Here is a 56,436-nt window from a genome sequence, read left to right as displayed (position 1 = left end):
CGTCGGCCATCACCACACCCGTACCGGGCGCGAAGCTGTTGCCCACACGGCACGACGCCCCCGCAGGGCCACGCGTGGAGGACGACGCCGTGTTCCGGATGGTGTTCGACGCCGCCGTGGCGGGCGGGGTCCGCGGTGTGGACGAAGCCCCACCACGGCTACCGTTACCCATCCACGACGTGATGCGGCTCACGACGGCACCGCCGCCCCGCTGGCCGACCCATTGGGCACCGGCCCGAATCGCACCGCCCAGACCGGCCCCGATAGCACCGCCCGCGAGCCCCGTGACAGCACCGAAGGCAGCCGAACCAGCAGCACCTGACACAGACCAGTCATCACGCGGGGTGTCCAGCCCGTACTGGACCAGGCTTCCCACAGCGCCACCCAGCGCGGCGCAGCCGAGAGCCCCGAATCCGGCGGTGAGTGCCGAGCACCCAACACCCACAGCCGTGCCCACGCCCACCGCGATGATGGTGTTCTTGTTCTCGCTGACCCAGCTCTTGGCGGACTGGTAGCCGGACTTCACCCCGTCCCAGGCCGAACTCGCCGCGCTGCTCACTTTGTCCGCAGCCGAGTCCAGCCAGTTCGGCCACAGACCCGAGGGGTCCGAGCGGGTCAGCGGGGTGTTGTTGGCGTAGGCGTACCCGTTGAGCTGCAACGGGTCGGACATGTCGGCGATCGGGTCCGCCGACAGGAACCGGCCCAGGGCCGCGTCGTACTCGCGTGCCCCGACCAGCACCAGGCCGGTGGAGGCGTCCATGGTCGCGCCGAGGAAACCCTTGTCGTCCGGCCAGCCCTGCCCCGAGCCGCCGCGCTCGACGCCAAAGGGCGTGAAGTAGCGGCGCACCGACGTGTCGGCGGCGGCGTCCATGGCCACCTGGCCGGTGCCCTGGTGGTCGGCGGCCATCAGGTGCACGTCGTCGGGGGTGCGCGCGGCCACCGTCTGCCCGGCGTGCTCGTAGTAGCGGGTGGCCTTCACCTCGCCGGTGATGGCGTCCGCCCGCAGTTCCATACCCGGCAGGTACAGGGTGTCGGCCTGCGGGGTGGAGTGGACGAGCCGTTTGCCGTCGGCGCTGTAGACGAACGAGGTGTCCCCGCCGGGGGTGGAGACCGAGTCCAGCTTGCCCTCGGCGTTCCAGGTGAGTTCCTGGAGCTCACCGACCAGATCGCGTTCGGTGGTGTTGCCGGCCGCGTCGTAGGCGAAGGTCGAGAGCGTGTCGCCCTGGGCGGTGCTCTGCACCACGCTCTGGACGGTGTTGGGCTGGTCCTCCCCCTCGGCGGGGTAGGTGTAGTCGCGCACCACGTCGCTACCGGTACCGGTGGTGTCGTGGTGGGTCTCGGTGAGGCGGTTGCCCGCCGCGTCGTAGGTGTAGGAGTGCCAGTAGGGCTCCGGGCCGCCCACGTCCTGGCTGGTGGGCGCCGTCTCGCAGTCGGCCGGGTCGCTGCCCGGGAGCGTCCACGCCTGGGTGAGCTGGAGCAGCCCGTCGTAGGTGAAGCACTGGGTCTGGTCGGTGCCGTCCCCGGGCGAGTCAGTGATGGACACCACGCTGCCGGAGTCGTCGTAGTGGTATCCGGCGTCCATCAGGGGCGCGGTGCCGCCCTGGCGGTCGACGCGGGTGCCGATCAGGCGCTGGGTGCCTTGCTCGTACTCGTTGGTGATCCACGCCGCCGGACCCGCTCCGGTGTCCAGTTCGATCTGCAGGGGCAGACCCGTCTGGGTGTAGTCCGTGTCGGTGACGTAGGTGGAGTCACCGGTCAGGCTGACCGGCCGTCCCAGGTCGTCGTAGTCGATGACGGTGGACTCGGCGGAGAGCCCGCCCGCCGCGGGCAGGCCCATGCCCTGCACGGTGCCGTCGGGGTTGTAGCTGACGGAGAACTCGTAGTTGCCCGACAGCGCGCCCTGCGAGGAGGGGATCCCGTAGAGGATGTTGGTGGGCCGGTACAGCTCGTCCTGGCCGATGATCCCGACCCGGAAGTCGCCCTGGTCGGTGTGCCGGGTCTGGATGAACAGCTCGCCCTTGAGGCGGGTGTCGTACTGGTAGGAGGTGAGGGGCGTCCCGGTGTCGGGTGCGCCCTCCCAGGTCTCCACCACGCGGCCCAGGTCGTCGTAGACGTAGGAGACCGTGGTGCCGTTGGCGTCGGTGGTGGAGACGAGCTGGTCCAGGTCGTCGTAGACGCTGGTGGTGGTACCGCTGTTGGGGTCGTCGGTGGAGACCCGGCGGCCCTTGTGGTCGTACTCGTAGCTCCACACCTCACCGGCCGGGGTGGTGGCCGTCTCCAGTTGGCCGCCGGGCGTGTAGGTGTAGGTGGTGGAGACGTAGTCGCCCTCGGGGAGGTCCCCGGTGTACTGGCGCTGCTCCACCTTCTGGCCGCGGGCGTTGCTGATGACCGTGGTGGGCACGCCGCCCTCGGGCGGGGTGACGTGGACGCGGTCGCCCTCGTGGACGGCGGTGGAACGCCACAGCTCGTCACCGGCCACCCGCTGGATGATGTCGGTGGCCCGGCCCGCACCGTCGTAGGTGTAGACGGTCTGGCCCTGCACGTCGCCGTTGCCGACGACGAGCAGGCTTGCCTCCGGTGCACCGACGGCGTAGTAGGCGTCGTTGGTCTTGGCGACCTTGCCGGTGCCGTTGTAGAAGGTGTCGGCGACCAGGCGTCCGCCGTCGGGGCCGGGTACCTGGACCTGCCGTGTGCGCAGGAACCCGTCGTAGATCTGGTAGGAGGTCTCGTAGGTGCCGTCGTTGCGGATGCTCTGGGTGGAGACCGCCGCGGGCGCACCGTCGGTGATGGTGTACCCGTACTTGACGTTGGGGGTCATGCCCTGGCTCTTGGGCCGGTCCGGCATCCAGACGTCGGTGGTCCTGCCCAGGGGGTCGCGGCCGACGTCGGTGCGTCGGCCGTTGGCGTCGACCTCGGCGTAGACCGCTCCGCGCGCCGGTTCGATGTGCGTGACCTGGGTGTGGCCGAGGGCGTTGGTGGCGGTGATCTCGGTGAGCAGGCCGTTGCTGTAGACGTGGTCGGTGCTCTGGGTGACCATGCCCTCGGCGTCGGTGATCTCGGTGACCATGCCGTAGTCGTCGTAGGCGAAGCCCTTGACGGTGCTGTAGACGGGGTCGCCGTCGCCGTCGCGGCCGTCGAACTCCTCCATGACGGTGATGTCGCCCTCGGTGGGGTCGTCGCCGTAGGCCCCGCCGTCGTAGTGGCGGCGCACGTCCGAGAGCAGGTCGTCGTCGGTGGCCTGCTCGGAGCAGGACACCGAGACGCTCTCCACCCGCGCGACGAGGGTGAGGATGTGCGCACCGGTGTTCTGCGCGTAGGTGGTGCGGCTGCACACGTCGTCGTCGGCGGTGGAGACGTCGCCGAGGTCGTCGACCTCTTCGGCGAGGCCGGTGCCGGTGTCGAAGGCGGTGTGGCGGGCGGTCTCCTGCCAGGAGCCGTCGGGCAGGGTGGTGTAGGAGCGCTCCGAGTCGGTGTTGGTGTACACCGCGTGGTCGGTGTTCCAGTCCTCGGTGCGGGTGGCGGTGACGTGCCGCCAGGGTTCGGAGATCGTCTTGCTGACGATCTCCTCGCCGTCGTAGGTGATCGTCTCCAGTTCGTGGCCGGCGAGTTCGTCGTGGTCGGTGTAGTCCTGGCCGGTGGAGTCGGTCACCGTCGCCGAGACTGTGCCGCCGTCGGGGTCCTCGTCGCCGTCCAGGCCGCGCATGTAGGTGTGGTCGACCCGGGTGGACATGGTCTGGCCGTCACCGTTGTACACCCGCACGGTCTCGTAGCCGCGCCACTGGTCCCAGGTGTGGTATTCCTCGTCGGTGATGCCGTTGGGCTCGGTGTGGCGCCATCCGGCGTCACCGACGTACTCGTGCCGTGTGACCTGGTCGGGTGCGCCGCCGGTCCGGTCGGTCTGGATGACCTCCTCGACCACGTACTTGTGGAACCAGTCGGTGACGGGGTCTTCCTCGCCGGGCGGGTTCCACTTGACGGGGTAGCAGCGCCCGGTCTGCTCGCCCTCGGTGGGCAGGTCGTCGTGGGCGCAGGTGCCGCCGAGGTAGTTGACGTCGACCTGTCCGCCGAACTCGGTGTAGACCGTGGACAGGCGGAAGCGGTTGAACGGCTGGATGTTGTCGCCGGGGTCGTCGACGCGGTTGGGCAGTTGGATGCCGTCGAGCTGGACCGAGGGCAGGGACTCCTGCTCCTCGCCGTCGTGGCCGGTGCGGGTGATCTCCGACAGCCACAGGGTGCGGGAACCGTCGCCGTTGTCGGTGAACAGGTGGGTCAGTTCCCAGGCGTCGACGGTCTGGTAGCCGTCACCGGTGTCGTACTGGGTGCGGATCTGTTCCAGGCGCTTGCGGGTCCAGAACGAGGGGGAGGTCTGGGTCCAGCCGCACTCGGTGTCGGCCTCGCACGCCATGTCGTAGGGCACGTCCGGCCAGTGCTGGGCTGTGTCGTCGTCCAGGCTGTCGGCGGCGCAGTCGAACTCGTCGTCGGGCAGGCAGCGCTCGGTGGTGTCGAAGACCACGCGCGCGGGGGCGTCGCCGTCGTAGACCTCACCGGCGCGCTGTCCGTAGTCGATGCGGGTGAGGTAGCCGCCGCGGGTGTAGGCGGTGCCGTCCTCGTCGACCTCGGCGTTGAGGGCGTAGTGGTTGGTCTCCTTCTCGTAGAAGTAGGTCATCACGTTGCCGTGGGGGTCCTCGACGTAGTCGAGGTTCCAGCGCCAGCCCTGCTGGCACCAGGAGTCGTCGAGGGTCGACTCGTGGCAGGGCTCGCCGTCGTCGTCACCGAAGACGGGCACGGTCCAGGCCGAGTCGGTGGTCTCGTCGCCGCTGCTCCAGCCGGGCAGCCGGTTGCGGCCGAAGTAGTACTGGGTGCCGTCGGTGGTGGTGACCTTCCAGTACTCGCCGTCGTCGTCGCCGTTCTCGGCGCCGGTGAGGCGTTCGATCTTGGAGTTGTCGTCGGCCTCCAGGCGCCACTCGCCGGTGTCGTCGTCCTTGATCAGGCTGCCCGAGGTGCCGTTGAGCATCAGGGTGGCGTTGTCGGTGGCCCAGCACTGGTCGCTCTTGGTCTCGTGGCCGTCGTCGGAGCAGGAGCCGTAGGAGCGCTCGATGTAGCCGGGTTCGTAGGAGAAGCCCTCACCGATCCAGGAGCCCTGGTTGTTGGTGGTGCTGGTGCGCCCGTCCACGGACTGGGAGGAGTAGTCCAGCGACAGCTTCGGCTGGAGGCTGGAGGGGACGGGCACCGTCTCCAGCGGGTAGGACCAGGTGAAGGCGCCCGAGGAGGTGGACACGGTCCAGGACGAGGACGGCTGCAGGGCGGTCGCGCCGTAGTCTCCACTACCGGAGGAGGTGGAGGCGGCCAGGGCGAACACGGCTGTGGCGGCGGTCCCGGGCTCGGCGGGCAGGGACGCCGCGGAGGCGGCCGGATTCCGGGCGGGGGCGCGGGCCTCGTCCGCGGCGGGGCTCTCCCCCTGGTCGGGGGAGAACAGCGCGGCGACGGTCTGAGCACTGCCGGTGTCCACCGGCTCGCCCTCCAGGGGCGTGCTGCAACCGGGTTCCCCGGGGGTGGTCAGGAAGCAGGGCGGCATGGGCCACAGGGCCAGCCGGTCCCCGTAGGAGCCGCCGTAGGCGTCGGAGAACGCCGAGTGGTCGACGTGCAGTTCCACGTCTTCGGCACCGGTCACCTGCAGGAGGAGGCCGTCGAAGCCCGCCTCCTGCGCGGCGGAGGTGTCGAGGACCTCCACCTGGACCGTGCCCTCGGCCTGCGAGGAGACGGCCTGGACCGGCAGGTCGCCGACCAGGTCCATGTCGTCGGGGTCGGCGCTGTCGCGGACCGGGACCACCGCGTCGGCGGTGGTGGGCCAGGACGCCTGGACGTCGTGTTCGGCGGCCTCGGCCAGCTCCTCGCCCATCCGCCGGGGTTCGACCTCGCCGGTGGTTCCGGTGACGGGGTCGGCCAGCTCCTGGGTGTCGGGGGCCTCGCCGCCCATCCAGTCGGGCAGGCCCTGGACCACTTGGACGAGCGTGACGATGAGGACCACGGCCATGACCGCGGCGCCCGCGGAGAGGAGAGCGGTGCGCACGCGGCGGGCCCTCCCCTCGCGGGGACGTCCGTCGTTCGGTTCGTGGGTGTCGGGGGTGGGGGTGGTCATACCGGTCACAGCTCCGGGTTCTCGGTGGTCCGGTTGAGCGCGGAGAGGAGTGTCTCGTCGGCGGCTCCGGAGTAGACGCGGACGTCGTCGACCGCTCCGGAGAAGTACTGCTGCCAGTCGTTGTCGGCCCTGGAGCGGCCCGCGTTCAGCCGAGGCGTGGGGAGCACGAGGGCTCTCATCTGGTTCTGGTCGAACCCGGTCTGCCATCCCGGTGAGAAGGGGGCGGTCTGGGCGTGGGTGCCGTTGACGTAGAAGCGGGCCTCCTGGGCGAAGGCGTCGAAGACCAGCGCCAGGTGGTCGCCGCGGTTCTCCGAACTGGGGGCGGTGTTGTCCGCGGTGAGCACGGTGGTCTGGGCCGTGTCGGTGTCCTCGTGGGCGAGGAGGGCCTCCCAGCGTCCGCTGTCGGCGCTGTAGCGGATGTCGAACAGGGTTCCGAACAGGCTCTGGGAGAGCACCGACATCGTCTCCGCCGGTTCGGCCGCGGCCAGGCGGGCTCGGACGCTGACGGTGAAGCTGCCCTGCATGACGGTCTCGTCGTAGGCGTCGGCCGCGTCGCCGTCACCGTCGAGTTGCAGGTGGCCCTGGCCCAGGAGGGCGCTGTCACCGAACCAGGGGTCGGATTCGTAGATGGCCGCGTCGCCGTCCAGGTGCATGTCCTCGCCGCCGGCGTGTTCGGGGCTGGTGCCGCCGCTGGCCTCGTTGAAGCGCCAGTAGCCGGTGCGCTCCACCGGCAGGCTGCGCAGGCGCTCGACCTCCCCGGCCGTGACGAGCCGGTCGAAGACGCGCACGTCGGCGAGCGCGCCGTGCAGGTGGCGGTCGTAGCCGCTGCGCGTGGCGGCGCGGCCGATCTGCACCTCGCCCGGCGCGTACCAGACGGTGGTGCGCTCGACGGTCCCCTCCAGGGAGCCGTTGACGTAGAAGCGGGTCAGGTTGGCGCGGCCGTCGTGGGAGAAGGCCAGGTGGGCCCACTCCCCCTCGGTGACCGTGGCCTGTGCGGAGACGGACCACCCGCCCAGGGCGTACATGTCGGATTCGGGGAAGGACAGGCGCCATGCCTGGTCGGAGGCGTCGTAGCCGAGTGTGAACCCGGGTTCGCCGGTGCCGTCCTGGGACAGGACCACCTGGTCCCGGGTGAGGTCGTCCAAGCGGACCCAGGCGGCGGCCGAGAACAGGCCGGTGGTGTCCACCAGGTGCGCGCCGGGGGCGAGGTAGGCGCCGTCGGTGCCGTCCAGGGCGGCGGCGCGGCTGGCGGTGCCGCCGGGGCCCTGGTCTCCGAAGGCGGTTCCGTCTCCAGCGGTCGCGATGTGGCCTCCGGAGGAGGCATCGGCCGCGCCTGCGGAGCCGGTGTCGTCGGCCATGCCCCACTGGCCGACGGCGGGGCGTCCGGCGTCGACGAGGAAGAGGTGGCTGGCGCGGGTGCTGACCTTGCCGGCCTGGTCGACGGCCTCGACGTAGAGGCTGTGCGGGCCCTCGCGGGTGGGGGTCCAGGCCAGGGTGGCGTCGCCGTCGCCGTCGGGGGTGAGGGTGTGGGCGGCGGAGGGGTCCTCGTTGACGCCGTAGCGGTACTCGGCCACGTCGGTGGAGGGCGAGGAGAGGGTGAACTCGCCGTAGACGCCGACGCCGTCGTGCCAGGCGTCGTCGGCGGGGAAGTCGGCGGAGGAGATCTCCGGTTCGTCGGGGGCGGTGGAGTCGTAGACGAACTCGCAGCGGGTCTGCGCGCCCGTCCAGCTCCAGGGGCTCCAGGCGTCGCCGTCGGAGGCGCGCACGATCCAGCCGATGGTGGTGTTCTCGGGGATGGTGTCGGGCACCTGGTAGGAGAAGTAGGAGCCGGCGGCCTTCTCCGAGGTGGTGTGGGTGAGTTCCTGTTCCTGGCCCTGGCCGTCGGTCCAGAACACGCGGAACTGGGCCTTGAGCTGTTCGACGGCCGAGCTGGAGTGGTCGTCGTCGTCCAGGTAGGCCGACAGGCGCGGGGCCTCGTCGACGTAGGGGCGGTCGGATCCGTAGACGCAGGCACCGCCCGGGGACAGGCTCAGGGTGTCCTGGTCGGGAGTGTCGGGGACGGTGTTGTACTGCACTTCCAGGTGGGCGTTGTCGCAGAAGCGCTTCCACTGGAGGTAGGTGGACTCGTCACCGGCGCGCAGGCCGAAGGACGTGGTGGACCAGCCGCCGGACGCGGCGCTGGAGACGGCGTCGGAGACGTCGAAGCGCACGTTCTGGTTGGTGGGGGTGCACGAACCCGCGGGGTTGGAGGGGCTCTTGGTGTCCTCGTGGGAGGCCCACGAGGGCTGGTTGCTCCAGGTGGTGGAGCTGTTGAAGCCGCCGGTGCGGTAGGCGCGCACGGGGTAGGCGGTGGAGTTGTAGGTGTGGTAAAGGGTGACGGCGAGTTCGGCGGAGAGGATCTGCTTGTCGGCGTAGGCGCTGGTGGGGATGCGGTAGAGGAGGCGTTTGGTACCGACGCCGTTGCAGTAGTAGGGGTCGCCGTACAGTTGCGGGCACTGTCCGGTGCCCTCGTGGTCCTCGCCGGAGAACTTCCAGTAGGAGGTGGAGGAGTATCCGGAGGAGACCATGGCCCAGGCGGAGAGGGTGGAGGTCTTCCACACCGGATCGATGTAGAGGGGGTAGGTGGTCTCTGGGTCGGCGACCATCTCCTGGTCGGGGCGCAGGACCAGGTCGGTGCCGTCGAGTTCGACGTCCACGGAGGAGACGCGGGAGGACTCCAGCGGCCCCTGCTCGGGGTGGTCGCCCTCGGCGTCGGCCGTTCCGGGGGGCAGGGCGCGGGGTTCGGTCGCGGTGTCCCCCTCCTGTTCCCCCTGTTCTGCGGTGTCGGGTCCGGTGGTGCCCGAGTCCCACATGAGGGGTTGGGCGGCTTCGAACACGGCGCCGCCCGCGCCGGTGTCGACCGCTTCGAGGCCGGTCCCGTTCTCGGCGAGTTCGACGCCGTCCACCTGTGTGCCCAGGCGCAGTTCGGCCAGTTCCTCGCTGGCGGCGGCCTCGGGGGTGTGGACCACCAGGACGTGGGAGAAGCCGTCGACGTCGGCGCGGACGATGAGGTCGACGTCGGGGGCCACGGCAGGGTAGCGGGCCTCGTCGCCGTCCAGTTCGGGTTCGGGCAGGGGGGTGGGCCACTGCAGGGCCATCTCCTTGCCGACCCGGTTGAGGACGGCCAGCGGCCCGTCGCCGCCCGGGGACAGGCTCAGGCCGACGGTGGCGGCGGTGGGGGTGATGGTGCCGTCGTCGTTGCGGACCAGGGTGGCGTCGGGTTCGGTCCACTGGCCGTCACGCATGACACGGACGGGGTTGATGTGCTCCAGTGCGGTGAAACTGCCGTCGGGTTCGGCGTAGACGGTGCGGCGCTCCTGGCGCAGTCCGGTGACCTCGACCCGTTCACCGAGTTCGGCGGCCTGCGCGCTGGCCTGGGCCTCGGTGGCGGCGGTGGGCTCGTCGGCGTAGGCGGTGTCGGTGCCGGTCAGGGGTGCGGTGGCCGACAGCACGGTGCTCATCGCGGTGATCACGGCGAGGGTGGTCAGGGCCGCGAGGGGCGACGTGTGAGGGTGAACGCTCTGCGTCTGGGCTGCGGTGCAGGGGCGCCGGGGGTGGGCACGGGGGATCCTTCCGGACAGGGGAGGTACGGGTCGGGTCGAGGGGCGGGGCGGGGTCAGCCCAGTGCGGCTCCGAACGCGGTTCCGCCCGCGGGTATCCCGTTCTGTCCCGGGATCCATGAGTTCCAGGTGGGTGTGCCGGACTCCAGGTCGGTCCAGGAGACGGCGTGTACGGCGCCCGGGTCGTCCGGGTCGAAGGGGGTGGCCAGGTACAGGTCGTCGGCGGTGGCGCGGAAGGACATGCCGAAGTGGCCTCCGGCGACGGGGGCGCCCAGCGCGGCGTGGCCGGATCGGTCCAGGTCGACGCGGTCGGTCACCGCTCCGGTCAGGGGGTGGAAGACCTGGACCATTCCCGCGGCCCGGTCCTGGCCCACGGTGTGGCCGGGGGTACCGACGATGAGCTTGATCGATGTGGTGGTCGCGTTCTGCCCGGGTGTGGTGTCCACGAGGCGCACGTGCTGGCCGAGGAAGTCCGAACTCTGGGCCAGGTCCATACCGCCGGTGTCGCGGTCGGCGAAGAAGAGTTCACTCCGGGTGCCGTTCGCCTGGGAGCTGAAGACGTGCACCGCGCCGGTATCGGTCTCTCCCGTACCCAGGTCCTCTCCAGGGGAGCCGATGGCGATCATGGTCTCGGTGGAGCCGTCCGCAGTGAGGTAGTCGATGGCGTGCACCGATGTTCCGGTGCGATCTCCCACTTCGGCGACATCGGTGACGCCGCCAGACACGGAGGAATCCAAGTCCTGGTTGAGGCTGCCAACGAAATCAGGCATGGTATCGGCCTGCTCGTGGTTGAACAGATGCACGTGACCGGCGAACGTCTGTGGTCCGGAAGCCTCTCCCGGAGAGCCGATCACCATGAGTGTGTCTGTCACCACCACATCGAAGCCGTAGCGGTCATTGGTCTCAGTCGCGCCGGGAACACCGTCCGTGTCCTGGTGGAAGTTGGCGGTGTAGTCACCACGGACGTACTGGATGTAACCGGCGTCCTTGACATCGCCGATGGACTCGCCGGGAATGCCGATCACCGCGTAGGGCTCACCGTCGGGCATGTTGCCCGCTGCCACAGCGTGCCCGAACCAGTCATCGGCCTCAGGGCTACCTCCGAACCCTGCGGTGTCCTGGTCCCAGACCTGAGCAGCGGCTCCTTCGCCGAGTCCTGTGGGGGATCCGTAGACGATCAGGGCCGCACCGGCCTCCTCCAGCCCGTTGACGTCCTCGTAGGGCAGACCCACGATCAGGTCGGTGCAGCCGTCGCCGTCGTGGTCGAAGGTGTCCATGGCCTCGCCGAAGCGGTCGCCCTGCCCCGGGCTGCCGGGAACGCTCCCACTCCCGCGTTCGAGGAGATGGGCGCCGCCTCCACCCCCATAGGCCACGGTGATACGGCCGGCTCGCTCGACTCCGCCGACATCGGCGTCGGGATCGCCGATCGCAAGGTCGGCGGTTCCGTCACCGTTGAAGTCCGACTCGGCACCGGCCTGGCACGTGTCCGCTTGCGCGGAGGAGGCGCCCAAGCCGACGAGAGCCATGACCATAGCGGCCGTGAGCGCGCCCGTGCGTAGCGGGCGCGGGATGGGGGGTGTCATCAAGGCTTCCTAGCGAACTTGGGTCAGGGCCCCAAACAGCACTCGGAAGCTATGGGCAGGAGAAAACGGAACGATAAAGGCCTTAGGTCACAATCTCCCAACGAAGCTGAACTCCGAATTAACGAGACAGTGTGACCCCAAGTAATCAATGCTGACGGACACTACAGCGCAAACAAGGACAAACAAGTCGAACCGGACTCAATAGTTGTATATAGGAAAGTTATGTGAGACTTCGTCTCAGAAAGAGAGGGAGGGGAGCACGTCACCCTGAACTCTCCGCCAGCCCACAGGCGAGGTCGGTTCCGCCCGCGATGACCACCCCACGGCGCTACACGCCCGTTGCGAGCATCCCCTGCACCACGCGCACCCTTCGCCAAGCGGGCACCCAGGATGTAGCGTTACCGCCCATGGCGTCCTTTGACGATGATCTGCGGCTGGCCCACGTGCTCGCCGACGCTGCCGACGACATCGCGCTCAAGCGCTTCCGCGCGCTCGACCTCGAAGTCGACACCAAACCGGACCTCACACCGGTCACCGAGGCCGACCGCATGGTCGAGGAGACCCTGCGCGGCGTGCTCTCCCGCGCCCGCCCCCGGGACGCCGTGGTCGGGGAGGAGTACGGCAAGACCGGCAACAGCCACCGGGTGTGGGTCATCGACCCCATCGACGGGACGAAGAACTACGTCCGCGGCGTCCCCGTGTGGGCCACCCTGATCGCCCTGATGGAGAACGAGCGCCCCGTGGTCGGCGTCGTCTCCGCCCCTGCGCTGCACCGCCGCTGGTGGGCCTCCCTGGGCCGCGGCGCGTGGACGGGGCGCAGCCTGTCGCAGGCCTCGCGCTGCCAGGTGTCGCAGGTGGCGAAACTGGAGGACGCCTCGTTCAGCTACTCGTCGCTGACCGGCTGGGAGGACCGGGGGCTGCTCGACCCCTTCCTGGGCCTGACCCGCTCGGTGTGGCGCACCCGCGCCTACGGCGACTTCTGGTCGCACGTGATGGTCGCCGAGGGGGTGGTGGACATCTCCGCCGAACCCGAACTCTCGCTCTGGGACGCCGCGCCGCTGCCGATCATCCTGGAGGAGGCCGGCGGCCGGGCCACCGACCTGCGCGGCGCCGGGTTCGAGGACGGCGGTCCACTCGTGTGCAGCAACGGCCTGCTGCACGACTCGGCGCTGACCTGGCTCAACGGGGGTCCCACCCCGGTCCGCTGACCCGCCTCCCCCGCCCCGTCGCAGAAAAACCCTTCCGGGTGTGAACCCCGCCGAGGTCTCCGGCATCACCCATCGGAGGCCCCCTTGTGCCCCGGGGCCGGGCGCCGCGGCGGCGCCGCCGTCCACCCGGAAGGGACCGCATGCTCCGTTCCCTCACGGCCGGAGTCGTTCTGGCCTTCGCCGGTTCGCGTGCCAACATCGCCCGGACCATCCTGTCCTGCACCGGCATCGTCGTCGGTGTGGGCGCGCTGGTCATGGTGGTCACCGCGAGCAACTTCGGGCAGCGCTACGCCGTCACCACGAGCGAGGTCCAGGGCGGTCTGCCCGCCACCATCCAGGTCGAGATCCCCGGGGAGGTCACCGACCGCGCGGCGCTGGAGGCGGACCTGCTGCGCGTGGGCGGCCGGGAGGTCTCGCTATACCAGACGCCGACCTCGCGTCCGCTCCTGCGCACGGGCCAGAACGTGGTGACAGACATGAGCGTGAACGGCGTGGATCCGGACCTGAGCGAGATCCGTCGGCTCGACCTCGCGCGGGGGCGCTGGTTCACCGACGCCGACACCGCTTCGCTGGCCCCCGTCCTGGTGGTCAACGAGTCGCTCGCCGAGCAACTCGGCGACCTCACCCGGGTACAGATCGGCGCCGGGCAGTGGACGGACGCGCGGATCGTCGGGGTCCTCTCCGACAGCAACCAGGACTACTCCGCCAACAGCGCCTACCTGCTGCGCTCCCCCGCCAGCGAGGAGCTGATCTTCGGCGGTGCGGAGGCCGCAGGCCCCCCGGTGGGCCCCATGCCGCCCGGGGCGGACTTCGGCGACCCGATGACGCGCTCCAGCTACCTCGTCCTCTTCGACTCCGAGCACCCGGCCGCGGTGGACCCCTTCGGGCAGGAGTTCCGTACCGCGCTGGGGTCGGCGGCCTGGCGGTGGGGGGCCGACATCTCCGCCGAGGGGATCTCGGCCTTCCGCGTCGACCACGCCGAGGCGATGCAGGAGCCCCTGAGGTACATGTCCTGGGGGCTCATGGGGATCGCCGCCGTCACGCTCGGCACCGGGCTGCTCGGTGTCCTCAACGTCGGTCTGGTGACGGTGCGCGAACGCCGCCGCGAACTGGCCACCTACCGGGCGCTGGGCGCCTCCCGCACGACGCTGTTCGTGGCCGTGGTCATGGAGGCGGTGGTGGTGTCCGTGGTGGCGGGGCTCATCGCCGTCGGCGGGTCGCTGGCCCTGACCGAACTGGGCGCCCTGCTCGTCGAACGCTTCCTCCCGATCCCGGACAGCGTCGGCCTCTACGTGCCGGGCGACGCGGTGCTCGTGGGGCTGGGCAGCGCGGCCCTCGTCGGGCTTCTGGCCGGGATCATCCCCGCGGCGCGGGCACTGCGCGCCTCCGTCGTCGCGGGACTGCGTGATTAGGAGACTCCAATGGTCGAGAAGAGATGGATCGTCGCCGGGGCCGCCCTCCTGTTCCTGGCGGTGGCGGTCGGGGGCGGCTACGTCCTGTTCCAGCGCCTGCCCGGCGGGACGCCCCCGGCCGAGTTCCCGCTGAACCAGGCCGCCGCCGACATGGGCGGGACGCCCCACGAGGTGGGGACGGCCTCCATCAGCTCGGTGATGGTGCTGGACGCCACCGTCCGCCGCGCGCCCGGCGAGGACGTCACCGCCCGCGAGGGCGGGACGGTCACCCGGGTCTGGGTGTCCGACGGCGACCCCGTGGACAACGGGGCGCCGATCCTCACCCTGGCGGTGCCCGGCGGACCGGCCCCCGAGGGGGACGGCGCCGCCCCGGGCACGCGCGAGGTCATCCTGTATTCCCCCGACGCGGGCGTGGTGTCCGGCATGGGCGACCTGTGGACCGGGGACACCGTCGAACCGGGGACCGCCGTCGCCGAGGTCGCCCAGGAGGAGTTCCGGGCGGTGGCGAGCGTCCCGCCCAACGACCTGTACCGCTTCGTCGAGGACCCCGAGGACATCACCCTGCGGATCGAGCAGGGGCCGGCAGACGTCACCTGTACCTTCCTGTCCCTGGGCAGCGCCCCGGTCGGCGCCTCGGAGGCCACCGGGGACGGCGGCGGCGAGGCCGGTGCCGAACTGGTGTGCCGCGTCCCCGCCGACGTCGAGGTCTTCGAGGGCGTGCGCGGCGAGCTGTCCGTGGCCGCCGCCGAGGTGAGCGGCGTGGTCGCCGTGCCCGTGACGGCGGTGCGCGGCGGCGGGGGCGAGGGGGAGGTGATGGTGGTGGCCGGGGACGGCGGCCACGAGCCGCGCGAGGTCTCGCTCGGTGTCACCGACGGCTCAATGATCGAGGTCACCGAAGGGCTGAGCGTCGGCGAATCGGTACTGGACCCGGTACCGCTCGACCCCAGGTTCGACGTCCCCGGGGCGTACGACCCCGCGGAGGGGTTCCGGGACCTGGACCCCGAAACGGTGTTCGAGGAGGAGGGCTAGGTGTCGGCCGGTGCTGCCTCGCCGGAGTCCCCGCGCACCGCCGCGGCGCCGCTGCTGGACGTGCGGGGGCTGACCCGGCACTTCACGGTGTCCGGGGCGAGGATCGACGTGCTGAGCGACTGCACCTTCCAGGTGGCGCGCGGCGAGGTGGTGGCGATCGTCGGCCAGTCGGGGTCGGGCAAGTCCACCCTGTTGAACCTGCTGGGCCTGCTCGACCGGCCCAGCGGCGGCTCCTACGGGTTCGACGGCGAGGACACCACCCGCCTGGGCGAGGGGCGCCGGTCGCGGCTGCGCGGCGAGGGCATCGGGTTCGTGTTCCAGCAGTTCCACCTGCTGGAGCGGCGCACCGCCCTGGCCAACGTGGGGGTGCCCATGGTGCTGGGCGGGGTCCCGCTGCTGCGGCGGCGCGCCCGGGCGCGGGAACTGCTGGAGGCGGTGGGCCTGGGGCACCGCCTGCACTCGCGGCCGCACCAGCTCTCCGGCGGTGAGCAGCAGCGTGTGGCGCTGGCGCGTGCGCTGAGCCGCTCCCCCGCGCTCATCCTCGCCGACGAGCCCACGGGCGCCCTGGACACCGCCAGCAGCGCGATGATCATGGACCAGTTGCTGGAGCAGGCGCGGATCGGCGGGGCGGCCGTGGTGGTGGTGACGCACGATCCCAAGGTGGCAGCGCGGGCCGACCGTGTGGTGGAGCTCGTCGAGGGCCGGACCCTCTGAACGCGGCAGGAAAGGCACACAAAATTCGGGCCCGGGATTTCTCCCGGGCCCGAATTTCTTGGTAGCGGGGACAGGATTTGAACCTGCGACCTCTGGGTTATGAGCCCAGCGAGCTACCGAACTGCTCCACCCCGCGTCGTGATCCCTACTTTAGGACCTTCGGTCCCCGGTGGCAAATCGGTTTTCCCCGAGGGGTGACCGTGGGATCCCACCGACCGGCCGGTACTGGCGCCGGTTTGTTCTACGATGACTCTACCAGCACCGGGAGGGCCGCCGAACCACCGACACGGAATCGAACCGGCTCCGTGCCCGCCCCACCGAAATCACCGATAGGGCGAAAAAGCACCGGACCCGGAAGAAATCCGGGCCCGGTTCTCAGTAGCGGGGACAGGATTTGAACCTGCGACCTCTGGGTTATGAGCCCAGCGAGCTACCGAACTGCTCCACCCCGCGTCGTCGTGTTCTCCACACTAGCGCTTCACGCGCGCGAACCCAAATCGTTTCCGGGAGACCCGTCCCACGCGGCCCCGCACGCGGGCGGGGCGGGGCCGCACAGGCCCCGCCCCGCCGGACGTCCGTACCCGGGAGTACCGGGAGGCGGACGCCTACTCGTTCAACTGCTCCTCGATGGCCTCCAGGGCCTCGCGCAGGTCCTCGTTGGCCGCGTCCTGGTTCTCCTGAGCCTCTTCCCAGGCCTCGACGGCGTCGTTGAGGGCGTCGACCAGGTCCTGGTCGGAGGACTCGCCGCCCTCGCCGTCCTCCGAGCCCTCGGCGGGCTCGTCCTCGGCCGGTTCCTCCTCCGCGGGCTCCTCGCCCTCGGGCAGGGGCGCCTCGCCGTCTCCGAAGAGGTTGTTCAGCGCGTCCTGGAGGTTGTTGCCGATGGCCACGTCCTCACCGAAGCCCACCATCACCTGCTGGAGCAGCGGGAAGGAGGCCGCGCCGCCACCGCCGGCCTGGACGTACAGCGGCTCGACGTAGAGCAGGCCCTCCGCGAACGGCAGGGTCAGCAGGTTGCCCCGCGTCACCTCCGCGTTGGACTGCTCCAGCGGCAGCAGGACCTCGCGCACGGCGGCGTCGGAGTCGAAGGCGTTCTGCATCTGCCCCGGGCCGAAGGTGACCCCGCTCCGCGGGAGTTCGAGCAGTTGCAACTGCCCGTAGCCGTCCGAGGAGGGGTCGCTGTTGACCGCCATGAACGCCGCGAGGTTCTCACGGCCCCGCGGGACGAACGTGGTGGTCAGCGAGAAGCTGGGCTCGTCCGACCCCGGGTACTTGATGGTCTGCCGGTAGGCGGGCATCGGCGCGTCGTTGCCGGTGGTCGGGTCCGCCGGAACCGTCCAGAAGTCCTGGCCGCCGTAGAAGGCCTCGGCGCCGGTCACGTGGTACTCGCGCATGATCTCGCGCTGCACCTTGAACAGGTCGTCCGGGTAGCGGACGTGCTGGAGGAGCTCCTCGCTCATCTCGTCCCGGTCGGCGACCGCGTCCGGGAAGGCGTTCATCCAGGTCTGGAGGACCGGGTCCTCCTCGTCCCACGCGTACAGGGTCACGGTGCCGTCGTAGGCGTCGACGGTGGCCTTGACCGAGTTGCGGATGTAGTTGACCTCGTTGCCGGGCAGCGCCCCCACCTGCTGCACCGAGCTGTCGGTGAAGGTGTCGCTCACCGCCTGGGTGAAGTCGATCGGCTTGGCGTAGGGGTAGCCGTTGGACGTGGTGTAGGCGTCCACGATCCACTGCACGCGGCCGTCGACGATCGCCGGGTAGGGGTTGCTGTCCGTGGTCAGGAACGGGGCGACCCGCTCCACGCGCTCCAGCGGGTCCCGCTCATAGATGATCCGCGAGTCGTCCTCGATGGCGCTGTTGAGCAGGATGTTGGGTTCCTGGTACTTGATCGCGTACAGGATCCGGTCGAAGAAGTTGCTCAGCTGGACGCCGCCGTCGCCCTCGTAGCGGTTGTAGGCCTGCGAGGCGCCGTCCTCGGCGCCCTCCTCGGCCGCGCCCTCGGTGGCCTCGGGGGTCGGCTCCGCGGTCTCCTCCCCGCCGTCCTCGGAGTCCTGGGCGGGGGCCCGGGCCTCGTCCGCCTCCGGGCTGGGGCTCATCGTCGGCTCGACGGCGTCCTCCAGCGTCGGGACGTCCTCGGTCTCCTCCTCGGCGTCGAGCGGGTAGTCGTACTCGCGCTCGGCCTGGACGATGACGTAGTCGGCGCCCTCCTGGCCGTAGTAGATCCGCGGCTCGTAGTCGCCGACGACCTCGCTCAACTCACCGCGGGGCGGGATGTTGTACTCGGTGAAGACCGGCCGCCCCTCGTCGTCGATGAGGTTGCCCGCGGCGGCGACCATGCCGTAGCCGTGGGTGTAGATCAGGTGCCGGTTCAGCCAGTTGTCCTGGTCGGAGGGGGGGCCGCTGAGCTCGCGGGCGGCGACGATCGTGTCGATCAGGTTGCCCTCGGTGTCGGGGTAGCGGTCCACCTCTAGCACGTCCGGGAACTGGTAGAAGCCGCGGACCTGCTGCATCTGCTGGAAGGTCTGCGACACCACGGAGGGGTCGGCCAGGCGGACACTGGGGATGGTGTCGGCCTCGGCCGCCAGCTCCTGCGGCGTCAGCTCCGTGGTGGCCTCGTAGTCCTGCACCTCGGTGTCGGCGATGCCGTAGGCGGCGCGGGTGGAGGCGATGTTGCGGTCGATGTACTCCTCCTCCAGGCGCAGCTCGTTGGGGTCGACCTGGAAGCGCTGGACGATCTCGGGGTAGGCCACGCCGATGATCAGCGCGGACAGCAGGAGGAGCCCGAGGCTGGCCACGGGGACCATGGTGTTCTTGAAGTAGATGTTGGCGAAGAACAGCAGGGCGCAGATGACCGAGATGACGGTGAGGATGGTCAGGGCGACCTTGACCGCGTTCACGTCGGTGTAGGAGGCGCCGAAGGTGTACCCGCGCTCGGAGAAGACCAGCCCGTAGCGGTCCAGCCAGTAGGACGCGGCGCGCAGCAGCACGAAGACGCCCAGCAGCACCGACAGGTGCACGCGGGCGGACGGGGTGGCGCGCTGGCCGCCGTCGGTCTGCAGGCGCACGCCGCCGTACAGGTACTGCACGACGACCGCGGCGATGAAGGCCAGGATCACGGCCGCGTACACGTAGCCGAGCAGCGTCCGCAGGAAGGGGTAGGTGAAGGCGTAGAAGCCGATGTCCCTGCCGAACTCGGGGTCGGTCACCCCGAAGTCGGAGGCGTTCACGAACTGGAGGAAGGAGCGCCAGTCACCGCTGGAGGCGATGCCCGCCAGGACGGCGAGGACGCCGACGGCGATCCAGAAGAACAGGACGCGGTGCGGGTCGATCGACTGCCGGTACCGGTCCAGGCCCTGCTGCTCCAGGCTCAGCGGGCGCACGCGCGGGCGGAACCGGTAGGCGAAGAAGATACTCAGGCCGACGATGGCGCCCATCACCAGCGCGGACACGGCGAACAGCAGGGCCCGCGTCCACAGTTCGGTCACGAACACCGAGCTGTATCCGACGGCGCTGAACCACTTGAAGTCGGTCCAGAAGTTCGCGGCGAGCCCCAGGCCCGCGATGATGACGACCACGGTCGCCGCGACAGGCGCGAGCAACCTTGATCGGCGAGGCATACGCGCAGGTGGTGCGCCGGGCGATCGGAAGCTCACGCCTCCCCCTCGTTCTGGCTTGGTAGGTGCGTTTCGGTGCGCGTGTCAGCGCCTTCTTACAGAGAACTTAATCCGGTCGCGCCGGGTTCCCGAAATCCTCCGCATCCGGGTGACGAGGCTGCATCGGTGCGGTATCGGTGCGGCATCCGGCGGACCTTCTGCATGACCCTACTGTCCGGAGTGGGAGCCGCGGGGTCCGGTATCGGTCACCATGGAGGTGTGTCGAATATTCGCGAAGCCGTCATGGACCTCGAACGCCACGCCGCCGAACAGGGGTGGGACCGGCCGCTGGGCCTGTACGCCCTGGTTCCGACCGCCGAACTGCTGAAGGCGGAGCCGGGCCTGGCCGACCTGCTGGGGCTGGACGCCCCGGCCGACCCCGACGAACTGACCCCGGTCGAGCAGGAGCCCCTGCCCGACGGCGTCACCCTGGAGGACGCCCTGGGCAGCATCCTGTGGCCGGAGGACGTGGCGGGCTGTGCCCTGGTCATGGAGCGCCTGGTGGTGAAGGGGTCCGACGAGACCCTGGCCGCGGGCGAGGACCCGGTGGCCGAGGGCAAGCAGACCGAGGAGATCCGGATGGTCGCCGGGGTGATGCGCGACGGCGCTCGGCACTGCGCGATGCGGATGCGCAGCCACGACAGCGAGGACGAGGTCCTCAGTGGCCCCGACCTCATTCCCGCGCTCACCTCGGCGCTGGCGCTGACGCTCGACCTCGACGAGGCGGAAGGCGCTTAGCCACCGGAGCGGTCAGGCCTCGCAGCGGGGCAGTTCGCCCTCACCGGTGCGGATGGTCTCCAGGGCCGCCACGGCGTCGGTGAGGGTCTCCACCCGGACCACCTCCAGGTCGTCGAGGGCGGCGGAGTCGAAGGTCTGGTCGCAGCTCTCGGCGGCCACCAGGAAGTACTCGGCGCCGTCGCGCTCGGCGCTGACCATCTTCTGCGCGATACCGCTGATGCCGCCGACCCGGCCGTCGGAGGTGATGGTGCCCGATCCGGCCACGGAGGCGCCGCCGGTGAGGCTCTCCTCGCTGAGGCGGTCCATGATTCCCAGGGCGAAGACCATGCCCGCGCTGGGGCCGCCGATCTCCCCGACGGAGATCTCGACGTCCACGGGGAAGTCCATGTCGTCGGCGATGAGGATGCCGACCGCCGCCGTGCCGTCCTCGGCCTCGGTGGTGGCGACCTCCACCTCGACGCTCTCCCCGTCGCGGTCCAGTACCAGCTCCACGGGGTCGCCGGGCTCGCGCCCGCCCACCCGTTCGACGACGGCGGAGCTGCCCACGGCCTCCTCGGGGTCGTCGCCGCCCGTGTCGGTGGGGACGGGCTCGCCGTCGATGGCGACGATCACGTCCCCGGCCTCGACCAGGCCCTCCGCCGGCATGCCCTCGACCGTCCCGGCGACCAGCGGCACCGCCTGGTAGCCGATGCCGAGCTGGTTGAGCGCGGCGGCGGTGGCGTTGGTCTGGGAGTCGTTCATCTGGACCGTCTGGCGTTCGCTGACCTCCTCGGGGGAGCGGTCGGCGGGGAACAGCAGCTCCTCCGGCATGATCGCGTTGCTGGGCGAGAGCCAGGCGGTGAGGACGGTGAGCAGGTTGAGCCGGTTCTGGGGGCCGCCCGCGTACTGGACGGTCACCATGGAGAGCGCGCCGTCGTGCTCGTAGCTGTCGGCGCCCTCGACCCGGATGACCGGTTCGCCGTCGTAGTCGCCGACCGTGTTCAGGGTGAGGCCGGGCGAGGCGACCAGGTAGGGCATGGGGAGGTACAGGCCGCCCACGCCGAGTCCCACAAGGAGGACGAGCGAGACGACAAGGGTCAGGAGGCGACGAACCATGCCCATACCCTACGACCGCCCGGGTACCGGTGGTTCACCCGGTCACCCGGCGTCCACCTCGGGGTCCTCACCCCTGGTCACGGAGTGCCCACCCACTCGTCGTCCCCGTCCTCGAAGGACTGGTGCTTCCAGATGGGCACCTGGGCCTTGAGGTCGTCGATGAGGCGGCGGCAGGCGGCGAAGGCCTCCTCCCGGTGCGCGGCCGCGGCGGCCACGACGACCGCGGCGTCCCCGATCTCCAGGTCGCCCACCCGGTGGACGGCCGCCATCCGCACGACCGGTCTGCCGGGGGCCGTGGTGTCGGTGAGCACCTTCTCCATCACCGAGCGCAGGCGCTCCTCGACCGAGGGGTGCGCGGAGTAGGCCAGGCGGGCGACGTCGCGCCCGTGGTCGTGGTCGCGGACCGTGCCGACGAACACGGCGGTGCCGCCCGCACGCGGGTCCGACACGGCGTTGAGGACCTCGTCCACCGACAGCGGGGTGTCGCGTACCGCAGCGAGAGTGATTTCTTCCACGCCACGAACGTACCAACACCGGGTCGGCCGGTTCACGCCCCGGCACCCGGCCTCTCCTATTCCCGCCCGCGTTTGCGCAGGTGGCGGATGGCCGCCGCCGTGCCGATCGCCGCGGCGGCGGCACCCGCGGCCCCGGCGGCGGTGATGGTGACCTCCTTGGCGCCCAGGGTGCGGCCCACCAGCGCCGGCCTGCCGCTGCGGTGCTCCAGCAGCTCCGCGAGGGCCTCCTCGTTGGTGTAGCGGGGCTTCCAGCCCGCCTCGCGCAGGGCGCGGCAGTCCGCCACGCACGGGTAGACGAGGTGCTTGAGCTCGCTCTCCGCGGCGGGGGTGATCCTGGCCTGGTGCAGGCGGCGGATCGCGCCGAACACCAGGTTCGGTGCGACCTCGAAGTGCTTCATCTCCGCGAGGTCCTCCACCTCGTCCTGGGAGAGGGAGCCCTCGCTGGCGACGGTCACCACACCCCGGGCCCCCTCCACACCGTGCAGGGCGCAGAAGGCCAGGGCGTCGACCAGGTCGTCGACGTGGCAGAACTGCCACCGCTGTTCGTGCCCCTTCACCGTCAGCAGGCGCGGCGACGAGAAGTGGCGGCTGACCAGGCCGTCCTGGCCGGGTCCCACGAGCGCGGCCGGCCGCACGACCGTCACCGACAGCCCCGGGTGGGCGCGGCGGGCCCGCTCCACCAGGGCCTCGATCTCGGCGAAGTCCCCGGTCAGTCCGGCGCTGTTGTCGGAGACGCGCGGGGCGTCCTCGGGCAGCGGGACCGGGTGGTCGGGTCTGGCGCCGTAGACCACGGTGCTGGTGACGAGGACCACCCGGGGGACCCCGGAGGCCGCCGCGGCGGTCAGCACCGTCTGCGCCGCCCGGATGTTGTGGGCGCGGCGCTTGGCGGGCCTGGTCTCCAGGGATCGGTCGTCGGCCGTGTGCACCAGGACGTCGATGCCGCCCAGGCGGGAGACCAGCCCGGGGTCGCAGACGTCGGCCACACGCCAGGTGACGCCGCGCAGGTCGGCGAGCTCGCCGTCGATCGCCACGACCTCCCGGGGGGCCGTGGAACCATTCGGCGCGGTCAGGCGTTGTACCAGGAGCCGTCCCGGCCCGGAGGCGGCGCCGGTGACCCCGACCACCGTGCCCGTGCCTTCGGACGGGGTGTGCTCTGGGCGAACCTGGCTGCTTTCGGTATTCACTCCGGGCGACTCCCAGCTAACGTGACCAGTGGAGACCAAACCTAATCCTGCCTGAGGTCTGATAGTGAGCGACCTGCCTTTCGGTTTCAGCATGCCGAACGATCCCGACGACGAGTCCGGACGCCACTCCGGCGGCTCGGGTGCCGGCAGCGGCCGCCCGGGCGGAGGGGACTCCCAAGGACCGGGCGACTTCCCGTTCGGCGACCCGCAACAGATGGCGAACATGCTGCGCCAGTTCGCCGACATGATGTCGTCGCAGCCCGCGCCGGGTTCCGGCGGCGGTTCCCCGTCCGCGTCGGGGATCAACTGGGACACGGTCAAGAACATCGCGCGGCACACGGTGTCCCAGCACGGCGACGCCAGTGTCCCGCCGCACGACTACGCCAAGGTCGAGGAGGCGCTGCGCCTGGCCGACCTGTGGCTCGACCAGGCCACCGACCTGCCCTCGGGCCTCCAGACCGCCCAGGCCTGGAGCCGGTCGGAGTGGATCGAGAAGACCATGGACACGTGGGCGCAACTGTGCGACCCACTGACCTCCAAGACCGTCCAGTCCATGGGACGGAACCTGCCCGAGGAGATGCAGAACGTGGCCGGTCCCCTGCTGGGGATGGTCCAGCAGATGGGCGGCATGATGGTCGGCCAGCAGGCGGGCCAGGCCATCGGCGAGCTGGCGCGCGAGGTGATCGGCACCACCGACATCGGCCTGCCGCTCGCCGGGGAGGGCCGCGCCGCGCTCCTGCCGCCGGGCGTGGCGGCGTTCGGTGAGGGTCTGGGCATCCCCGACGACGAGGTTCGGCTGTACCTGGCCTCCCGTGAGGCCGCCGTGCACCGGCTGTACTCGCACGTGCCGTGGCTGCGCTCACACGTGTCCCGGCTCGTGGAGGAGTACGCCTCCGGGATGTCGTTCGACGTCAGTGGCCTGGAGGACCGGCTCGGGGGGCTCGACCTCACCGACCCGGAGGCGCTCCAGGAGGCGCTGGCCGGCGGCGGGGGTACCGAGGGCCTGTTCCAGCCCGAGGACACGCCGCAGCAGAAGGCCGCGCTGAGCCGCCTGGAGACGACCCTGGCGCTGATCGAGGGCTGGGTGGCCACGGTGGTCTCCGACGCGGTGGCCGAGCGCCTGCCGCAGGAGGGTGCGCTGGCCGAGGCGACCCGGCGGCGCCGGGCGACCGGCGGTCCCGCCGAGCACACCTTCGCCGCCCTGGTGGGCCTGGAGCTGCGCCCGCGCCGTCTGCGGGAGGCGTCCGTCCTCTGGGAGAAGCTGGAGCGGGAGCGGGGGATCGAGGGACGGGACGCCGTGTGGCAGCACCCGGACCTGATGCCCACCGGTGACGACCTGGACGACCCGGACGCCTTCGTGCGCGGCCGCGACGAGGGGTTCGACCTCTCGGCGCTCACCGACGACGCCCCGGAGGCCGGGGAGGGCGAGGGAGACGACGGGAAGAAGGGCGAGTAGGTGTCGCTGCACGCGGACGCCCGGGCGGTGCTGGGGGCGTGGGCGGCCCCCGACGCCCGGCAGGAGGAACTGCGCGTCTCCTATCTGGAGCACCTGGACGCGCACGGGGACGCCATGTGGCGGGAGTGCCTACCGGGACACCTGACCGCCTCGACGGCGATCATCTCCGCAGACGGTTCCCGGGTGGCCCTGGTACTGCACGGCACCCTCAACATGTGGTTGCAGACCGGCGGCCACTGCGAGCCGGAGGACACGACCCTGGCGGGGGCCGCGCTGCGCGAGGCGGCCGAGGAGTCGGGGATCGACGGCCTCACCCTGCTGCCGTCGCCGGTGCGCCTGGACCGGCACGCGGTGCCGTGCGGGGGCGGCAGCCACCACCTGGACGTGCAGTTCGCGGCCGTAGCACCGCCGGACGCCGTGCTGGTGCGAGACCCCGAGGAGTCCGACGACCTGGGTTGGTTCCCGGTCGAGGGGGTTCCCGATCCCTCGGACGAGCCGTGCCGCGCCCTGGTGCGCGCCGCCGCCGCGGCCGTGGCCGCCCTTCGGGACGCGTAGGCGGCACCGCGCGCGTCCCGCCCCTCCGGCACCGGGCGGAGGGGCCGGCCCATCCGGGATCAGTCGAAGAGGTCCTCCGGGCGATCGACACCGGCGGCCTTGGGCAGCCACTTCTGCAGGGTCGACAGATCGGCGCAGGAGGCGATGCGCTCGCGCACCCGGTCGGAGACAGGGAGGCCGCGCCCCTCCAGGACGGCGATCACACCGTCGACCAGCGCGTCGTGGACCTCAGCGCGGACCTCTTCGCGGCCCTCCTTGCGGCCCTCCTCACGGCCGATTCCGACGTACTTGCGGGCGAAGTCGCTCTGCCACTCCCAGGTGTCCACTGCCATCAGGTCCTCCATGTGTTTCAGGGCGGCCTCACCGAGACCGGCCATGACGTAGTCATAGTAAAACGCGCGGCGATCGGGGTCGATGGAGTCCAGCGCCTCCATCAGCGCGTCCAGGGTCTTGGGATCGGTGTCGCCGTGCGCCCTGGCCGACAGGACGGCCAGTTCGGGCAGTGCTCGCGCCTTCCCGGCCTCGGTGACCACGGGCGTGGCGGACGGCCCGATCACGAGGGGGGAGAGGACGAACCCCGGATGTCCGATGTGGATCTCCTCGGCGCACGTACACGCCATGCCGTCGGTGGGACAGAGCACGAGGAGGATCGCAGGACACCCCAGACGCGCGTAGAGGGTGACCAGGTAGGCGGGCCAACTCGACTTCTTCCGAGCGTCGGCCCGGTGTTGGCGTTCGACCACCACGGCCAGGACGTGTTCGGTGCCGTCTCGGAGCAGGACGGCACCGTCGCTGTTCCACTCCTTGGGGTCGCAGTTGGTCAGAACGGATGAGGTGAGCACCGTCTCGGTGTGCGGGGGCGGGTCGATCCCCAGCGACTCCTTGAGCAGGACCGGGACCATCTCGGGCAGGTTCTGGATGATCCGCAGCGGGATCTCGTGTTCTCGGCTGGGCACTGGTGTTCCTTGAGGGACGCGGGTCGGGGACCCCGCGGCCGAGGTCGTCGTACGAACGGGTGAGGAGGCGGGGGTTCGGTGGGTGCGCGGTCAGGGGACCACGGCCGCTACCGGCACGCTGGTGGCACGCACGACCGCGGAGGACGCGCTCGTGGTGACGACGTTGGTCGGTTCTTTCGAGAGAACAATAGGACCTCTTTTCCGATCTCGCACATTGGGGGGCCAAAACTGTAGATATCAGACCCCTTATGGATCAATAATCCAGATACGAGAAACATGTCCAAAAAGAGTGAATTAAGAGCTTTCACCCTTGAAATACATAACCGCACTCCAGGGCGCGCGAGCAGCACCCGACACAGGCTGGGGCCGACAAGGCAACCAGAGAATAACGAATAAGCAACGAAAATGACATCGCCGAAGATGTCCGCATTCGCGAGCTACGATCGGCAAAACCAAACTGCGTCATTCACGCCAGCGGAGGCGTTTGTGCGAGTGGAATGCGGTATCTGCGGAGAAGACCACTTCATCTCGGCCTGCCCCTACAGACCACGCGAGAACGACTCAGCCGGCGGAGGCGCTGGCGGCGGGGGATGCCTCATCTTCATGCTCCTCCTCGTGAGCACGGGGATCCTCACCGCCACCGGACCCCTCTGACCCCGGTCCGAACCACCGGCTCACCCGGAGAACACACGGGTAGCAGCGGCCTCCCTTTCCCGGAACCGGGGCTCCGGACGGCCGTGCTACCCCTCTTCGAGGGCCTCGATCTCGGCGGCGTCGCCGGGGACGTCGGTGTCGCCCGCCTGGTCGCAGGCCTCCAGCCGGGAGGCGGCGCTGAACCCCTCCAGGTAGCCGCGGGCGCGCTCGGCCTTGGGGTACCGGCGCACCAGGTCCCAGAACTCGCGGCCGTGGTGGGCGTGGAACAGGTGCGCCAGCTCGTGGACGAGGACGTAGTCCACCACCCACGAGGGCATGCCGATCAGCCGGCGGGAGATACGGATGGTACGCGTCTCCGGGGTGCACGAACCCCACCGCGCGTTCTGGTTGTCCACCCACCGGACCGACGCGGGCAGCTCGGTGCCGTCCAGGTACTGGCGGGCGAGCTCCAGCGCGCGTGCGTGGAGGTCCTGGTCACCGGAGTGCCGACGGCCCTCACGGGCTTCCAGGCGTTGCAGCATCCGTCCCACCCAGCGCTTTTCCTCGGCGCGGGAGAACGAAGCGGGCATGAGGACGACCGTCGTGTCCCCGTCCCGATAGGCCGACACGGTGCGCCGGCGGCGAGGACTGCGTCGTACCTCGACTTTGGTGTTCGAGGGCACAAGCTTTACGGTAGCCGAGGGAAGCCCGGTCGAACAGGGACCTGACGCGGCCTTTTGCCCAGCAGTGTCGTGATCGTCGCGTCACCCGGAGTGGAGCGGGCGCGTTCGAGTGTGTCCGATTCCACTTCGTGTAGGAGGTTTCCTCCCTCCGTGAGGACACGGTACCGACCCCCGGAGCAGGCCGGACACGGCGACTGGACCACGAAAACGAGACCGGACCGTGACCTCGGAAAGGTCCGATCCGGTCCCGCCGCCGCGTCACGGCCCGTCAACCCGCCGCCGCAGGTCACCGCGGACCGGCGTCAACACAGCCGTGGACGCACCACTTCCATGAGCCTCTCCTCCATCAGCCGCTCCTCGCGCTGACGGGCACGCCAGTAGCGGGCCCCGAGCTTGCGCTCCTGGTGTTCGCGGTGTTCGGTGTCCGTGCTCTCGATCACACGCATGAGTTCCTGGATCATCGTCTCGTCCTTCGGGGTACGGGGCGGGTCGGGCTCAGGCGGCCACGGGGGCCGGGTTCTTGCGGGGGCGGCCGCGCGGGCGCTTGCGCGCCACCACCTGGCCGGAGACGAGCAGTTGCCCGCCCCAGACGCCCCACGGCTCCTTGCGCTCCAGCGCGTCCGCCAGGCACTGCTCCCGCACGGGGCAGTCGACGCAGACCCGCTTCGCGGCCTCGACGTCGGCCGGGGCCTCGGCGAAGAACAGGTCGGGCTCGTCGCGGCAGAGGATGTCGTTCTCACCCAGCCAGGGCGTTTGCAGGACCGACGCAAGCATCGGTGCCCTCCAAGATCTTTGTTCGCTTCCGTACAACGCGGTCGGTGTTCACTGCCACCGGAACCGGTCCGGTGGGAGGGACCTGGACCCTGCGATGCCGCCTCCCCCTCCCCACGCCTGGGACGGTGGAAGGGAGCGGAGGTACGAAGAAGGCCGCGGCCCCTGGGCGGGGTCCGCGGCCACGGTCGAAACTCTCGGCCTGTGCTGCTCTAGGCCGGGATTCTCCGTGGACACTGCCCCGCTGCGCCATAACGGCGCGGGGTTGCTTCGGCGCGGTCAGCCACGTGCTCGCCTTGTTCAAGGGCGAGTCCGGGGCCGGTCCGGACGCGGTTGCGCTCGACGGCGGACGCCTCGGGCTTCAGACCCGGGTGTCCCGCCGACTCACGCAGCCCGCCGAGGCCGTACACACAGCCCTCGGCGCTGCCGAGACCGGTACCGCCGGAGATGCCGGACCAGACGAAAGAGCCGGGACGACCGCTCAAGGCGGTGCCCTGGGCACGGGTCGGCAGACCCTGGACCGACGGCATGGCGAAAACGGCGACGAAGCCTGTGACAGCGGTGAAGTCGATCATCTGACAGGGCACCTCCTTCCATGCCGGGCGGCAGGGTCTTGCACCTGCGCCGAGAGCGGTCCTAGCGACGGTGTACACACTACGGGGCGGCCGAGAAGATCGGCAACCCATTTTCTACCTGCGAAAACGGCCGTATCCGGCCACGGGTGCGAGGAACTTCCCCCGTGCGCGGCCCCGCACCGGCCGGGCCGCGCACGGGTCCTAGGCGTCGTCGATGACGCGGATCAGGCCCTCCTGGACGACCGAGCACACCAACTGCCCGTCCCGGGTGTAGACCAGCCCACGGGCCAGCCCCCGGGCACCCTGGGCACTGGGCGTCTCCTGCGCGTACAGCAGCCACTCGTCGGCGCGGAAGGGCCGGTGGAACCACATCGCGTGGTCGAGGCTGGCCATGGCGACCCCCGCCGAGGTCTTGCCGTGCCTGAGCAGCACGGTGTCCAGCAGGGTCAGGTCCGAGGCGTAGGTCATCAGGCACACCTGGGTGAGCGGGTCGTCGGGCAGCTTGCCGTTGACCTTGAGCCAGATGGGGTTGGTGTTGGTGCGCATCCACGGCTTGCGCTGCGCCTCGATCGACAGCGGCCCCACCGGGCGCAGTTCGATGGGGTGCCACCGCACGAACCCGGGCACCCGCCCGAGCACGTCCTGGAGCCGCTCGTCCCGGCTCGGCAGCTCCTCGGGCGCCGGAACGTCGGGCATCGGGACCTGGTGGTCCAGCCCCGGCTCCCCCTTGTGGAAGGAGGCCGACAGGGTGAAGATCGGCTTGCCGTGCTGGATCGCCACCACCCGGCGCGTGGTGAACGAGCGCCCGTCGCGGGCCCGGTCCACCTCGTAGACGATCGGCACCGCCGGGTCACCGGGGCGGATGAAGTACGCGTGGAGCGAGTGGACGTGGCGCTCCTCGGGCACGGTGCGGCCCGCGGCGACCAGCGCCTGGCCCGCCACCAGGCCACCGAAGACACGCTGCGGCCCCTCGTCGGGACTGTTGCCCCGGAAGATGTCGTTCTCGATCCGCTCCAGGTCGAGGACCCTCAACAGGTCCTCCAGGGACTGCCCCTGGCCCTCGGCGTCCGCGGCCTCACTCATCGCGGCCTCACTCATGGGTCGGTTCCTCCCCGTCCTCGCCCTCATCGCCGCCCCCGGCCCCCGCGTCCTGAGCGAGCGCGGCCGGGTCGGCACCCGCGACCAACGCGAGTACCGCATCACCGTAGCGGTCCAGTTTCACTGCTCCCACACCGGACACCGCAGACAACTGCGCGAGACTGGACGGCTCCTGCTCGGCGACCGCCTGGAGGGTGGCGTCCGTGAAGACCACGTATGCGGGGACCTTCTGTTCCAGGGCCGTGGAGCGGCGCCACTCGCGCAGCCGTTCCAGCAGGGACTCGTCGTAGGTCGAGGGGCAGTCCAGGCAGCGGCCCAGCTTGCGCTCGGCCGCGTCGGCGAGGGTCGCGCCGCACACCCGGCAGCGCACCGTGCGGTCGCGGCGGCGCTCGGCACGGCGGGCCGAGGTGGACGGGGAGGCGGGCCGCAGGCCGTCCAGGAACCGGGAGGGCTTGCGCGTCCGGCGCCCCCCGGGCGAGCGGGCCAGCGCCCACGACATGCACAGGTCCCGCCGCGCACGGGTCACCCCGACGTAGAACAGGCGGCGCTCCTCCTCCACCTGGTCGTCGGTCTCGGCGTAGACGATCGGCACCATGCCCTCGGTCAGGCCCACCAGGAACACCGCGTCCCACTCCAGGCCCTTCGCCGCGTGCAGCGAAGCGATCGTCACGCCCTCGAACCCGGGTGCGTGCTCGGTGGCCATGCGGGCGTCCAGCTCGTCGACGAAGTCGGCCATGGTCGCGGGGCGCCCGCCCGGCCCCGCGGTGGCGGCCATGTCCTCGGCGAGCTGGGCCAGCGCCGACAGCGACTCCCAGCGCTCGCGGGCCTGCCGCCCCTCGGGGGCCGCCTCGACCAGGCCGAGCTGCCCCAGGAGCTGGCGGACGGTGGGCACCAGCGGTTCGGGCTCCTCCCCCGCCGCGCCGTGCCGGGCGCCGCGCAGGGTGTGCACGGCCTGGCGGATCTCGGGCCGCTCGAAGAACCGGGCGGTGCCGCGCACCGTGAACGGCACCCCCTCGTCGGTCAGGGCCTGCTCGTAGGCGGCCGACTGGGAGTTGGTGCGCACCAGGACCGCGATCTCGCTCGCCGGGGTGCCCTGTTCGACGAGGAGGCCGATCTTGCGCGCCACACCGGTGGCCTCGGCGGGTTCGTCGTCGTACTCCTGGTACATCGCGTCGGGGCCGTCGGGGCGCTGCGCCCGAAGGGTGAGGTGGCCTGCCGACACGCTGCCGCGCGCCTGCCCGATGACGTGGTTGGCCACCCGCACCACCTGGGGTGTGGAGCGGTAGTCGCGGACCAGTTCGACGACGGTGGCGTGGGGGTAGCGGTGCGAGAACCCCGTGAGGTAGCTGGGGGTGGCGCCCGCGAAGGAGTAGATGGTCTGGCTGGGGTCGCCGACCACGCAGAGGTCGTCGCGGTCGCCGAGCCAGGCGTCCAGCAGCAGCTTCTGCAACGGGTTGACGTCCTGGAACTCGTCGACGACGAAGTACCGGTACTGGTCGCGGACCTTCTGGGCGATCGCCGGGTGCTCGGTGATCATGCCGGCGGTGAGTTCGAGCATGGACTCGAAGTCGAGGAGGTTGTGCTCACGGCGCAGCTCCTCGTAGGACTCGAAGACGCGAGTGACCTCCACCGCCGACATGGGGGGCTGGCGCCCGGCCTTGGCCGCCGCCTTGTCGTAGTCCTCGGGGCGCACCTGGGTGACCTTCGCCCACTCGATCTCGGCGGCCAGGTCGCGCACGCCCGGGCGGTCGGGCTGTAGGCCGACCGCGTGGGCGGCGCGCGCCACCACCCTGGCCTTGCTGTCGATGAGGGTGGGCTTCTCACCGCCGACGACCTGCGGCCAGAAGTAGCCCAACTGGCGCAGGGCGGCGGAGTGGAAGGTGCGCGCCTGGACCCGGGGCGCCCCGAGGGCGCGCAGGCGGCCGCGCATCTCCCCCGCGGCCCGGGCGGTGAAGGTGACGGCGAGGATCTGCTGTTCGGAGACCACGCCGCTGGCGACCGCGTAGGCGACGCGGTGGGTGATGGCGCGGGTCTTGCCCGTCCCGGCTCCGGCCAGGATGCACACGGGGCCGCGCAGGGCGCGCGCCGCCTGGGTCTGTTCCGGGTCCAGTCCTTCCAGGAGGCGGTCGGGGTCCATACTGCTCCTGCGGTGGTTCGGGGGCGTCGGGTGGTCTGAGGGGACAGTCTCTCAAGTATCGGTGTCGGCCGGGGCCGGTCGCACCGCCCGTCTCCGACCGAACCCGCCGGAGTCCGGAACCAGTCGGGCTCCGGCGGCGTCCCACAAAGTGTTCGGGAGATCACGGGAAGCGGTTCGGGACGACCGGTGTTGACACGGGAGGACCGACCCCCACGATCTCAGGACGGGAAGACGTGAGCGATATGACGAACACGGACGACGGGCAGTTCACGATGTACACCACTCCCTGGTGCGGGTACTGCAGGCGGCTCAAGGGCCAGCTCGCACGCGAGGGGATCACCGGAACCGAGGTGAACATCGAGGAGCACCCGGAGTCCGCGGACCTCGTGATGAAGGTCAACGGCGGGAACCAGACGGTGCCCACGCTGGTCTTCAGCGACGGCGCGGCGATGACCAACCCGTCGCTCGCTCAGGTGAAGAAGAAACTGGCCGAGTTGGCGTAGGCCGGTGAGCGGACCGTGCCCCGCCGTGGCGGGGGCGCGGTCCGCACCGCGGGTACCCCTCCCCGGAGCGGCCGCCCCGGTGGCGGCCGCTCACCGTCCGACGACCGGCCCGGTCGGCGTGAACGAAGAGGGACGACGGGGAGGTTGGAGTTGGGGGACGACATGAGGCCTCATGACATAGCGGTCGCCGACACGGTGAGCACCGACGTGGTGCGCCGTACCCCGAACGGATGGCGTCTGGACTGCGGGCAGGAGGTGCCCGACCTGGTGAGCGCCATGGTCCTGGCGGACCTGTTGTCGAGCGAGGCGGGGGTGCCCGCCCAGCGCACGCAGTCACCGGGCCGCGCTCCGGAGGGGGCGAGTGAGGTGGAGCGGCTGCGCCACACGGTCGCGCAACTGGAGCACGCCCTCCATTCGCGGGTGGTCGTCGAACAGGCGATCGGTGTCCTGGCGGAGCGGCACACGCTGATGCCCAGGGAGGCGTTCGAGCGGCTGCGCTCCTCCGCCCGGTCCCGGGGCCGCAAGGTCGCCGAGCTGGCACGGGACGTGGTGGAGAGCAGTACCAGCCCCCTGACCGCTCTGCCCGACGAACTCGACTCCCCCGGGGTGAACTGACACCGGGGTGCGGCCCGTCACCACTCGCCGGGCAGCGGCCCTCCGTACCAGTGCTCGATGAGGGTCCGGGCTATGGAGACCCGCCCGGGCAGCACGACCTCTCCGGAGTGTGCCGCCCGCGCAAGCCCCTCCCGGGTGAACCAGCGCGTCTCGGCGATCTCGTCGTCGGTGGGCTCGGTCTCGGCGACCGCCCGTGCCGTGTAGCCCACCATCAGGCTGCGCGGGAAGGGCCAGGGCTGCGAGGCCAGGTACCGCGGGTCCTCCACGACGACACCCGCCTCCTCGGCCACCTCGCGGATCACCGCCTGCTCCAGCGACTCCCCCGCGTCGACGAAGCCGGCCAGGACGGAGAACCGGCCCTCGGGCCAGTGGGGGTTGTGGCCCAGCAGCGCCTCCTCGCGCCCGGCACGCTCGCGGTGCACCAGCATGATCACCGCCGGGTCCGTACGCGGGAACTGCTGGACGTCCTCCCGCTCGCACACGCGCACGTGCCCGGCCGAGGCCATGGCGGTCGGGGAGCCGCAGCGCGGGCAGAACCCGTGGGTGGCGTTCCAGTTGGCGAGCGCCACGGCCCGGGTGAGCAGCCCGGTGTCGCGGTCGCCCAGGATCGCGCCGATCTCGCGCAGGGACGCGGGGCGGGAACCGCCGGTGGGGGCGAGTTCTCCCTGGGAGCGGACGGCGAAGTAGGCGGTGCCGTCCTCGACCCCCAGCAGGTACCGCTCGCCCTCGGGGGCCTCCTCCGGTCCGGTCAGCACGAGTTCGGGCGTGTCCCCGGTGGTGACGAGGGCACGCGACTGCTTGGCCAGGAGCGCCCGCCAGCCGTGGTGGGACGGGTCCCCGCCCTCCAGCGCCAGGACCCTGGTCCGGGGGTCCGCCCACGCCTGGTCCAGCCACGTGTCGTCCGCACGCAGGTGGCCCGCGGGGTCGACCGCGGAACGGGACAGGCGGGGTGTGGGGTCGGCGTCCATGGGTCCTTCCGGGGTGGGCTCTGGCGGCCGCCGGGGACGGCCCTGCTCAAGGAGTAACACCCGGCGGTGCGCGGCGCATGCCCGGGGGTGTGCCAGCGGCTGTGGGGTGCGCGCTTCCCCGTCGTCCACAGATGCGCGGTCGGGCTCACGGAACCGTTCCGGATGCGCGAGACTCGAACGAGGACGGGGGCACAAGGATCCGAGGCCCCCTGCCCCGACGAGAGGAACACCCGTGCGCAGCAGCACCCCCTCCCCCGCGATCGCCGAGCGGTTCGGACGGCTCTTCGATGCCCTCGACACCGACAGGGACGAGGCCGTCACCTGGGACGACTACCAGCGCCTGGTCGACAACTACATGAGCGGCTACGCGCTGGAACCAGACGACCGCCGCGCCCAGGCCATCTACGCCTCCTACCAGATGCTGTGGCTGGAGCTGCTGCGCCACGGCACCCGGACCGGGGCGCGCCTGGACAAGGGCTCCTTCGTCACGGCCATGCACCTGGCCTCCGAGGACCGGAGCCGGTTCAACATGACCGAGGGCGTGGCCGAGGCCGCCTTCGACCTCCTGGACGCCGACGACGACGGCTCCATCAGCGAGGCCGAGTACACCGCCTACGCCAAGGTCCTCGGCGCCGCCGACGAGAACGCGCTGGCCCGCTTCAAGCAACTGGACACCGACGGCGACGGCACCATCAGCCGCCGGGAGTTCGTCCTGTCCGCGCGCGAGTACCTGTTCGGCGAGGACACCGACGCGCCGGGCGGGTTCGTCTTCGGCGTCATCTGAGGGCTCAGTCCGGTTCGGGGACCGAGTCGATGAGCGCGGCGAGGCCGTCCGCGTCGAGCAGGTCGGCGGGGCGGACGGTCTCACCGGCGCGGACGTAGTGGAAGGCGGCGCGGACCTCCTCCAGCGGTACGCCCGCCAGGTCGGCCCAGGCGAGCCGGTAGGCGGCCAACTGCACGCCCACCGCACGGCGCTCGGCCTCGGTGGAGGGCGGGTGGCCGGTCTTCCAGTCGACCACGTCGTAGCGGCCCGTGGCGGCGTCGTGGAAGACCGCGTCCATGCGCCCCCGGATGAGCCGGTCGCCGATGACCGTCTCGAAGGGCGTCTCCACCTCGACCGGGATCCGCGCGCCCCATTCGCTCTCCTCGAAGCGGCGCCGCAGCTCGGCCAGGTCATCGTCCTCCCCGGCCGTCTCGTCGGCCGCGCCGGGCAGCTCGTCCAGCAGCACGGCGTTGGCGCCGAACCGCCGCTCCAGCCAGGTGTGGAAGGCGGTGCCCCGGCGGGTGTGCGGCGCGGGCGGGCGGGGCAGCGGGCGGCGGATCTGTCGGGCGAGCGCGGAGGGGTCGCGGGCCAGCCACACCATGGACGACACCGACAGGTGGTCGGGCAGCTCCACCTGGACCGGCCCCTCACGCCGGGCCTCCTCGGCGGCGCGGCGGTGGCCGAGCAGCAGCGCGGTGTCGCGCTCCCAGCCCTGGAGGCGTCGGCGCAGTCCCGCGGGTGCCGGCTCCCCCTCGGCGGGGGCCTCCCCCGAGCGCAGGCGGCGCCTGGCGCGTTCCACGAGGGCGGCGCCCGCCAGGATCTCGGCGTGCCTGCGGGCTGGTGCGGGCGGCTCCTCCCCCGCTTCGGCGGCCCGCGCGGCCTCCTCCTCCGGGGCGGGCGGCCACACGGCGCTGTCGTCCTCGTCGTGGTGCGGGTTGGTCGCCTCCGGGTCCGGCGGCGGCGCCCAGTGGACGATCCGGCCCGCCCCGGCCCCGCACGCGTCGCGGACCTCCTCCAGGAACACCGACGGGCCGCGCGGCGTACCGCCCGTGCGGCCCCACCAGTGGCCGGTGCACAGCAGGGCGAAGGAGGCCCGGGTGACGGCCACGTAGGCCAGCCGCCGCTCCTCCATGAGGTGGCGGGCCTGCTCGGCCTCCTTGAACGCGTCGATGTCCCTCTTGGCCACCCCCGCCAGTTCGGGCAGGCTCGCCCGGTCACCGCGCAACGGGTAGGGCAGGTGGTGTTCGGCCCTCACCCAGGCCAGCGCGTCCCTGGCCTTGGCGGGGAACAGCGGCGCCCTCGTTCCGCCGCTGAGTCCGGGCACGACCACCACGGGCCACTGGAGCCCCTTGGCGCCGTGCACGGTCATGAGTTTGACGCTGTCGGAGCCGCCGACGCGCTCGCCCGGCGCCAGCGCGCTCTCGTTCTCCTCGGCGGCGTTGAGGTAGCCGAGGAAGCCACCCAGGGTGGGGTCCTCTCTGTTGCCGACGAAGCGGACCGCGTGGTCGACGAAGGCGTCCAGGTCCGCGCGCGCCGACAGGGGTTCGCGCCCGCTGCGGGCACCCACCTCGATGTCGAGTCCGAGCATGCGTTCGACCTCGGTGACCAGGTCCGGCAGGGGCTGGCCGAGCATCGTGCGCAGTGAGCGCAGCTCCTCCGCCAGACGGCCCAGGCGCTCGTAGGCGGCCTCGGAGTAGTGCTCGGCGGGTCCGGGGTCGTCCACGGCGTCGACGAGGCTGCCGCTCTCGGCGGTCAGGTCCAGGACGGTGCGCCGCAGGAGGTCGTCGTCGGGGGTCTGCTCCGGTTCGTCGGCGGTGAGGTCGCGGCGGGTGTTCCGGGCGAGTTCGGCGGCCCGGCTGCCCAGGGCGGCGAGGTCGCGGGGGCCCAGCCGCCAGCGGGGGCCGGTGAGCAGCCGGGCGAGTTCGTTTCCGGCGGAGGCATCGTGGACCACGCGCAGGGTGGCGATGATGTCGCGCACCTCGGGGACGAGCATGAGGCCGCCCAGGCCGACGACCTCCACGGGGATGCCGCGCGCCTCCAGTGCCTCGCGCAGGGGCGGGAACTGGGCCCGCTTGCGGCACAGGACGGCGACGTCGCCCGGGCCGACCCGGCCGTCGGTGCCGCCGCCGGACTCCCCGTCGGGCCAGGGCAGGAAGTCCGGTGCGATGTGGGAGCCGCCTGCCTGGCCCGGACTCGCCTCGACCAGTTCGCGCACCTGGTCGGCGATCCACTCCGCTTCCTCGGTCTCCGTGGCGAACAGGGCGCCGAGCACGGTACCGCGCCCCCGGCGGGCCGGTCCCGGGTACAGGACGGGGACCTCGGGCGCCTCCTCGCGCAGCGGTTCGGCGATGTGCTGGGCGGCGGCCAGGACGCGCTCGCCGTTGCGGAAGCTGGTGGAGAGCAGCCGCACCGGCGCGGGCCGCCCGGGGGCGACGGGGAAGTCGGTGGGGAAGCGGGTGAGGTTGGCGGCGATCGCGCCCCGCCATCCGTAGATGGACTGGCAGGGGTCGCCGACTGCGGTCACGGCGTGGCCCTCGCCGAACAGGGCACGCAGCAGGACGAGCTGGGCGTGGCTGGTGTCCTGGTACTCGTCCAGGAGGACGACGCGGAACCGGCCGCGTTCGACGAGTCCCACCTCGGGGTGGTTCTCGGCGATGCGCGCGGCCAGGGCCATCTGGTCACCGAAGTCCATGGCCTCGCGGACGTGCTTGGCGTGCTCGTAGCGCTCCACGAGCGGCAGGAGCTGTTCGCGGCGGCGCTGGGCGTCCACGAGGTCGCGGGTGGCCTTGGCGGGCCTCTTGGGCAGCGCGTCCACCTGGGATCGGATCCACGCGCCGATGCCGCGCACCCGGTCGGGACTGCTCAGGTGGTCGGCGATCTGGCCGGACAGGTGCAGGACCCGCTGGGTCACGGTGTCGGCCCCGACGGTGATGAGGTCCATGGGGCCGTCGTAGGAGCCCACGACGCGGGAGGCCAGTTGCCAGGACTGGCCCTCGCTGAGCAGGCGGGAGGTGGGCTCGACCGCCTCGCGCAGGGCGTGGTCGCCGACGATGCGCCCGGCGTAGGCGTTGTAGGTGGACACGGTGGGTTCGCCGTCCAGGACCTCCTCGGGCAACTGCTCGGTGGCACGCAACTGGTCTAGGCGCTTGCGCACGCGCTCGGCGAGTTCGGCGGTGGCCTTGCGGGTGAAGGTCAGGCCGAGGACCTGTTCGGGCCGCACGTGCCCGTTGGCGACCAGCCACACGACGCGGGAGGCCATGGTCTCGCTCTTGCCCGACCCGGCGCCCGCGATGACCACGCCGGGCTCCAGGGGCGCGGAGATCACCGCGGACTGCTCCGGCGTGGGTTCGGGCTGTCCGAGCAGGCGCGCCAGCTCGGCCGGGGTCAGCCGGGGGAAGACGGGAGGTGTGTCGGCCTCGGCCGAGGGGGAGGGGAGGATGGTCTCAGACATGGCGGCTCTCAGAGTGATGCCGGGGACGGCGGGCGGGGGAGCGCGAGGGGCGCACCGGCTTCTGCGAGACGAGCCGAGCCGCGGCGAGGAACGAGCCGGGAGGGGCTGCGGCCGGAGGCCGTCCGTTGAGGGTGGTGGTGGGCTGGCGGGCAGGGAAGGCCGCGGCCGGAGGCCGTCCGTTGAGGGTGGTGGTGGGCTGGCGGGCGGGCGGCGAAGAGGCCGGTCCTCCACGCCGCGAGCACCGTCCCGAGCCTGCGAGGGACCATGGACACAGCTCAGACATGGCGTCCCTCGTCCTGTACGGGACAGCAGGCACGGACGGCGCACGCTCCGCACCCCGCGTTGCGGATGGCCTGGAAGCGGGACCCGCCCATGCCCGAGGCGACGTCGCGGACGAGGTTCTCCGCCCAGGCGGGGTCGGGGTCCTCCCCGAGCGGGGGTTGGGGCTGCTCCCGCGCCCTGTGCGTGTAGGCGGCCGCGCCGACCTGGACGAGGCTGGCGCCGCCCGGTTCGCCCAGCCCGAGCTTGGCGAAGGCGCCCTTGAGCACCGCCATCTGGTAGACGCCGAGCTGGGGGTGGCGGGCGAGGTCGTCGGCCTTGGTCCCGCCGGTCTTGATGTCGACGACGACGGCGCGCCCGTCGCCGTCGCGTTCGAGGCGGTCGACGCGGCCGGTGATCTCGATCCCGCCCACGTCCACCTTGAACCCCTCCTCGGTGAGGACGAGTTCGCGGTCGTTGGCGGCGTCCCAGTCCATGAGCCTGCGGACCATCTCGTCGGCGCGCTCGCGCTGCTTGCCGGACTGCCAGGGCGCGCCGAAGTCCAGGTCGGACCAGATCTCGTCCATGCCCTCGCCGATCTCCTGCGCGGAGCTGCCCTGGGCGACCATGACGGCGACGGCGTGCACCACGGTGCCCAGTGCGGAGGCGGCGTCGCCGGAGGAGGCGCCCGCCGCGCGTTCGAGGAGCCACCGCAACTGGCAGCGGGTGAAGCTCTCCACCTGGGAGGGGGAGACCCGGATGGTGTCCTCCTCCCCCGCCAGGGGGGCGTCGTCGGTGAAGGGGGTCAGCGCGTACCACTCGGCGGGGTCCGCGCCGCGCACGCCCTCCTCGGCCAGGCGGGCCAGGTGCGCGGCGGCGGCCTCGCGCAGCGGTTCGGGTGCGGCGGGGTCGGTCACCACCGAGCGCAGGTCGGCCACGAGCGCGGGCAGGGACAGCCAGCGCAGGCCGGTACTGACGGGTTCGGGGTCGCCCAGGCCCATCTCGCCGATGAAGCGGGACGGGCGCTCGTCGGTGTCCTCGCCGCCCACGGCGGTGACGACCAGGGTGTGCCGGGCGCGGGTGAGCGCGACGTAGAACAGGCGCCGCTCCTCGTGCAGGAGCTTGGAGGCCAGGGCTGCGCCGGTGGAGTCGGCGGAGTGCGCGTCGGCGTCGACGAGCTCCTCCACTCCGAGCAGCGAGCCGCGCAGCCGCAGGTCGGGCCAGGTGCCCTCCTGGACCCCTGCGACCACGACCAGCCCCCACTCCAGGCCCTTGGAGCGGTGGGCGGTGAGGATGCGCACGGCCTCGCCGTCAGGTGCGCGGTCGGCGATGCTGTCGCCGGGGATCTCCTGGGCGGCGAGGTCCTCCAGGAACCCGGCGGGGGTGCCGGGGGGCAGCCGGTCGCAGTAGCGCGCGGCGCTCTCGAACAGGGCGACCACGGCGTCCAGGTCGCGGTCGGCGGCGGCACCTCGGCGGCCGCCCGACAGGCTGGCGCGCAGCAGGCGGTCGGCGAGCCCGCTGGCGCGCCACAGCTCCCACAGGACCTGTTCGGCGTCGGCTCCTCGCGCGTCGAGGGTGCGCACGGTGGCCAGGGCCTGGGCCACGCGCGTGGCGGGGGCGGCGATCTCGGGGTCGACGAGGGCGAGTTCGCGGGGGTCGCGCAGGGCGTCGGCGAGCAGTCGGGAGGCGGGGCGGTGGTCCCCGCCCTCGCTGGCGACCCGGTCCAGGTCCAGGCGGCGCAGGGCGCGCACCAGGCGCCGCAGCCGGACGGTGTCGGCCTCACCGAAGGGGCTGGTGAGCAGTTCGCGGGCGGCGTCGTCGTCGAGTCCGTCGGGTGACAGGCCGTGGCGGATGAGTTCGAGCAGGGGGCGGACGAGCGGTTCGGCGGCGATGGGCAGGTCGTCGGCGCCCACGGCGACGGGGACGGACGCCGCGGTCAGGGCGCGGCGCAGGGCAGGGAGCTGCCGGGTGGAGGAGCGGACCAGGACCGCCATGTGCGACCACGGGACGCCGTCGATCAGGTGCGCGCGGCGCAGGGTGTCGGCGATGACCGCGGCCTCCTGGGCTGCGCTGTCGGCCATGAGGAGCCGGACCTGCCCCTCGGGGACGTCCTCGCCCGGCACCAGGTCGCGGTGCTCGTTGACGCGTCCCCCGGCGGAGCGGACGGCTGGCAGGCGGCGGGTGGGGCCGCGGGAGGCGGCCAGCAGCGCGCTGCCGCTGCGGCGGCAGGTGCGCAGGGCCACGACCGGCGCCTCGGAGCGGTCGGCGGCGCGGAAGCGGTGCGGGAATTGGAGGATGTTGTCGACCTCGGCGCCGCGGAAGCCGTAGATGGACTGGTCGGGGTCGCCGACGGCGACGAGGTCGCGGCCGTCGCCCGCCAGGGCGCGCAGGAGCTGTTCCTGGGCGGGGTCGGTGTCCTGGTACTCGTCGACGAACACGATCTCGCGGGCGGCGCGCTCGCGCTCCTGGAGTTCGGGGTCGGAGAGCATGTTGGCCGCGACCCGGACCAGTTCGGCGTAGTTGAGCGTGGGGACGGGCGCGATGTCGAACCGGCCGGTGTAGCGGTCGAGGAACCCGGCGGCGGCCTCCCAGTCGTCGCGGCCGCGCTCGCGGCCCAGCCGGTCCAGTTCGGCGGGGCCCAGGCCGCGTTCCTGGGCGCGCATGAGGAAGTCGCGCAGCTCCTCGGCGAAGCCGCGGGTCTCCAGTGCGGGGCACAGCCGTTCGGGCCAGCCGTGCGCTCCGTCGGCGGCCTCTCCGGCGAGCAGTTCGCGGACCTCCATGAGCTGCTCGGGGCCGGACAGCAGCCGGGGCGGCAGGTCGCCCATGTTCTGGAACTCGCGGCGGATGAGGGAGTAGGCGTAGCTGTGGAAGGTGAGGGCCAGGGGTTCGCGGGTGGTGCGGCGCAGGCGGGCGGTGATGCGTTCGCGTAGTTCCTGGGCGGCCTTGCGGCTGAAGGTGAGGACCAGGATGCGGGAGGGGTCCACGCCGCGGTTGTCCACCCGGTCCACCACCGCCTCCACGATGGTGGTGGTCTTGCCGGTCCCGGGGCCGGCGAGCACGAGGAGGGGGCCGCCCGGGTGTTCGACGACGCGGCGCTGGTTGTCGTCCAGCACCGGCGGCGGCTGCGCCCGGTGGGCGCGCCGCACGAGTCGGTATCGGGCAAAGTCCACGTCAACAGTTCACCAGAAGGCAGAGACCTTCTCGGCCCGTTTCGCGTGTTCTCCGCCCTGGAACCGCCGGTACGCGGGAGGTCCGGGGACTCAGGAAACGCCGTCCCAGCGGGCCTCGCGCATGTCCACGCGGTCGCTTCCGGGGCGCATGGGGGTGCTTTCGGCGGCGTAGTGGGAGAGCGCCGCCACCTCGTTGCCGGAGGGCGGGCGGCCGTCTGCGCGCACCACGCGCCACCAGGGGACGCCGCCGCCCCACGCGGACATGACCGCGCCGACCTGCCGTGGACCGCCGCGGCCCACGTACTCGGCGATGTCGCCGTAGGACATGACGCGGCCGGGCGGGATCCGCTCGACCACGGACAGGACGTCGTCGGTGTACTCGTCGGGGCCGGAGGGGGCTTCGTCGTCGCGCACCCGCCCGAGGCTAGACCATCGGCGGGGCACCGGTGCGGGGCTCAGATCCGTGGCCGGGACCGGTCCCCGCGTCGTCGAGGTTCGCCCCAGGGAGAACCCGGGGCTCGGGGTTCTCCCTGAGGCGAACCCCGGCCCTCTGCGGTTTGAGGGCCGCGGCGCCCTACGCCCCGGTCAGGTGCGGCTCACACCCGGGACCTCGTTGCGGTGCGCGCTCCAGGCGAGTTCGGGGTTGCTCCGGCGCGTCCGGTTCGCCCTGACCACGCCGTAGGCCCCCGCGGCGGTGATCACGACCCCGCAGGCCCAGGACGTCAGAGCGGCGACAGGGCTGTCGGTGAAGCCGAAGGCCCAGGGCAGCGCGATCGCCATCACCCCGGCCGCGATCACGCCGAGCTCCCCGGAAATCGCGGCCGGGCGGGTCAGGGAGAAGATCGCTCCCACCAGAGCGGCCAGTCCGAGCAAGAGCATGGCCACCGCGCCGGGGCCGCCCATCTGGTGCCAGATCCAGCCCACGGCCAGGGCTAGTCCGGCCACGACGGTCACCAGGTCGGTCCGGCGTGCCTGTTCACGCATGGTTCCCCCTCCAGCGGCGGGCCGTCCCCGTTCCTCCGGGAGGCCCGTGTGGGGGTTCGTACCCGTTCACCGCCACCGGGGGCACCCAAGGAACGGCAAAGGCGCCGGAGGCGGACCCCCGGCGCCCTCGCACACGCTTCGGATTCCCGTTCCCGGGCGCGAACGGGACTAGTAGGTGGGCAGGCTCGGGTCGACCTGGTTGACCCAGGCCAGGACCCCGCCGCCGACGTGCACGGCGTCGGAGAACCCGGCGTTCTTGACCGCGGCGAGCGCCTCGGCCGAGCGCACGCCCGACTTGCAGTGCAGGACGATGCGCTTGTCCTGCGGGAGCTGCGAGAACGCCTTCCCGTTGAGGAACTCGCCCTTGGGGATGAGCGTGGCGCCGGGGATGCTGACGATCTCGTACTCGTTCTTCTCGCGGACGTCGACGAGGAAGATGTCCTCGTCCTTGTCCAGGAGCGCCTTGAGCTCGCCGGCGGTGATCGTCGAGTCGGCGGCGGCCTCGGTGGCCTCCTCCGACACGGCGCCGCAGAACGCCTCGTAGTCGATGAGCTCGGTGACCGGCTCGGTGTCGGGGTCACGGCGGACCTTCACCTCGCGCCAGGTCATCTCCAGGGCGTCGAAGATGAGCAGGCGGCCGACCAGCGGCTCACCGATGCCGGTGATGAGCTTGATGGCCTCGTTCACCATGACCGAGCCGATGGAGGCGCACAGGACGCCCAGCACACCGCCCTCGGCGCACGAGGGGACCATCCCGGGCGGCGGCGGCTCGGGGTACAGGTCGCGGTACTGCGGCCCGTGCTCGTTCCAGAACACGCTGACCTGGCCGTCGAAGCGGAAGATCGAACCCCACACGTACGGCTTGTCCAGCAGCACGCAGGCGTCGTTGACCAGGTAGCGGGTGGCGAAGTTGTCGGTGCCGTCCAGGATCAGGTCGTAGTCGCGGAAGATGTCCAGGGCGTTGTCGGACTCCAGCCGCTCCAGGTGCAGCACCACCTCGGTGTTGGGGTTCACCTCCTTGATGCTGTCTCGGGCGGACTCGGCCTTGGGGCGGTCGACGTCGCTCTGCCCGTGGATGATCTGGCGCTGGAGGTTGGACTCGTCCACGACGTCGAAGTCGATGATGCCGAGGGTGCCCACCCCCGCGGCGGCGAGGTAGAGCAGCGCCGGGGAACCCAGACCGCCGGCACCGACGACCAGGACCTTCGCGTTCTTCAGGCGCTTCTGCCCGTCCATCCCCACGTCCGGGATGATCAGGTGCCGCGAGTATCGGCGCACCTCGTCCACGGTCAGCTCGTCGGCTGGCTCCACCAGCGGCGGCAGCGACACGGTGACTCCTCAGGATCTGTTCATGTGGCTTCGCCCCGTCCGGACCGGGTGCCTTCCGGCCGCGGATCGGCGGTCGCGAAGCGCGCTTGCACTTAATACCCAACCTAACGGGTGGGGTATCGCATTCCCGCCGTGGGGAGGCGTGGGACACACCGTCCCGGCGGGGCCGGAAGGACGCCGGGGCCTGTCGGCCACCGACCTCCCCCGTTCTCCACAACGGCCGCAGCCTGCCGATTCGTCCCCGCGGTTCCTGTTGGGCGACGCCCTGAAGGGTAGTGTCACCTACACGCGCAGCGATACGTCGGGAGGATCCCATGGCACCACAGAACCGATCCGCCGTGAGCCGCCCCGGGACCGAAGAGGATCCGGCGACCGCCGTCCCGGAGGCCGACGCCGTGGAACAGGGCACCTCGGCCGCCGAGGAGGAGAACGGCCGCTGGCTGGAGGAGCCCGCGGGCGGGAGCCTGGACCAGGCGGGCGAGGCCGACCTGGTGGAGCAGCGGCGCGAGGCCGGAGCAGCCGACGAGGACGAGTACCGTTGACCGCGCTTCCCCCTGCTGCGACCCGGGCGCCTCACCGCGCTCCCGCGAAACCTACGCCGCAGTAAGCTAGGGGGAAGGCCGCGGAACGCGCACCGTCGTGTTCGGCGGCACGATCCACGCAGATGTTCGAGATGGCGTGCATCTGCCATGCCGATTTCGGAGGGTGTGGGTGTGACAGCTCCTTCAGACGCCCGCGCCCGGGGCACACGCCTGCCCCGGGTCAGGCGCCGACGCCAACTCCTGGCCGCGGCCCAGGAGGTCTTCGTCGCACGCGGCTACCACGCGGCCGCCATGGACGAGATCGCCGACCGCGCCGGGGTCAGCAAGCCGGTCCTGTACCAGCACTTCCCCGGGAAGCTGGAACTCTACCTCGCGCTGCTGGAGGAGCACTCCGAGTCCCTGGTCGAGAAGCAGCGCGAGGCCCTCCAGGGCACCCACGACAACCGGCAGCGCGTCATCGCCAGCTTCCGGGCCTACTTCGACTTCGTCGCGGGCGACGGTGAGGCGTTCCGCTTGGTCTTCGAATCCGATCTGCGCAACCTCCCCGCAGTGCGAGAGAAGACCGAGCAGACCTTCCAGCGCTGCGCCGAACTGATCGGCGAGGTGATCCGCCAGGACACCAGCATCTCCGACGAGGAGGCGCACCTGCTGAGCATCGGTCTGGTCGGCATGGCCGAGACCAGCGCCCGCTACTGGCTCAACAACCACGGCGAGGTCCCCAAGGAGGCCGCCGAGCAGATCGTCGCCCGCCTGGCCTGGCGCGGTATCAGTGGCTGGGACCTCCAGCGCTCCGCGGAGGAACGCGAGGCCTGAACCCGAACCGAGGGGCCCGGGGACGCCGTGCGCGTCCCCGGGCCCCTCGCCGTGTGCGGCATCCCGGGGTTCGCCGCACCGTCTTTCACCGATTTTTGATAAAAAAATTCCCGCAATTTCCCCCATTGCCCTAATTCCAGGAACAAAAGGTTCAATTTCCCTGGGTCGGGTATCGCGGATATGAGAAGTTTCGCGCTTCTCCACGCCATAGCCGCCTGGAGACGGATGCAAGGACCGGGCGGCGGGAGCGATTCGGGGGTGAGGATGTGATGGACATCGGTCAGGGCTTGACCTCGGCCTGGGAGGCAGTGGCGACCTTCGTTCCGGCGCTGGTCGGCTTCCTGGTGATCCTGGTGGTGGGGTGGTTCATCGCATGGCTCCTCGGCAAGATCGTCGGCAAGGGGCTGCACTCGGTGGGACTGGACCGCGCCCTGCACCGCGGCGGCGTGGGCGATTACTTCGAGCGCAGCCGCTGGGGCGCCAGTGAGCTGTGCGGCAAGATCGTGTACTACGTCGCGCTGCTGTTCGTGCTCACGATCGCGTTCAACGTCTTCGGGCCCAACCCCGTCAGCAACCTGCTCAGCGACGTGCTCGCCTGGATCCCGCGCGCCATCGTGGCCCTGGTGATCCTCGTGGTCGCCGCCATGGTGGCCAAGGCCGTGCGCGACCTCATCACCGGAGCGCTCGGCGGGCTCTCCTACGGCCGATTCGTGGCCAACGCCGCGGGTATCGCCATCCTGGCACTCGGCATCATCGCCGCGCTGGGCCAGATGGGTGTGGCGATGACCGTCACCATGCCGGTCCTGATCGCCGTCCTCGCCACGGTCGGCGGCATCCTCGTCGTCGGTGTCGGCGGCGGCCTCATCCGGCCGATGCAGTCGCGCTGGTACCGGTGGCTGGACGTGGCCGAGCGGGAGACCGGGATGGCACCCACCACGGAGGAGGGCGGAGAGGCGTCCTACACGGCCGGACGGGAGGCGGCGATGCGTCGGCCCGAGGCCGAGACGCGCCGGCCCGAGGCCGAGAGGCAGCGCACACACATGACCCCCGGCCAGCGCGGAGGAGAGGACTTCCCGCTGTAGCCGGGCAGAAGCCCGCGGCCGTACCCGTCGGCCACGGGAAAAGGATGCAGGTACAGGTAGAGGGCGGGGCCGCGGGGCTCCGCCCTCGCATCGTCGTCCGCCGGGGCCTCAGAGGAAGTCGGCGTCGCGCAGCTCCAGGCGCGACAGGTGCTCGATCCTGCGGAACACCAGGACCCCCGTGGCGATGATCGGGACGAACGCCAGCCAGAAGACCGCGCTCCCCGGACCGCTGAAGACCATCGACAGCAGTGCGACGACGATGATCAGTGCGAACAGCGCGAAGTCGACGCGGTCCTGTTGGATCAGGACGCCGACCGGTGGGCGCGCCGCCCCATGCCGACCGCTCCTCATTCGCATTCCTTTCTCGCGACCGCTCGGGCCGCTCCGCCAAGCGCGGTGACCCGGCCCGACCGGGCCGGTTGGACACCGCGGATCCCACGTTGCTCTCCGCGGGGGCGCTGGGCCGGGCGCGGTGCGCGGGGCCTCAGCCGACCAACGATCGCCGCCGGGACGCCTTCAGCCTACGCCTGGGGCCCGGTTTTCGCCGGAGAACCGACCGGGCCGGTGCTCACGCGGCGGTCGCGGCTCGGATCGCCTCCGCCCGCGGATGGGACCAACCTAGCGGACGAAACCGCGCTCCTTGGCCAGACGGCAGATGGCGAGGATGCGCAGGGTCTCCCAGTCGTACTCGACGGCCTCGGAGTCCCAGCCCCGTTCGAGGCACCCGTCGAGGAAGCCGTGCAGGTAGGTCCCGAGGCTGTGCGCGGTGAGACCGGTACCCGAACCGTCGATCGCCCGGCACACGTCGGTGGCGTGCTGGTCCAGCTCAGCGGCCATACCCGGCTCGACCGGGGAGGCCAGCGGGCCGATCCTGTGGAAGTCACGGGTGAGCCCGGCCAGTGGGTGGCGCACGGAGGTCCCACGGGTCATGGAAGTACCTAACTCGGGATGGTCTGGGGACGGGAAACGTCATCGACTATATGTGCTTCGACCAAGGAATCGTCATCGGACGGTGGAAATTTACCCGGCCCGGCCACGACGGACGACCTGCCGCGACGGCGAACGCGCTCCCCTAATCCGTCAGGCCCATCGCACGCAGGCGCCCGGTGTGCCCCTCGGTCAGGGAGGCGAACATCCTGCTGACGGCGGCCAGGTCGCCCACCCCGGAGGGGTCGACACCGTCCCCGTCGTCCTGGCCCGCGCCGCGGGCCAGGAGCGCGGCCAGGGCGGGCCGGTCCACGGCCACCTCCTGCGCCTGGCTGAGGGCCTCCCCGACCAGACGCCGGGCCCACAGGGCCAGGCGGCCCGCCGCCTTGGGGTCCTCCTCCAGGGCCTCCCGCACCGCGGCGGCCACGAAATCGGCCCTCCCGGCCTCGGAGAGCACCCCGTCGACCAGGGCGCGCGTCTCATCGTCGGCGAGCGCGGCCACCTTCGCGTAGAAGTCCCCGGCGATGCCGTCGGCCACATAGGCCTTGACCAGGCGCTCCGCCCAGTTCTGCGGCTCGGTGCGCGCCCGCCACCGGTCGAGCACGTCGACGAAGGGCGCCATGGCCTCCTCCGGGTCGACGCCGAGATCGGCCAACCGGCTCCGGATCTCCTGGTAGTGCTCCTGCTCAGCGGCGGCGAGCGCGGCCAGCCGCCCCTTCGCCCGGAGGGTGGGGGCCGCGGCGGCGTCGTCCGCCAGACGGAAGAAGGCGTCGAGTTCGGCGCAGGCGAGAAAACCGAGGAGATCGATCACGCCGGGCTCGACGGAAGAGCCTGTGGTCATGCCCGCCAGGGTAGCGCCCGGCAGCGCGGCGCTCCGCACCAGGGACTAAACACGGGCCCGCCACGGTTGCACCGGCTGGGAACGGGTAGGTCCATCGCCGTCCACAGCCCGGTGAACCACGGTGTCCACCGGGCACGTCACGGGCTAGACTCCGCGTGATGACCCACGTGCGCGGACGACGTGACCATCCCCACCCCATCGGGGGCGGTCGCCGCGCACCACGGCAGGCGTTCGGTGCCGGGCTGTACAGCAGCCGCGGACCTCGAAGCGCCCCTCACCACGTGGGGACGGACCCCTCGTACACGAACGACAGACCGCGGGTGGAACCGCTCCGCGGACGGGCAGCGTCCCGATCCGCACGGTTCCAGGCGGCAGCGCCACCGCACCCGGCCACAGACGGCCGGGCACCGGATGTGCCGCGCCCCCGTGGCGGCCGACGAGCCGCCCGCGACCGCACCCCGCCGCGGCCATGCCAACGCCCGGCCGGCCGAAATGGAGGCTTGAGCCCTGAGCAGCACACAAGAGACGACGCAACCCACGACGACCTTCCGCGACCTCGGTGTGACCACCGAGATCGCCGACGCCCTCGAAGCCGAGGGCATCATCGAACCCTTCCCCATCCAGGAACAGGCCCTGCCGATCGCCCTGGGCGGCAGCGACATCATCGGCCAGGCCCGGACCGGTACCGGCAAGACCCTGGCCTTCGGGCTCCCGCTGCTCCAGCGGGCGCAGTCCTCCCCGGGCTCGACCAAGCGCCCCCGGGCCCTGGTCGTGGTCCCCACCCGCGAGCTGGCCATCCAGGTCGCCGCGGACCTGACCACCGCGAGCAAGCGCAACGGTCTGCGCATCCTCACCGTGTACGGAGGCCGCTCCTACGAGCCGCAGATCAACGGCCTCAAGGAGGGCGCCGACGTGGTCGTGGGCACCCCGGGGCGCCTTCTCGACCTGGAGAAGCAGAAGCACCTGCGGCTCGACGAGGTCTCGGCCGTGGTGCTGGACGAAGCCGACAAGATGCTCGACCTGGGCTTCCTGCCCGACATCGAGCGCATCCTCGGCAAGACCCCGGAGGGGAGGCAGACCATGCTCTTCTCGGCCACCATGCCGAGCGAGATCGTCTCCCTGTCGCGCAAGTACCTGAGCCGGCCCACCCATATCCGGGCCGGTGACGACAACGAGATCGACGGCTCCTCCATCACCGGGCGGATCACCCAGCACGCGTTCCGCACCCACCAGATGGACAAGATCGAGATGCTCGCCCGCCTGCTCCAGGCGCGCGACCACGAGCAGAGCATGGTGTTCTGCCAGACCAAGCGCGCCTGCGACCGGGTGGCGGGAGACCTCAAGACACGCGGGTTCGCCGCGGCGGCCGTCCACGGCGACCTCGGACAGAGCCAGCGCGAACGGGCCCTGCGCGCCTTCCGCAACGGCAAGATCAACATCCTCGTCGCCACCGACGTGGCCGCCCGGGGCCTGGACGTCGACCACGTCACGCACGTGGTCAACTACGAGACGCCCGATGACGAGAAGACCTACACGCACCGGATCGGCCGCACCGGCCGGGCCGGGCGCAGCGGCACCGCGGTCACGTTCGTGGACTGGCAGGAGATGCCGCGCTGGAAGCTCATCAACACCGCCCTGGACCTGCCCTTCCCGGACCCGGAGGAGACCTACTCCACCTCCGGCCACTTCTTCACCGCCCTGGACATCCCCGAGGGGACCAAGGGCAGACTCGCGGTGGAGAAGCGCACGCACGCCGGTCTGGAGGCCGAGGAAGTCGAGGACATCGGCGACACCGGGGGGCCTCGCGGCGAGCGCGGGGGCCGCGGTGGACGCGGCCGCTCCGGGGGCGGACGCCGCGGTGGGGACCGCAGCGAGAACAGCACCGAAGGACGCGGTGAGAGCCGCGGCCGCAGCAGGAACCGCGCCCGGCGCCGTACCCGCGGCGGCACGGCGGTGAACCAGACCGCCGCCCCCGCCGCGCAGAAGGCCCCGGACGTCCCCGCCGACGGCGGCCCGGCGCTGGGGGCCGCTTCCGAAGAGGCCCCCAAGCGGGTCCGCCGCCGGCGCCGCACCCGTGGCGGTGCCACCCGCCGCGACCCGGAGAACACCTGACCGGCTCCGCTCCCGCCGCGCCCTGAACACGGCCGTCAGGGTGCGGGGGCACCGCGGGCCGGGGCGAACGCCCACAGGCGGGAGCCCGCACCACGGCGCCGCGCATGCTCTAAGGTGACCCGACGTGAGTACACCCAAGTTCCTCGATCTGCCGCCCGGAGTGCGGCGAGCGGACCTCCACCTGTCCTACGGTCCGCTGGCGGCTCTGCGCGCTCTGCCCACCTCCGGCGGCACCGACCTGGCGCCCGCCGTCCTGGTGCACGGCTACACCGGCAGCAAGGAGGACTTCATCGCCCTCCTCCAGAGCCTGGCCCAGGTCGGCCGGGAGGTGGTCGCGATCGACCTGCCCGGCACCTACGAGTCTCCCGGGCCGGAGACCCTCACCCCGCCCCCGGGGGTGCCCTCCCCCGACTACCGCCTCGCCTCGCTCGGCGGGGTGGTCGCCGAGGCCGTCGACGACATCGGCGGCGGCACACCGGTCCACCTGGTGGGCCACTCCTTCGGCGGTCTCGTGGCCCGTGAGGCCGCTCTGGCGGAGCGGACCGAACTGGCCTCGCTCACCCTCCTGTGCAGCGGGCCGGGCCGTCTGGACGGGCAGCGCTCGGAAAGCGCACGCGGCCTCATCGCCGCGCTGTCCCCCGACCCCACCAGCGAACGCCTCACAGAACTGTGGAACGAGCGTTTCGAGTTCGAACTCCAGAGCCGCACCGACGATCCCGGCATCCGCGCCTTCCTCAAGGAGCGGACCCTGTCCAGCAGCGCCCTGGGGTACGTGCGCATGGCCGAAGACCTGCTCGGCGCGGCGGACCGCGTCGACGAACTGGCCGCGCTGGATCTGCCGACGATGGTGCTCTACGGCGAGAACGACGACGCCTGGACGCCCGCGGAACAGGACGACATGGCCCGGCGGATGGGCGCCCGACGCCTGGTGGTACCCGGTGCCGGGCACTCTCCCAACGTGGAGGCCCCGGAGACCACGTCGAGCGCGCTCACCGCCTTCTGGAACGAGACGGAGTCCGTGGGACGCCGTTGACGGCCTCCCCGAACACGCGTGTGCCGCGCCGCCGGAGGGCGCCGCGGCACGTCGCACGGAGGCCGGGTCAGACCCAGTCGTCGAAGTTCTTGGACTCGGCGCCCGAGGTCGTGGCGGGGCCGCGGTCCGGCAGGATGCGCGTGGTGGGCGGCAGTGACAGCAGCCGCTCGCCGATGGAGGCGAGCTGGGTGGTGTAGTCGATGTAGGTGTCGCCCACCATGCCGGGCTCGCCCTTGCGGAGGGTGTCCCCGCTGAAGACGGCGTCCAGCGCGCTGACGTAGTAGCCGACGGTTCCGGGCGAGCTGCCGGGCAGGGCCAGGACGTCGATGTGCAGGTCGCCGATCTGGAAGGAGCCCTCGCCCTCCACCTCGATCTCGGGTCGGTGCTCGGCGCCGTGGTAGCGGCGCCACAGCCGCATCTCGCGGGGGTGCAGGGCGATGTCGGCCTCCCCCTCCTCCGCGACCGCGATCGCGCCCGCGATGTGCGGGGCGTAGGCGTTGGTGCAGGCCACGAGGTAGATCTCGCGCTTGCCGACGGCTTCGAGGATCGCCTCGGCGTCGAATCCGGGGTCGATGACGACGACGCCGTCCTCGTCTGCGTCGACGATCCACGTGTTGGCGACGACCTCGTAGCTCTCGCCGTCGAACTCGAAGGTGCCGGAGGTGCGCACCCGGGTGATGCCGTCGTCGGGGCCGGTCACGCCGACCTCCTCGGAGTCGTCGGCGAACACGTCCCCGGCGTCGTCCTCGGCCGCATCCTCGCCGGAGGCGCTCTCCCCCTCCGGGGCACCGTCCTCCCCGGCGTCCTCCTTACCGGTGTCGGCCCTCTCCCCGGTCTCGGCCGACGTCTGCTCCGTGTCCTCGGAGCCGGCCTCCTCGGCCTCCTCCTCGACGTCCACCGCGGCCTCGGCCGCTGCTTCGGTGGACTCGTCGTCCTTCTGCTTCGGCTTCCGCTTCCAGAACACGGCTCAGACCTTTCGAATCATCCAGATGGGGATCGCGACCGTTGTCACGTGCGTCACGTTGTGGTCCGTACGCTATCGAACGCCTGGATCACCCGCGTCACCCGCTGACGAGGGAGGCGCCCGTCGCGGGCGCCACGAGCCGCTCGAACGCCTCCGGATCGGTGGTCCGGCATCCCAGACGGCGGCCGGTCAGGGTCCCGTGGTCGTCGCTGGAGCCGGTGACCACCACCCCCAGGTCGGCGGCCACACCCCGCCACTCCTTGGTCTGCGCACGGTTGTGCGAGGGGTGGTCGGCCTCGATGCCGCCGAGCCCGGCGGCCGCCATGCGCTCGGCCAGCTCCACCGGGACGCTGCCGGTGAGCGCGCCCTCGGCCCGCGCCGGGTGGGCCAGCGAGCAGACGCCGCCCGCGGCCCGGACCAGCTCCACGGCGCGCACCGGGTCGAGCGCGTACCGCGCGACGTGTGCGGGGCCGCCCGAGCCGATCCACCGGTCGAAGGCGTCCTGCACGTCCCGGGCGGCCCCCGCCTCCACGATCGCGCGCGCCAGGTGCGGTCGGCCGATCGTGTTGGCGTCGGCGTACTCGTCCCTGCCCGCCCCGGCGATCCGCAGGACCCGCTCCATCGAGACGTCGACCCCATGCTCGCGCAGCAGGGCCACCATCTCCTCGGCGCGCGAGGCCCGGTCGGAGCGGATCCTGCGCAGTTCCGCCGCCAGGACGGGGTGCTCGGGGTCGAACAGGTAGGAGACCAGGTGGACGCTGGAGCCCGCGTAGGCGCAGGAGAGCTCCATCCCAGGAACGAGGGTGAACCCCGGCGGCAGGTGCTCGGCCGCCTCGCCGATACCGCCGACCGTGTCGTGGTCCGTCAGGGCGAGGACGTCGAGGCCGGCGGCCACCGCGTGCCCGATGACGTCGGCGGGGGTGTCCGTCCCGTCGGAGACGGAGCTGTGGGAGTGCAGGTCGATTCGGGTCACCGGGCGATTGTACGCGGGCCGGCGGCCGACACGGTGCGCGGTGTCAGCCCTCCGCGGCCAGCCCCCGGGTCAGGAAGGGGCTGAGCGCTCCGAAGGGCGGTTCGAACGCGATACCGCCGTCCTTGAGGTCGCGCAGGTCCCGCAGCGCGCTGATCTCGCACATGAGCATGCCGGTGTCGGGTGAGGCGAACACGATCCACAGCCAGTGGGCGAGCGCCTCGCCCGCGTAGACCGCCCGCTCACGGCCGACGTCGAGGTTCCACAGCGCGATCTCGTGGCCGTCGAAGCGCACCTTGGCGTCGGGCGCCGCGCCGTCGAACCCGTCTCCGGGGTCGGGGCCGTCCAGGTCGGCCAGCCGCGCCCCCAGGCCCACCCCCGGGTCCTCGGCGACGATCACGGCCTCACCGACGCCGCCCAGCGGGGCAGGGCCGGACAGGGCCACGGCGGCGCCCACCGTGCCGGTGCGCTCGTCGCCGACCTCGGCGAACCCGGTGACCACCCACCCGGTGGGCAGCGGCCAGGGGACCCAGAGCGGCACGTGCGCCTGTGGCAGGATCGCTTCCAGACTGCTCACCCCGGGGGCTCTCACCCCTTGAAGGGGCGCCACCGGGCCGTGGATGTCACACTGCCAGGCGCTCGTCCACAACCCCGGGGGGTGAACCGAGCGCCCGCATCGAGGACACGAAGGCACCGACTTCATCGCTCTAAGCGGTCTACCCCTCTGACCTGCCCAGAAACACCTCGCGGGCGGTCCGCCGACGGCGGACCGCCCGCGGTGGGCGAGGGGGCCTACTGCTGCTGGCGCTTGCGGTGGGCCGTCATCCGGGCGCGCTCCTTCTGGTCCAGGACGACCTTGCGGATGCGCACGTTCTCCGGGGTGACCTCGACGCACTCGTCCTCGCGGCAGAACTCCAGGGCCTGCTCCAGGGACAGCTTGCGCGGCGGCACCAGGCGGACGAGTTCGTCGCCGGTGGCCGAGCGCATGTTGGTGAGCTTCTTCTCCTTGGTGATGTTGACGTCCATGTCGTCGGCGCGCGAGTTCTCGCCGACGATCATGCCCTCGTACACCTCGGTGGTGGGCTCGACAAAGAGCGTGCCGCGCTCCTGGAGGTTGAACATCGCGAAGGCGACGGCGACACCGGCCCGGTCGGCGACCAGCGAGCCGTTGGGGCGGGTACGCAGCTCACCGAACCACGGCTCGAACTTCTCGAACACGTGATGGGCGATGCCGGTGCCGCGGGTCTCGGTGAGGAACTCGGTCCGGAAGCCGATGAGCCCGCGGGAGGGCACCAGCCAGTCCATGCGCACCCAGCCGGTGCCGTGGTTGACCATGTTCTCCATGCGGCCCTTGCGGACGCTGAGGAGCTGGGTGATGGCGCCCAGGAACTCCTCGGGGGCGTCCACGGTGAGGCGTTCGACGGGCTCGTGCTTCTTGCCGTCGATGACGCGGGTGACCACCTGCGGCTTGCCGATGGTGAGCTCGTAGCCCTCGCGGCGCATCTGTTCGACGAGGATGGCCAGCGCCAGCTCGCCGCGGCCCTGCACCTCCCAGGCGTCGGGGCGCTCGGTGGGCAGGACGCGCAGTGAGACGTTGCCCACGAGCTCCCGGTCCAGGCGGTCCTTGACCAGGCGGGCGGTCACCTTGGCCCCCTTGACCCTGCCGACCAGGGGCGAGGTGTTGGTGCCGATGGTCATGGAGATCGCGGGCTCGTCCACGGTGATGAGCGGGAGCGGGCGCGGGTCCTCCGGGTCGGCGAGGGTCTCCCCGATCATGATCTCCGGGATGCCGGCGATGGCGGCGATGTCGCCCGGACCCGCCTTCTCCGCGGGCTGACGATCCAGGCCGTCGGTCATGAGCAGTTCGGTGATCTTGACCTGCTGGGTGGTGCCGTCGCCGCGGATCCACGCGACCTGCTGGCCCTTGTGCAGTTCGCCCTGCTGGACGCGGCACAGCGCCAGGCGGCCGAGGAAGGGGGAGGCGTCCAGGTTGGTGACGTGGGCCTGGAGGGGGGCTCCGGGGGTGTACTCGGGCGCCGGGATGGTGTCCAGGATGGTGCTGAACAGGGGGACGAGGTTGTCGTTGTCGGGGAGTTCGCCGTTGCCGGGGCGCTCCAGCGAGGCCTTGCCGTCGCGGGCACAGGTGTAGACGATGGGGAACTCGATCTGCGACTCGTCGGCGTCCAGGTCCATGAACAGCTCGTAGGTGTCGTCCACGACCTCGGCGATCCGGCTGTCGGGCCGGTCGACCTTGTTGATGACGAGGATGACGGGGAGCTTGGCGGCCAGTGCCTTGCGCAGGACGAAGCGGGTCTGCGGGAGGGGGCCCTCACTGGCGTCGACCAGCAGCACCACCCCGTCCACCATCGACAGGCCGCGCTCGACCTCGCCACCGAAGTCGGCGTGGCCGGGGGTGTCGATGATGTTGATGACCACGTCCTCGCCCTCGGGCGTGGTGTAGTGGACGGCCGTGTTCTTGGCGAGAATGGTGATGCCCTTCTCGCGCTCCAGGTCGTTGGAGTCCATCACGCGCTCGTCGACGTCCTGGTTGTCACGGAACACACCGGACTGCCAGAGCATGGCGTCGACGAGGGTGGTCTTGCCGTGGTCCACGTGGGCGACGATGGCGACGTTGCGCAGGTCGTTGCGGCGTGCGGAGCCCTCGACGGGCGTAGCGCTGGACATGGGAAAGTCTCGATCTCCTGATACTGGGAAGAGACCGCAGAGTGCCACGGCCCGTTGCCAGTTTATGCGGTAAGAGCCGACTGGTTGGGAAACGTGCAGGTCAGAATGGTTGACCGGGGGTGGTCAACAGGGTGGTGAGCGGCTCCAGGAAGGGGACGTCCACCGGCAGCCAGTCGAGGTCGGCGAACTCGTCGACACGGACCCAGCGCAGGGACAGGTGCTCCAGTGCCTCGGGCTCGCCCTCGACCAGATCGGCCCGCCACAGTTGGAACACGGCGGGGCGGGTGTGCCCGTCCCTTGAGGCGGGGAAGGGCGATTCGGTGCCGACCCGGTGCAGGGGCCGGACGGTGACGCCCAGTTCCTCCCGGCACTCGCGCGTGAGCGCCTCGGCGGGGGACTCCCCGCCGTCGACCTTGCCGCCCGGGAACTCCCAGCGACCGCGCAGGGCCTCGGGTGCGGCCCGTTGGGCGGCCAGGACCCGATGGTCACGGATGATGGCGGCGCCCACCACGATCAGAGTGTCACTCACGCTCCCCCACCCTAACGGCCCTCTCCCACCCCACTTCGCCCGGCACCGGTTGAGCACCCCCCGTCCATCCGACAGGCCACCGGCGCAAGCAGCGCGAGCGGCCTCCGCAGGAGGAGTCTCCGCCGCTGCGAGGAACGAGCAGGGGCGGTAGCGACGACGAAGACGCC

The 56,436-nt window shown here is 71.5% G+C and carries 43 protein-coding genes and 2 tRNA genes; 15 read left to right on the top strand and 30 right to left on the bottom strand.

Annotated elements, in window-relative coordinates; translation table 11 throughout:
• From ACFHWE_RS19255 to ACFHWE_RS19245, 3 genes are all read right to left on the bottom strand, one after another.
• Positions 1 to 6,139: RHS repeat-associated core domain-containing protein (locus ACFHWE_RS19255; protein WP_416603066.1), on the bottom strand; the 6,139-nt coding region annotated here is incomplete at its 3' end.
• A gap of 5 nt (positions 6,140 to 6,144) precedes the next feature.
• Positions 6,145 to 9,651 carry a LamG-like jellyroll fold domain-containing protein gene (locus ACFHWE_RS19250; protein ID WP_416603065.1) on the bottom strand — a complete coding sequence of 1,169 codons (3,507 nt, stop codon included), beginning with the start codon at positions 9,649 to 9,651 and terminating at the stop codon, positions 6,145 to 6,147.
• A gap of 143 nt (positions 9,652 to 9,794) precedes the next feature.
• Positions 9,795 to 11,321, bottom strand: a complete 1,527-nt coding sequence (locus ACFHWE_RS19245; protein WP_416603064.1) for an integrin alpha — start codon at positions 11,319 to 11,321, stop codon at positions 9,795 to 9,797.
• 407 nt (positions 11,322 to 11,728) lie between these two features.
• On the opposite strand from ACFHWE_RS19245, the gene hisN reads away from it, so the two are divergent.
• From hisN to ACFHWE_RS19225, 4 genes are all read left to right on the top strand, one after another.
• On the top strand, positions 11,729 to 12,529 hold the full coding sequence (hisN, locus tag ACFHWE_RS19240; protein WP_416603063.1) for a histidinol-phosphatase: 801 nt from the start codon (positions 11,729 to 11,731) through the stop codon (positions 12,527 to 12,529).
• 140 nt (positions 12,530 to 12,669) lie between these two features.
• Positions 12,670 to 13,941, top strand: coding sequence for an ABC transporter permease (locus ACFHWE_RS19235; RefSeq protein WP_416603062.1), 1,272 nt, complete (start codon positions 12,670 to 12,672; stop codon positions 13,939 to 13,941).
• A 9-nt stretch (positions 13,942 to 13,950) separates the two neighbouring features.
• Positions 13,951 to 14,970 carry a peptidase M23 gene (locus ACFHWE_RS19230; RefSeq protein ID WP_416603061.1) on the top strand — a complete coding sequence of 340 codons (1,020 nt, stop codon included), beginning with the start codon at positions 13,951 to 13,953 and terminating at the stop codon, positions 14,968 to 14,970.
• A complete protein-coding gene (locus ACFHWE_RS19225; RefSeq protein WP_416603060.1) occupies positions 14,971 to 15,684 on the top strand; it encodes an ABC transporter ATP-binding protein in 714 nt (237 codons plus the stop codon).
• 59 nt (positions 15,685 to 15,743) lie between these two features.
• Here ACFHWE_RS19225 and ACFHWE_RS19220 read toward each other — a convergent pair.
• The 3 genes from ACFHWE_RS19220 to ACFHWE_RS19210 all read right to left on the bottom strand — a co-directional run bounded on the left by ACFHWE_RS19220 (position 15,744) and on the right by ACFHWE_RS19210 (position 19,256).
• Positions 15,744 to 15,820 (bottom strand) — tRNA-Met (locus ACFHWE_RS19220).
• Between the two features lie 243 nt (positions 15,821 to 16,063).
• Positions 16,064 to 16,137, bottom strand: a tRNA-Met gene (locus ACFHWE_RS19215).
• A gap of 152 nt (positions 16,138 to 16,289) precedes the next feature.
• A complete protein-coding gene (locus ACFHWE_RS19210) occupies positions 16,290 to 19,256 on the bottom strand; it encodes a UPF0182 family protein (protein WP_416603070.1) in 2,967 nt (988 codons plus the stop codon).
• 297 nt (positions 19,257 to 19,553) lie between these two features.
• Between ACFHWE_RS19210 and ACFHWE_RS19205 the strand changes: the two genes are divergently transcribed.
• The gene (locus tag ACFHWE_RS19205; protein WP_416603059.1) at positions 19,554 to 20,072 is read left to right on the top strand and encodes a PPA1309 family protein; all 519 of its coding nucleotides are present in this window, start codon (positions 19,554 to 19,556) and stop codon (positions 20,070 to 20,072) included.
• Between the two features lie 12 nt (positions 20,073 to 20,084).
• Here the strand turns inward: ACFHWE_RS19205 and ACFHWE_RS19200 are convergent, their stop codons facing one another.
• From ACFHWE_RS19200 to ACFHWE_RS19190, 3 genes are all read right to left on the bottom strand, one after another.
• Complete coding sequence (locus ACFHWE_RS19200) at positions 20,085 to 21,167, bottom strand: PDZ domain-containing protein (protein ID WP_416603058.1); 1,083 nt, start codon at positions 21,165 to 21,167, stop codon at positions 20,085 to 20,087.
• A 77-nt stretch (positions 21,168 to 21,244) separates the two neighbouring features.
• Positions 21,245 to 21,682 carry a molybdenum cofactor biosynthesis protein MoaE gene (locus tag ACFHWE_RS19195; protein ID WP_028648602.1) on the bottom strand — a complete coding sequence of 146 codons (438 nt, stop codon included), beginning with the start codon at positions 21,680 to 21,682 and terminating at the stop codon, positions 21,245 to 21,247.
• 56 nt (positions 21,683 to 21,738) lie between these two features.
• Positions 21,739 to 22,806 (bottom strand): NAD-dependent epimerase/dehydratase family protein, encoded by a 1,068-nt coding sequence (locus ACFHWE_RS19190; RefSeq protein ID WP_416603069.1) that lies wholly within the window; start codon positions 22,804 to 22,806, stop codon positions 21,739 to 21,741.
• 124 nt (positions 22,807 to 22,930) lie between these two features.
• Here ACFHWE_RS19190 and ACFHWE_RS19185 point away from each other — a divergent pair, with 124 nt between their 5' ends.
• Positions 22,931 to 24,322, top strand: a complete 1,392-nt coding sequence (locus tag ACFHWE_RS19185) for a zinc-dependent metalloprotease (protein ID WP_416603057.1) — start codon at positions 22,931 to 22,933, stop codon at positions 24,320 to 24,322.
• A complete protein-coding gene (locus tag ACFHWE_RS19180) occupies positions 24,323 to 24,877 on the top strand; it encodes an NUDIX hydrolase (RefSeq protein ID WP_416603056.1) in 555 nt (184 codons plus the stop codon).
• 59 nt (positions 24,878 to 24,936) lie between these two features.
• Here ACFHWE_RS19180 and ACFHWE_RS19175 read toward each other — a convergent pair whose 3' ends face one another.
• The 7 genes from ACFHWE_RS19175 to ACFHWE_RS19145 form a co-directional block, all read right to left on the bottom strand.
• Complete coding sequence (locus ACFHWE_RS19175; protein WP_416603055.1) at positions 24,937 to 25,833, bottom strand: hypothetical protein; 897 nt, start codon at positions 25,831 to 25,833, stop codon at positions 24,937 to 24,939.
• A gap of 740 nt (positions 25,834 to 26,573) precedes the next feature.
• A complete protein-coding gene (locus ACFHWE_RS19170; protein ID WP_416603054.1) occupies positions 26,574 to 27,149 on the bottom strand; it encodes a M48 family metallopeptidase in 576 nt (191 codons plus the stop codon).
• Between the two features lie 302 nt (positions 27,150 to 27,451).
• Positions 27,452 to 27,610, bottom strand: a complete 159-nt coding sequence (locus ACFHWE_RS19165; RefSeq protein ID WP_416603053.1) for a hypothetical protein — start codon at positions 27,608 to 27,610, stop codon at positions 27,452 to 27,454.
• Positions 27,611 to 27,644: 34 nt separating this feature from the next.
• Positions 27,645 to 27,923, bottom strand: a complete 279-nt coding sequence (locus ACFHWE_RS19160; protein WP_416603052.1) for a WhiB family transcriptional regulator — start codon at positions 27,921 to 27,923, stop codon at positions 27,645 to 27,647.
• Positions 27,924 to 28,132: 209 nt separating this feature from the next.
• Positions 28,133 to 28,495 carry a hypothetical protein gene (locus ACFHWE_RS19155; protein ID WP_416603051.1) on the bottom strand — a complete coding sequence of 121 codons (363 nt, stop codon included), beginning with the start codon at positions 28,493 to 28,495 and terminating at the stop codon, positions 28,133 to 28,135.
• Between the two features lie 201 nt (positions 28,496 to 28,696).
• The gene (gene tesB, locus ACFHWE_RS19150; protein WP_416603068.1) at positions 28,697 to 29,578 is read right to left on the bottom strand and encodes an acyl-CoA thioesterase II; all 882 of its coding nucleotides are present in this window, start codon (positions 29,576 to 29,578) and stop codon (positions 28,697 to 28,699) included.
• A 7-nt stretch (positions 29,579 to 29,585) separates the two neighbouring features.
• A complete protein-coding gene (locus ACFHWE_RS19145) occupies positions 29,586 to 31,730 on the bottom strand; it encodes an ATP-dependent DNA helicase UvrD2 (RefSeq protein ID WP_416603050.1) in 2,145 nt (714 codons plus the stop codon).
• 242 nt (positions 31,731 to 31,972) lie between these two features.
• Here ACFHWE_RS19145 and ACFHWE_RS19140 point away from each other — a divergent pair, with 242 nt between their 5' ends.
• Together ACFHWE_RS19140 and ACFHWE_RS19135 are read left to right on the top strand one after the other, a co-directional pair.
• Positions 31,973 to 32,233 (top strand): mycoredoxin, encoded by a 261-nt coding sequence (locus ACFHWE_RS19140; RefSeq protein ID WP_028648612.1) that lies wholly within the window; start codon positions 31,973 to 31,975, stop codon positions 32,231 to 32,233.
• A gap of 162 nt (positions 32,234 to 32,395) precedes the next feature.
• Positions 32,396 to 32,848, top strand: coding sequence for an ANTAR domain-containing protein (locus ACFHWE_RS19135; protein ID WP_416603049.1), 453 nt, complete (start codon positions 32,396 to 32,398; stop codon positions 32,846 to 32,848).
• 17 nt (positions 32,849 to 32,865) lie between these two features.
• Here the strand turns inward: ACFHWE_RS19135 and nudC are convergent, their stop codons facing one another.
• Complete coding sequence (gene nudC / locus ACFHWE_RS19130; protein ID WP_416603048.1) at positions 32,866 to 33,816, bottom strand: NAD(+) diphosphatase; 951 nt, start codon at positions 33,814 to 33,816, stop codon at positions 32,866 to 32,868.
• A gap of 232 nt (positions 33,817 to 34,048) precedes the next feature.
• Here nudC and ACFHWE_RS19125 point away from each other — a divergent pair, with 232 nt between their 5' ends.
• Positions 34,049 to 34,600: an EF-hand domain-containing protein gene (locus ACFHWE_RS19125; RefSeq protein WP_416603047.1), complete on the top strand. Its 552-nt coding sequence runs from the start codon at positions 34,049 to 34,051 to the stop codon at positions 34,598 to 34,600.
• Between the two features lie 4 nt (positions 34,601 to 34,604).
• Here ACFHWE_RS19125 and ACFHWE_RS19120 read toward each other — a convergent pair whose 3' ends face one another.
• The 5 genes from ACFHWE_RS19120 to moeZ form a co-directional block, all read right to left on the bottom strand.
• Positions 34,605 to 38,030 (bottom strand): ATP-dependent helicase, encoded by a 3,426-nt coding sequence (locus ACFHWE_RS19120; RefSeq protein WP_416603046.1) that lies wholly within the window; start codon positions 38,028 to 38,030, stop codon positions 34,605 to 34,607.
• A gap of 275 nt (positions 38,031 to 38,305) precedes the next feature.
• Positions 38,306 to 41,434 carry an ATP-dependent helicase gene (locus tag ACFHWE_RS19115; protein WP_416603067.1) on the bottom strand — a complete coding sequence of 1,043 codons (3,129 nt, stop codon included), beginning with the start codon at positions 41,432 to 41,434 and terminating at the stop codon, positions 38,306 to 38,308.
• Positions 41,435 to 41,548: 114 nt separating this feature from the next.
• A complete protein-coding gene (locus ACFHWE_RS19110) occupies positions 41,549 to 41,872 on the bottom strand; it encodes an MGMT family protein (protein WP_416603045.1) in 324 nt (107 codons plus the stop codon).
• A 171-nt stretch (positions 41,873 to 42,043) separates the two neighbouring features.
• Entirely contained in the window at positions 42,044 to 42,442 is a 399-nt protein-coding gene (locus tag ACFHWE_RS19105; RefSeq protein WP_416603044.1) for a hypothetical protein, read from the bottom strand.
• Between the two features lie 168 nt (positions 42,443 to 42,610).
• The gene (gene moeZ, locus ACFHWE_RS19100; RefSeq protein WP_028648621.1) at positions 42,611 to 43,771 is read right to left on the bottom strand and encodes an adenylyltransferase/sulfurtransferase MoeZ; all 1,161 of its coding nucleotides are present in this window, start codon (positions 43,769 to 43,771) and stop codon (positions 42,611 to 42,613) included.
• A 314-nt stretch (positions 43,772 to 44,085) separates the two neighbouring features.
• Between moeZ and ACFHWE_RS19095 the strand changes: the two genes are divergently transcribed.
• From ACFHWE_RS19095 to ACFHWE_RS19085, 3 genes are all read left to right on the top strand, one after another.
• Positions 44,086 to 44,313 carry a hypothetical protein gene (locus ACFHWE_RS19095; RefSeq protein WP_416603043.1) on the top strand — a complete coding sequence of 76 codons (228 nt, stop codon included), beginning with the start codon at positions 44,086 to 44,088 and terminating at the stop codon, positions 44,311 to 44,313.
• 171 nt (positions 44,314 to 44,484) lie between these two features.
• Positions 44,485 to 45,126, top strand: a complete 642-nt coding sequence (locus ACFHWE_RS19090) for a TetR/AcrR family transcriptional regulator (protein ID WP_416603042.1) — start codon at positions 44,485 to 44,487, stop codon at positions 45,124 to 45,126.
• A 269-nt stretch (positions 45,127 to 45,395) separates the two neighbouring features.
• Entirely contained in the window at positions 45,396 to 46,208 is an 813-nt protein-coding gene (locus ACFHWE_RS19085) for a mechanosensitive ion channel family protein (RefSeq protein WP_416603041.1), read from the top strand.
• Between the two features lie 108 nt (positions 46,209 to 46,316).
• On the opposite strand, the gene ACFHWE_RS19080 is transcribed toward ACFHWE_RS19085, so the two are convergent.
• The 3 genes from ACFHWE_RS19080 to ACFHWE_RS19070 all read right to left on the bottom strand — a co-directional run bounded on the left by ACFHWE_RS19080 (position 46,317) and on the right by ACFHWE_RS19070 (position 47,976).
• Positions 46,317 to 46,559, bottom strand: a complete 243-nt coding sequence (locus tag ACFHWE_RS19080) for a hypothetical protein (protein WP_416603040.1) — start codon at positions 46,557 to 46,559, stop codon at positions 46,317 to 46,319.
• A 267-nt stretch (positions 46,560 to 46,826) separates the two neighbouring features.
• Positions 46,827 to 47,138: a DUF6401 family natural product biosynthesis protein gene (locus ACFHWE_RS19075; protein ID WP_416603039.1), complete on the bottom strand. Its 312-nt coding sequence runs from the start codon at positions 47,136 to 47,138 to the stop codon at positions 46,827 to 46,829.
• Between the two features lie 142 nt (positions 47,139 to 47,280).
• On the bottom strand, positions 47,281 to 47,976 hold the full coding sequence (locus ACFHWE_RS19070; RefSeq protein ID WP_416603038.1) for a ferritin-like fold-containing protein: 696 nt from the start codon (positions 47,974 to 47,976) through the stop codon (positions 47,281 to 47,283).
• 561 nt (positions 47,977 to 48,537) lie between these two features.
• Here ACFHWE_RS19070 and ACFHWE_RS19065 point away from each other — a divergent pair.
• Both ACFHWE_RS19065 and ACFHWE_RS19060 read left to right on the top strand, forming a co-directional pair.
• The gene (locus ACFHWE_RS19065; protein WP_416603037.1) at positions 48,538 to 50,088 is read left to right on the top strand and encodes a DEAD/DEAH box helicase; all 1,551 of its coding nucleotides are present in this window, start codon (positions 48,538 to 48,540) and stop codon (positions 50,086 to 50,088) included.
• Positions 50,089 to 50,212: 124 nt separating this feature from the next.
• Positions 50,213 to 51,121, top strand: a complete 909-nt coding sequence (locus ACFHWE_RS19060) for an alpha/beta fold hydrolase (RefSeq protein WP_416603036.1) — start codon at positions 50,213 to 50,215, stop codon at positions 51,119 to 51,121.
• A 67-nt stretch (positions 51,122 to 51,188) separates the two neighbouring features.
• On the opposite strand, the gene ACFHWE_RS19055 is transcribed toward ACFHWE_RS19060, so the two are convergent.
• From ACFHWE_RS19055 to ACFHWE_RS19035, 5 genes are all read right to left on the bottom strand, one after another.
• Positions 51,189 to 52,085 (bottom strand): MBL fold metallo-hydrolase, encoded by an 897-nt coding sequence (locus tag ACFHWE_RS19055; RefSeq protein WP_416603035.1) that lies wholly within the window; start codon positions 52,083 to 52,085, stop codon positions 51,189 to 51,191.
• Positions 52,086 to 52,182: 97 nt separating this feature from the next.
• A complete protein-coding gene (locus ACFHWE_RS19050; RefSeq protein WP_416603034.1) occupies positions 52,183 to 53,058 on the bottom strand; it encodes a PHP domain-containing protein in 876 nt (291 codons plus the stop codon).
• 43 nt (positions 53,059 to 53,101) lie between these two features.
• On the bottom strand, positions 53,102 to 53,758 hold the full coding sequence (locus tag ACFHWE_RS19045; protein WP_416603033.1) for a DUF6758 family protein: 657 nt from the start codon (positions 53,756 to 53,758) through the stop codon (positions 53,102 to 53,104).
• A gap of 89 nt (positions 53,759 to 53,847) precedes the next feature.
• Positions 53,848 to 55,740, bottom strand: a complete 1,893-nt coding sequence (gene typA, locus ACFHWE_RS19040; protein WP_028648633.1) for a translational GTPase TypA — start codon at positions 55,738 to 55,740, stop codon at positions 53,848 to 53,850.
• A 100-nt stretch (positions 55,741 to 55,840) separates the two neighbouring features.
• Positions 55,841 to 56,269, bottom strand: a complete 429-nt coding sequence (locus tag ACFHWE_RS19035) for a (deoxy)nucleoside triphosphate pyrophosphohydrolase (protein WP_416603032.1) — start codon at positions 56,267 to 56,269, stop codon at positions 55,841 to 55,843.
• Positions 56,270 to 56,436 lie beyond the last annotated feature (167 nt).

The organism is Nocardiopsis sp. LOL_012 (genome assembly GCF_048060475.1).
Taxonomy (GTDB): Bacteria; Actinomycetota; Actinomycetes; order Streptosporangiales; family Streptosporangiaceae; genus Nocardiopsis.
This window is presented reverse-complemented; position numbering and strand designations above follow the sequence as displayed.

Bases quoted from the DNA above. Each gene is read 5' to 3' on its own strand.
- hisN (WP_416603063.1), top strand. From the start codon at position 11,729: ATGGCGTCCTTTGACGATGATCTGCGGCTGGCCCACGTGCTCGCCGAC.
- nudC (WP_416603048.1), bottom strand. From the start codon at position 33,816: ATGGACGCCGACCCCACACCCCGCCTGTCCCGTTCCGCGGTCGACCCC.
- ACFHWE_RS19075 (WP_416603039.1), bottom strand. From the start codon at position 47,138: ATGACCCGTGGGACCTCCGTGCGCCACCCACTGGCCGGGCTCACCCGT.
- ACFHWE_RS19070 (WP_416603038.1), bottom strand. From the start codon at position 47,976: ATGACCACAGGCTCTTCCGTCGAGCCCGGCGTGATCGATCTCCTCGGT.
- ACFHWE_RS19080 (WP_416603040.1), bottom strand. From the start codon at position 46,559: ATGAGGAGCGGTCGGCATGGGGCGGCGCGCCCACCGGTCGGCGTCCTG.
- ACFHWE_RS19095 (WP_416603043.1), top strand. From the start codon at position 44,086: ATGGCACCACAGAACCGATCCGCCGTGAGCCGCCCCGGGACCGAAGAG.
- ACFHWE_RS19140 (WP_028648612.1), top strand. From the start codon at position 31,973: ATGACGAACACGGACGACGGGCAGTTCACGATGTACACCACTCCCTGG.
- ACFHWE_RS19155 (WP_416603051.1), bottom strand. From the start codon at position 28,495: ATGATCGACTTCACCGCTGTCACAGGCTTCGTCGCCGTTTTCGCCATG.
- ACFHWE_RS19245 (WP_416603064.1), bottom strand. From the start codon at position 11,321: ATGACACCCCCCATCCCGCGCCCGCTACGCACGGGCGCGCTCACGGCC.
- ACFHWE_RS19160 (WP_416603052.1), bottom strand. From the start codon at position 27,923: ATGCTTGCGTCGGTCCTGCAAACGCCCTGGCTGGGTGAGAACGACATC.
- ACFHWE_RS19105 (WP_416603044.1), bottom strand. From the start codon at position 42,442: ATGCGTGAACAGGCACGCCGGACCGACCTGGTGACCGTCGTGGCCGGA.
- ACFHWE_RS19230 (WP_416603061.1), top strand. From the start codon at position 13,951: ATGGTCGAGAAGAGATGGATCGTCGCCGGGGCCGCCCTCCTGTTCCTG.
- ACFHWE_RS19200 (WP_416603058.1), bottom strand. From the start codon at position 21,167: ATGGTTCGTCGCCTCCTGACCCTTGTCGTCTCGCTCGTCCTCCTTGTG.
- ACFHWE_RS19120 (WP_416603046.1), bottom strand. From the start codon at position 38,030: ATGTCTGAGACCATCCTCCCCTCCCCCTCGGCCGAGGCCGACACACCT.
- ACFHWE_RS19045 (WP_416603033.1), bottom strand. From the start codon at position 53,758: ATGAAGTCGGTGCCTTCGTGTCCTCGATGCGGGCGCTCGGTTCACCCC.
- ACFHWE_RS19165 (WP_416603053.1), bottom strand. From the start codon at position 27,610: ATGATCCAGGAACTCATGCGTGTGATCGAGAGCACGGACACCGAACAC.
- ACFHWE_RS19085 (WP_416603041.1), top strand. From the start codon at position 45,396: ATGGACATCGGTCAGGGCTTGACCTCGGCCTGGGAGGCAGTGGCGACC.
- ACFHWE_RS19135 (WP_416603049.1), top strand. From the start codon at position 32,396: ATGAGGCCTCATGACATAGCGGTCGCCGACACGGTGAGCACCGACGTG.
- ACFHWE_RS19145 (WP_416603050.1), bottom strand. From the start codon at position 31,730: ATGGACCCCGACCGCCTCCTGGAAGGACTGGACCCGGAACAGACCCAG.
- tesB (WP_416603068.1), bottom strand. From the start codon at position 29,578: ATGAGTGAGGCCGCGGACGCCGAGGGCCAGGGGCAGTCCCTGGAGGAC.
- ACFHWE_RS19235 (WP_416603062.1), top strand. From the start codon at position 12,670: ATGCTCCGTTCCCTCACGGCCGGAGTCGTTCTGGCCTTCGCCGGTTCG.
- typA (WP_028648633.1), bottom strand. From the start codon at position 55,740: ATGTCCAGCGCTACGCCCGTCGAGGGCTCCGCACGCCGCAACGACCTG.